Below are 57671 nucleotides of genomic sequence, written 5' to 3'. Positions count from 1 at the left end.
TGAGATTATCCAGGTCAGTGCCACCACCGGAAGCCCACGACTGCACATGGTGAACATCGCACATAGCTCCCGGAGTGCCCATGCCCGGCGCGGAGGAACCTCCTTCCTCTCCAAGAAGGGCCAGATACTGCGGCAAAGTCCCCAGCCTGCGGGATCGACCAAAGTACAAGGTCTGCCCCTCATTCCCCAAGACTTGGAGGAACGAATTTCTATCGACCATCTGTTGCACGGCCTGACTAATGGAAATTCGCACTCCCGCGTCTGAGACCGCTTTACCCGATCCAGGAAGTACAAAATCTTCCCCCTCAGGCAGGGAGACTCCAGCTAACGCTGCCACATCTGCGATATGCGCGACGGTGACCACCGATGTCGTCCCCCGCGCCGGCTGAAGCTCACCGCCCGGTTGAAAGCCCCCATTCACCGCCGCTTCCACGGCATCATGGAAACGCTGCTCCGGATTCCGCTGGTCATCGGCACCTTCTTCGAGCAACCCGCCAGGTCGCGCATAATCTGCCTGCAGCCTTTTGAGCACCGCCGCAAACGAAGGCGTAACCACACCGCTCAACCGGCTCATGCCATCCGGCCCTTGAGCACCGATTTTTAGGCTTCGTTTCCGAGAACGGTCCTCATCCGTATACGGGTCATCAACCCCCAGCATCGCCCGCAGACGGTTCGGCAATTTATTGAGATCATCAACACGGATTTTGTCCACTAAATCTGCAATGTGCTTGTCCAGCAGCCTAGACAGCTGTGCATGCTCCGTTGCCGGCAGCTCGCGAACGGCTTTGTCAATCTTCGCAACAGCATCCGCACCGACAACACCTTCCTCAACTTTCTGACGAAGGTTCGGCATTCGCACATCCTCATTCGCCGGAGCAAACGGATCAACATTCCTACTCAGACGTCCGACGACATTGATACGCTGCCTCGCTTCTGCTCGCGAGATTCGCATCTCCTGCGCTAGCCACGCGATTCTTCGGTGCTCCGCGCTGGGCATCCGCCCCTTCATCGTCTCCACATAAGTCGCATCAATTACTGCGAGTCGTTTTCGCGCTTTCTCAATCGACTTATATGCATCGTGCGCATGATCCGGTGCAAGTACTTCGAAGTTCTCCACGATGACTGTCGACAGAGCTTCAAACTGCGCAACCGCATCTAAAACCTGCGATGTCGAAAGCGGTCCACCGCCGTTTGACGCCGATGGTGTAGACATTTCCCCACCCCCTTTTAAAACGCTAGCAATCCGAATCCCCAAATGGACTAACTAATTTCCCTCCCCCACATTATCGCACACCCATTCGACACACCACAACCCCTTACGTCAACTTTTTCGAATCTTTTTCCGAAAAACTGCCACGCTCCCGACCTAAACACCCCACCAACCCGCGCAGTCCCCCACCATCCGCCCTGCCCCACCAACCCGCGCAGCCCCCACCAAAAACTGCACGCCGAAAACCTAAAACCGCACCACCATCACATCATGGTCCGGGAAGCTCGAGCGCCCCACTAGCTCAAATCCCGCCTTCACATAAGCTTTCGCCGCCCGTGGGTTGGCATCATGGACAGCCAGACTAACCCCCGGATACCCCAGCTCACGTGCATACTCAAGGAGTCCTGCAATCATCGGCTGCGACAGCCTGCGCCCAACAACACCCGGACGCAACGCAATCGCTACCTCAGGAATCCCATTTTCCACGAACCCGTACCCCGGATCGTCCTGCGTAAACGTACGCAGCCAGGCCGCCCCCACCGGCACTTCATAGCTCTCGTGCTCTTCGCTTGACGACGAATCCCCGCGCTCCAACCATTCCGTCTTAATGGCGGCCGCACTGTAGGTAGCCTCGCGAGAAACCCTCGGTTCAAATGGGTCAGTGCGGGTCATGTCGCTACTGAGCGACTCGAGGTCAGCGTCGTCAAGCGAAGTGGCGAAAAGGATAACCCCGCCCTGACTCGCGTCCCACTGGTCGACGTATTGACGCCTCGTGACTACATAATCTTTCGGCAGTGGCTGACTTTCATCTCCGAATGTTTCCGTTAGTTCGTCCATCCAGGCAATGAAGGGGAGGTCGGAGTCTGTCGCTGGTCGCCACTGAAAGTTAGTCATATTTGCGCACTATACCGGCGCACTCCAGACTGACCGGAATGCAACAAGCCCACACGGTCGGTCACAAGACACATAAATCTGGACAATAAAAGCACAAAAAAGGGCGGTTCAGGAGAAAACTCTCTCAAACCGCCCCAACAAACAGACAGCCTGCTCAGCAGTAATCGCCCTGAGTATCAGGCGCCCTAGATTCGGGCTACGCCATCCTCGTCATAGCCGACAACCTTCAGCGACTCGCCATCGTCAGCAACCGTGACCTCTACGCGGTCACCATCGCGAACATCACCGGCGAGCAGTCGACGTGCCAGCTCATCGCCGATTGCCTTCTGCACCAGACGACGCAACGGACGGGCGCCGTAGGCCGGGTCGTAGCCGCGCTCCGACAGCCAATCCAGTGCCTCATCGGAGACATCCAGCACCAGACGACGTGCCTCCAGGCGTTCTGCCAGGTTGCGAACCTGAATGTCCACAATGCCGCGCAGCTGCTCGGAGGTCAGTGGATCGAAGATCACTACATCGTCGAGACGGTTGATGAACTCCGGCTTGAAGGCCATCTTGACCGCATCCATGATCTGCTCATGCGTACCACCAGCACCGAGGTTGGAGGTCAGAATCAGAATCGTGTTTCGGAAGTCCACGGTTCGGCCCTGACCATCGGTCAGGCGACCCTCATCGAGCACCTGCAGGAGCACATCGAACACGTCCGGGTGAGCCTTCTCGACCTCGTCGAAAAGCACGACGGTGTACGGACGGCGACGAACAGCCTCGGTGAGCTGACCGCCAGCGTCGTAGCCGACGTATCCAGGAGGAGCACCAATCAGACGAGCGACAGAGTGCTTCTCGCCGTACTCGGACATATCGATGCGCACCATCGCACGCTCATCGTCGAAGAGGAACTCCGCCAGCGCCTTGGCCAGCTCTGTCTTACCAACGCCAGTTGGACCGAGGAACAGGAAGGAACCAGTCGGACGGTTCGGATCGGCAACACCCGCACGCGAACGGCGGACGGCATCGGAGACAGCCTCCACAGCGGCATTCTGACCAACAACGCGACGGCCGAGGTTGAGCTCCATTTCGAGCAGCTTCTCGGTCTCACCCTGCATCATCTTGCCAGCCGGGATACCCGTCCAGGCGGAGACAACCTCAGCGACTTCCTGAGGCGTGACCTCCTCCTTGAGCATGGAGTTTTCCTCTGCGTCAGCGACCGATTCCTCGGCGGCCTCCAGCTTCTTCTCCAACTCAGGGATGCGCCCGTAGCGCAGCTCTGCGACGCGCCCGTAGTCACCTTCGCGCTCAGCCTTTTCGGACTCAGTGCGCAGGGCATCGAGCTCTTCTCGAACGGAGCGGACATCATCAATCGAGGACTTCTCGTTCTGCCAGCGAGTCTTCAGAGCGTTGAGCTTCTCGCGCTCATCTGCAAGTTCCTCACGGAGCTTGTCCAGACGCTCCTTCGACGCGATGTCAGTTTCCTTCTCCAGGGCCATTTCCTCGATTTCGAGGCGGCGCACGATGCGTTCCGCGGAGTCGATTTCCTCCGGCGAGGAGTCAATCTCCATACGCAAACGCGATGCGGCCTCATCAACCAGGTCGATAGCCTTATCCGGCAGGAAGCGGGATGTGATGTAGCGGTCCGACAGCGTTGCTGCAGCCACTAGCGCGGAGTCCTGGATGCGAACACCGTGGTGGACCTCGTAGCGTTCCTTCAGACCACGCAGAATACCAATGGCGTCCTCAACGCTCGGCTCACCGACAAAGACCTGCTGGAAACGACGCTCCAGCGCAGCATCCTTCTCGATGTACTTGCGGTACTCATCCAGGGTCGTCGCACCGACCAGACGCAGCTCACCACGAGCCAGCATCGGCTTAATCATATTGCCCGCATCCATCGAGCCATCACCCGTGGCACCAGCGCCAACGATGGTGTGAATCTCATCGATGAAGGTAATAATCTGACCGTCGGATTCCTTAATCTCGTCCAGAACCGCCTTCAGGCGCTCCTCGAACTCACCGCGGTACTTCGCACCGGCGACCATAGAGCCCAGATCCAGGCTCATCAGCGTCTTGCCCTTCAGAGATTCCGGCACATCACCTGCAACAATGCGTCGTGCCAGCCCCTCTACAATGGCCGTCTTACCAACGCCCGGCTCACCAATGAGCACCGGATTGTTCTTGGTACGACGACTCAAGACCTGTACCACGCGACGAATCTCCGCATCGCGGCCAATAACTGGGTCAATCTTGCCCTCACGTGCCCGCGCGGTTAAGTCCGTCGCATACTTTTCCAGAGCCTGGTACTGCTCTTCTGGATTCTCCGTTGTTACCTTCCTCGATCCACGCACACTAGTCAGCGCACCCTTTAACGCCTCGGCAGTAGCACCCGCCGACTGCAGCACAGTTGCCGCCTCCGACTGGCCAGTTGCTACACCGATAAGCAGAATTTCCGTGGAGACATACTCATCTCCAAGCTCCCCCGCCAGCTCCTCGGCGGCGTTCAGAGCATTAACGGCGTCCCTATTAAACTGCGGGTTCGCCATATTCGCCCCGCTTGCCGACGGGTACCCCGCGACCAACTCCTTAGCGCGGGTCAAAACCCCGGAAGGATTAACGCCCGCTGCTTCAAGCAGTGGAGCCGCAATACCCTCCTTTTGCTCCAGCAGTGCTACCAGAATGTGCCCAGGCCGGATATCCGGGTTACCCGCGCTGGTCGCGGCCTTCATAGCTTCCTGGAGAACTTCTCCAGTCTTAGTTGTTGGTGTAAAACTCATAACTTGCGCCCCTTTGGCTCAACTTTGTCATTCACTACCCATAACGTACTCAGCCTTGAGTCTGTTCCACTCAACTTCAAATTTTTCAATTTCCCGACCGTGATTCACACCACACCTATAGCAAAAAGGATTGAGCTCAGCAGCGTCGTTAAGCGTAGTAGCGCGCCGGAAAGCACTAGAAAACGTTGGAAAGCTCCAGAAACCACGTGCGAACACACTCCGACACACCGCCCGACGTCCTCACCAGCACACTCCCGCCGGATTCAACTTCCCCCATGTGAGTGATGGGTGGACAGCGCACTCATACTGTTTTGGTTACCCTGGTAGGTGACATTCCTTCATTCTCACGAAAGGACTCGAATGAACATCGAGCAGGCACGTCAGATGACTGAGGGCAAGGGCTTCATCGCCGCTCTCGACCAGTCCGGTGGATCTACCCCGAAGGCTCTGCGCCTGTACGGCATCAACGAGGATCAGTACTCGAACGAAGATGAAATGTTCGACCTGGTTCACCAGATGCGTACCCGCATCATCACTTCCCCGTCCTTCAACTCTGAGCAGATTATTGGCGCGATTCTCTTCGAGCAGACCATGGATCGCGACATTGAGGGAATCCCGACCGCTCAGTACCTGTGGGAAAAGAAGGGCATCGTCCCGTTCCTGAAGACTGACAAGGGCCTGGCAGACAAGGAAAACGGCGTTCAGCTTATGAAGCCGTGCCCGGGCCTGGATGAGCTGCTGGAGCGCGCTGTCGCTAAGGGCATCTTCGGTACCAAGATGCGTTCCTTCATTGCCGAGGCAAACGAAGAGGGCATCAAGGCCAACATTGCCCAGCAGTTCGAGTTCGGCAAGCAGGTTCTGTCCCACGGTCTGGTTCCGATTCTGGAGCCGGAGGTCGACATCAACGCTGCTGACAAGGCAGAGGCTGAGGACATCGTCCTGCGCGAGCTGCTCGCTGGCCTGGATGACCTGGCTGATGACCAGAAGGTCATGATCAAGGTTTCCATCCCGACCAAGGATGACCTGTACAAGCCGCTGATTGAGCACCCGAAGGTCATGCGCGTTGTCGCCCTGTCCGGTGGCTACGAGCGCGAGGACGCCAACGAGCGCCTGTCCCGCAACCACGGCATGATTGCTTCCTTCTCCCGTGCACTGTCTGAGGGCCTGTCCGCTCAGCAGTCCGACGAAGATTTCAACGCAACTATGGCTGAGTCCGTCAAGGGCATCTACGAGGCTTCGATTTCCTAATCGTCCGCGCTGTGCATTTGCGCTTCGCTGTGCATCTGCGCTTGTGCACGCCTCTAGGTAGCCGCTAGCGCAATTAAAAACTCCCGCACCAAGAAAACCTGGTGCGGGAGTTTTTCTGTCGGCGCCTCTGCCCTTACGACAGCACCGTCCTACACCGAGCGCTTCGCAACAGCTGCTTTACGACGCGCATTCACACCACCAATGACAACCGGTAGCACGGAAATTGCAATGACCAGCAACATGATCTTGTCGATGGAACTGGTGATTCCCGGAATGTTGCCCAGCAGCACACCAACAGCGACCATACTGGCGACCCAGCCAATCGCACCGGTGACATTCCAGCCGATGAACTTTCCGTAGGGCATATTCGCAGTGCCCGCCGCCAGCGGAACGTAGGTGCGCACAATGGGAACAAATCGCCCCAGCACCAACGACAGTGGTCCGTACTTGGCAAAGAACTTCTCGGCCGCTTCCAGCCGATTAGTTCGGAGCACCTTGGCATTGTCGCTGAACAGTTTGCGGCCGAAGGAGTGGCCTAAGAAGTAACCGACTTGATCACCCAGCACCGCGGCAATAATACCGATAACCAGCACCTGCCAAGTGTGGACATCTAGCTCTGACCTTAAGACGGCAGCAGTGACCAACAGCGAGTCACCGGGCAGAAAAGGAAAGAGCACACCGGACTCAATAAAGATGATGAGTCCAAGCCCCGCAAGCACCCAAGGGCCAAACCCCTGGAGTAGAGCTTCGGGGTCTCCGATACCGGAGAGGAATCCAGAAAAATCCATAACGGCAATCTTTTCAGCAACAACTATCGATTCTGCTGAGCTAATTAGAGTATTTTGCTGAGAGTTTTTCTGGGTACTGTGTTTTAATCGCGCCCCTGATAGTCAAATACCGGCAGCGACCAGCCACGCCAAAGCGCCGCTAGTCGAATGAACAGTGCGGACAGCACCGCACAGATGATGTTGATGTTCTCGTGCAGGCCAACCATGTCGAGCACGTAGTAAAGCGTCGCCGCGACGACTGCGATGGAGGCATAGAGCTCCTTTTGAAACACCAGCGGGACGCGGTCACACATCAGGTCGCGGAGCACACCTCCAAACGCACCGGTAAGAACGGCGCCGACAATAGCGATGATGACGCCGTGCCCCATTTCCATGGCCACGCGGGCACCAATGATGGAAAACGCCGACAAGCCGATTGCGTCAGCGACCAAGAACACGACCCGAAAGTGCTTCATCAGGAAGTCGGCCAACAGCACCGTAATCAGTGCTGCACCGACGATAACCAGCAAATATTGCGGGCTTGCAACCCACACCAACGGATAGTGACCGAGAATGACATCGCGCAGGGTACCGCCGCCGATAGCAGTCATGCACGCAATTGTTGAAACTCCAAAGAGATCCATGCGCATTCGACCGGCCGCTAGTGCGCCGGTGACGCCTTCAGCCGTAATTCCGATGACCCAGAGGATGTGGAGCAGCATGATAAGAAATATAAATGACTTCGCCCGAATCGGTAGAACTATAGGCTAATATCCCGCAATCTTCGCCCCCTCGACTCGGCCCTCTTCATCGCTTCCCAGCTAGCCCTGATCGCGAATCTCCAGCACCGGAATCGAGCGACGAATCCGCTCCACCTCCGCTATATCCACATCGGCCACAAGCAACTGCGGGTCGTAGCCCGCCGAGGCAATAACTCCGCCGTCCGCATTGACCAACATGGAGTGCCCCGCGCCGGTCGGCCCCTCATCTTTCCCCGCGGCCTTCGCCCCATCAGGCCGGGCCGCATCGACTGCCGCAATCACACAAGTGCTATCCAGTGCGCGTGCCGACACCAGCGTCTGCCACTGCCTTACCTTGCCCGGGCCGTCATTCCACGATGCAGGCAGCGCGATGACCTCTGCGCCCAGGTTGGCCAGTTGAATGAATTGCTCCGGGAACCTGATGTCAAAGCATGTCGCAAGACCGAGGGCGACCGACGATCCGTCGGCAAGCGGGACATCACAGACCACGTGCGCGTTGCCCGGCGCGACAGTATCCGATTCGCGAAACCCAAAAGCGTCGAAGAGGTGGAGTTTGTCGTAGAACTCGACACCGGGGCCGTCCTCATCACGCCAAGCCAGAAGCAGCGAGTTGAAGACGCGGTGCATCGTCTTACCGTCGCGTTCCACTTCATCTGCCGGGCGGAACATGCCGACCACCACGCTGATTCCGGCATCGTGAGCGGCCTGCGAGACCTCCGCTACGAACCTATCGCTGCTGGACTCCGCCACGACATCCAGGCGACCGGAATTGAACGCCTTCATCGTGGCCTCGGGGAAAACCACCAAATCGGCGTTGTCCTGTGCTGCCCGCGCGATAGTCACCTTCACCGCGTCCAGATTCTCTTCAACCGACGCTGACAATTCCAACTGAGCCAGTGCAATACGCATGCCTAAATGCTACCGACTACCCCGGATTGACCGCCCTGAAGTTATCCACAGCGCGGCTTCCTGCGTTGCTTCCGCTCAGAGTTATCCACAGTTCGCTGAAGATGGTCTTCCGCTGCCTTACTCCACCCAGCAGAATCAAAAACATGGCCGAACACATCACAGTAAACCCAGCTCAACTATCCGCCTTAAGTCGTTCCTACCAGCAGATTTCCACTCGTATTGATGGCCTTTCCACCATCGTCGCAGCTGCCCCAGGAAGCGCCGAGCTCACCTCTGCCCTGCCCGGTTCACGGATTGTCCCCGCTGTCTCCACTACTTGTGGGAAGTGGTCGGAATCATTGCTTGCCGCGTGCACAAACATCGACGTTATTGCGCAGGCTGCCGATGCCCTCGCTGTCAGCGCTCTCGCGCACGAGCATGACCAGTCCGCCGCCTTGGAAAAGCTGTCATGGTCACGGTAGGCGAAGCACTGCTGTGGCATGTGGATTCGCTGGAGACGCTTGCCCGGGCACTGCGTTCCGGGGCACGCGCCCTCGCCGATTCCGCCGACAGTTCCCAGGGCGCACTCAACGCGCTCTCAGAGGACGACTTCGCCGGCGACAACCGCAGCGCCGCCGAGATTTCTGTCACCCACAGCTCCACGCGTCTGCGCCGGAGCAGCGTCGCGCTCGAACGTCTCGCCGCCTGCTGCAGCGACACCGCCGCCATGCTTAACGACGTCATCCGCGAACTTACCGCCGCGGTAAACCAGGCAACCAACCTGGGGTTTCAGGTGAACCTGGTTTCTGGTGCGGTGACTCCGCCAGAGGGCATGCTGTCCACGATTGCGCGCAGCCTCGTTCATCCCAAAATTCCTTCCGGGCCTTTCACCATGGCCGAATGGCGTGCAACCTCGCAGCTTCGGATTCAGTCGGCTTTGGCTGAACTCAACCGACTCGATGAGAAGGCGGCGGGCGCAATATCAGCTCTTTCACCACTGGTGGCAAGCGGAGTTAGCGGCTCGGGTAGATTGCAGCCATCACAGGCTGGCAGTGGTACTGGCAACCCTGCTGACAGAGGGCTTGACGGTGGTTGGGACTTGGAAGTTGGGAGCGGATTGACTGGGGCGTATTCGAGTAGACCGCTATCGGAGATAGACGCTGCCATGTCCGCTCGCGCCCGGGCTTTGGGGCTGCCTCCTGGACAACTATTGGAGTCCTCGCCTGGACATTCTGCGATTGCGTTCGGTGACGTTGAGCGAGCATCGACTGTGATTACTCTCGTCCCCGGCACCAGCTCTAGCGCGGAGGACGCTAGCAGGCAGTTCGAGCGCGTAGCCGCGACCTTCCACGCCGCCGGTGACGATCCGGAGGATGTGGCGGTGGTGTTGTTTTCCTATGACGCGCCACCCGACCTCCGTGAGGCCATACGCACCGAGTATCACAATTTTGCCGCTGAGCGCCTGCAGCACTTGCAAGCTGGTTTGATTGAGCGTTCCGGTGGCGTCGATAGTGGTGACACTGCGATCGCCGGTGGCCTTACTAGCCACGGCACGTCTCCGAATCAGCGGCACGTTGTCGCCGGCTATAGCTATGGGGCGACGGTGGTCTCGCAGGCCTCCCTTGGTAGTGGCCTCTACACGGATAGGGTGCTGCTCATAGCTCCACCAGGTGTTGGCCCCGGACTGGAACGCGCAAACGACATGAAACTACTCAAGCCGGACGGCACAGTCCGACCCGAATATGAAAATAAGCACCGTGTGGCAGTGGCGACATCCCCGATGGACCCCATTCGTATTCCTGCCGAACTGGGGATTCATGGGAAAAACCCAGCGGATAAGGATTTCGGCGCGTACACACTCAACCTGAGTGAGCGTGGCCTGTCCATGCGAGATTTGACCGATTTCATGGTCACTCCCGTGCAGGATATTCCTCAAAAGTATCGGCACATCCAGGGCAACCCACACATCGAACACTACTTTGACGACGAAGTTTTCACCCGCGAGGCCAACCGGTGGCTAACTGACAGCTGACCGGTCTCTCAGATCAGCGGTTGCGAATCCACGGCCCAAATTAACAAGCCAAAAGAAAACGGACTAACCAGGCGACGCTGGTTAGTCCGTTCACTCAGCCGTGTGGGATTACCTTTCCCCACCGCGGTTGTCTTTGTGCCGGCGTCGTGTGCGCGGCTCCCACATCACCACTGCCGTAGAGCGTGGGACGTGGACCAGTTCGCCTCGCGAACGACGAGCCTGTGCCTTTGCTTGATAGAGCTGCTCTCGCAGTTCTGCATTTTCCTGCTCAAGCGAATCCACCCGCTCAGTCAGGTCGATGATGGCCTTAATACCGGCCAGGTTGACGCCGTCTTCCTGACTCAGACGCTGAATCTCACGCAGCAGCGCCACATCGCGTTTGGTGTAGCGCCGACCTCCGCCGGAGGTTCGCTGCGGAGTTACCAACCCGAGTCGGTCATAATTACGCAGCGTCTGCGCATGCATGCCCGCGAGATTCGCGGCTACGGATATGACATAGACCTCAGTGTTGTCGGACATTATTTCGCACCTGCCCAACCCTCACGAGGATTGAACCCGCTGGCACGTTCCGCTTCGACGTAGGAGCGCAATGCCGAAGTGGCATTGTCGTCCAAATTGGTCGGCACCTTCACACGCACGGTTACCAGCAGGTCACCCGGAGTGCCATTGCGCTTCGGGATTCCTCGACCGCGCACACGCAGTGTTCGGCCATCGGCTGTGCCAGCCGGGACACGCACGCGAATCTTGTCACCCAACGTCGGCACGGTAATGGTGCCGCCGAGTGCGAGCTCGCCGAAGCTCACGGGCACCGTGACCTCAAGGTCGTTGCCGCTGCGGGTGAAGACTTCATCCGGGCGAACATGAACGGTGACAAAGAGGTCACCGGCCGGACGCCCCCGCAGTCCCGCTTCACCTTGGCCCGCAAGACGGACCTTCTGGCCGTCCACCACACCTGCGGGGACGCGAACGGTGATGGTACGACGGCGGGTGGTCACACCGGTGCCGTTACACTGCGAGCAAGGGTTCTCGATACGAGTGCCCTGGCCACCACAGTCCGCACACGGACTGGAGAAGCCGAAGGCCCCCTTTTGCTCCTTGACATATCCCGAACCATGACAGGTGGTACACGTCACCGGTGAGGTTCCCGGCGCTGCACCCGAACCATTGCAGTTCGTGCATGGCGACGGGTTGGTGAGCTGCAGCGGGATGGTGACACCTTGGGCAGCCTCGCGGAAATCGAGCGTAATCTCTGTCTCCACATCCGCACCACGGCGGGCCTTCTGCCGCCCGGCAGCACCAGCGCCACCATTGCGGTTTACGAAGCCGCCCAGGAAATCACCTAGGCCACCTGCACCACCAGCATTGCCACCGAATCCGGCACCTCCGCCGAAGAGATCCGACACGTCGAAGTCGAATCCACGTGCACCGGCAGCACCGGCTCCGCCGGCACCTGCGGCACCGGGGAATCGGAAACCACCTGCGAGAGCTGCACGCAGCTCATCGTATTCGCGGCGCTTGTCCTCGTCACCGACCACCGAGTATGCCTCGGAGATTCGCTTGAACTTATCTTCAGCGGCCTTGTTACCCGGGTTCTTGTCCGGGTGGTTCTCCCGGGCTAACTTGCGGTAGGCCTTTTTAATCTCGTCGAGTGACGCAGACTTAGAGACGCCCAAGTCAGCGTAATAGTCCTTATCTGCCCATTCCCGTTGAGTCATGGTGCATCTCCTCCTTTCAGAAAAACTAATTCAAAGAAATCTGCGTCACTTGTGTCTCCGCTACTGCGGATCGCCGATGATTACCATCGCCGTACGAATGACACGGTCATTAATTCGGTAGCCCTTGCGCAGCACATTGGCTAGAACCTTGTCATCCCCTTCAGAGAGATCCTGGACAGCCTCGTGGATGTCCGGGTTGAACTCCTCTCCTGCGGCACCAAATTCCTCAACACCCTGTGCGGTCAGCACGCCACGGAATTTATCCGCGAAAGCCTTCAGCGGGGTGCCGTCTGCCAAGTCGCCGTGCTCTTCAGCCCGGTCGAGGTCATCAGCCAAAACCAGCAGTTCTCCAGCCAGCTTTGCCTTCGCCTGTACGCGCTCGGCTTCACGGTCTCGGTCAACTCGACGACGGTAGTTTGCGAACTCCGCCGACAGGCGCTGCAGGTCCTCCGTGCGCTCATCCAACTCACGCTGGATGGCTGCAACTGGGTCTGCAGCTTCCTCCGCGGCGGTGTCGCCGGCGGCACCTTCGGTCGCCGGCTCCACGTCGTCGTCAAGCTTGGCCTGCTCGAAGACCTCGTTGACCTGATCGGCCAGGTTGGCCGGCTCCTCCGGGGTGGGCTGGTTTCCCTGATCCTGGTCAGTCATTCTTACTTGTCCTTCTCGTCCTCGTCGACGACCTCAGCGTCAACGACGTTGTCGTCAGCGTCAGCGGCCTCAGCACCCTCGGCTGCGGTTGCACCCTCAGCTGCCTGAGCCTCGTAGATAGCCTTACCCATCTCCTGGCTCTCGGTGGACAGCTTCTCGACGGCGGACTTGATGGCCTCGATGTCGGAGCCCTTCAGAGCCTCGTCGACTTCCTTGGCGGCCTCTTCAACGCGGTCGCGGATGTCCTGGGAAACCTTGTCCTCGTTCTCCGATGCGAACTTGCGGGTCTGGTAAGCCATGGACTCAGCCGAGTTGCGGACTTCCTGCTCCTCGCGGCGCTTCTTGTCCTCGTCAGCGTGCTTCTCAGCGTCCTTGATCATCTGGTCGATCTCCTCCTTGGAGAGGCCGGAGCCGTCCTGGATGGTGATCGTGTTTTCCTTACCAGTGCCCTTGTCCTTAGCGGTGACGTGGACAATGCCGTTGGCGTCGATGTCGAAGGTGACCTCAATCTGCGGGACACCACGCGGTGCCGGAGCGATACCGCCCAGCTCGAAAGAGCCCAGCAGCTTGTTAGCTGCAGCCATCTCACGCTCGCCCTGGAAGACCTGAATCTGAACGCTCGGCTGGTTGTCTTCAGCAGTGGTGAAGGTCTCCGAACGCTTGGTCGGGATAGTGGTGTTGCGTTCGATCAGCTTGGTCATGACACCGCCCTTGGTCTCAATACCCAGCGACAGCGGGGTGACGTCGAGCAGCAGCACGTCCTTGACCTCACCGCGCAGAACGCCGGCCTGCAGAGCAGCACCAACTGCGACAACCTCGTCCGGGTTAACGCCCTTGTTCGGCTCACGACCACCGGTCAGTTCCTTGACCAGCTCGGAGACTGCCGGCATACGGGTGGAACCACCGACCAGCACGACGTGGTCAATGTCGGAAACCGAAACATCAGCGTCAGCAATGACCTGCTGGAACGGCTTACGAGTGCGGTCAAGCAAATCAGAGGTGATGCGCTGGAACTCAGTACGGGACAGGGTCTCGTCCAGGAACAGCGGGTTCTTGTCAGCATCAACGGTGATGTACGGCAGGTTGATAGATGCCTGCTGCGAGGAGGACAGCTCAATCTTGGCCTTCTCAGCAGCCTCACGCAGACGCTGCAGAGCCATCTTGTCCTTGGTCAGGTCAATGCCGTTGCTGGACTGGAACTTCTCAACCAACCAGTCAACGATGCGCTGATCCCAGTCATCGCCACCGAGCTTGTTGTCACCAGCAGTTGCGCGAACCTCAACAACACCGTCGCCGATCTCCAGCAGGGAGACGTCGAAGGTACCGCCACCGAGGTCGAAGACCAGAATGGTCTGCTCCTTGTCGGACTTCTCCAGACCGTAAGCAAGTGCAGCAGCAGTCGGCTCATTGACAATGCGCAGGACGTTCAGGCCAGCAATCTGACCCGCTTCCTTGGTTGCCTGACGCTCAGCGTCGTTGAAGTAAGCCGGAACGGTAATAACCGCATCAGTGACGTCGTCACCCAGGTAAGACTCAGCGTCGCGCTTCAGCTTCATCAGCGTACGAGCGGAAATCTCCTGCGGAGTGTACTTCTTGTCATCAATCTCGATGCTCCAGTCAGTACCCATGTGGCGCTTGACCGAACGAATAGTGCGATCAACGTTAGTGACAGCCTGGTTCTTAGCGGACTGGCCAACCAGGACCTCACCATTCTTTGCAAATGCAACCACCGACGGAGTGGTGCGCGAACCCTCAGCGTTCGCAATCACCTGAGCCTCGCCGCCCTCGAGGACGGAGACACAGGAGTTCGTCGTACCCAAGTCAATACCAACAGCGCGTCCCATGATGAACACCTTTCTAGAAGAGTAAAAGAATTGCCCTTAAGTCTTACACGCTCAAGTCTGCATTGCCGTAGAAAATCTGTCAAGCAAACTTGAGTGTGTCCGACTCAATGTTTGTCATGCTGTGCAACGAGCTATGGGACAAAGCTATTCCCACCCGACTCAACTTTTCTAGAAAAACCTCCATCACTACAGGTCAACGCGATAAAAGATTTTTGTATAACTATGCTCTAAAGCCACTCACGGTAGCCTACAGCGCAATTTTCTATACAGAATCCTGTCTTCGGCCTCCAGCGGGAATTTCTTAGCACTAGCCCTGGGAACTTTCGTGCAAAGCGAACCGACTAATCCCCTGACGTGTTTTGCAGCCACCGGCTCATCAACAGGCCATGTCCTTGTTACCCCATGGCCTGACACCGAATCAGCTCTGGCGGCTCCACTAATACATGTCTAAATCCTCCCCATTTACGGGGCGATTGAGCCAAGAATTCATCCCACTTATTTAGGAGTTTTTCGTGCCTCAGAATGCACAGCGACACCATTTCCCCTTTTTCCGTGGGCTCGCAGTAGCGTCGGCAAGCGCCGCACTAACCCTCGCCTTCCCTGCCATTGCATCCGCACATGTGCATGCAACCCCGTCGTCTGCCCCGATTGGCGGCTACGCAGATCTGGCTTTCGGGGTCGGCCATGGCTGCGACGGTTCGCCGACGACGAAGGTCGAGTTCACCATCCCGGAGGAGTTCGAAAAGGTTACGCCGAACATGAACGCGAACTGGGATGTCACGAAGGAGTCGACCGGCTCTGGCGAGAATGAAAAGGTGCAGAAGGTCATCTACACCGCAAAGACTCCACTGCCGTCGGACCTGAAGGATTCTCTGACGCTCAGCGTGAAGGTGGCTGATAATGCAAAGCCGTCGACGGTTGAGGTGCCGACGCTGCAAACCTGTGAAAAGGGTTCGATGAACTGGGCTGAAAAGGACCACGATAGCGATTACCCGGTTCCAACCGTGGAGCTGATTGAGAAGTCGGCAGACGATGAACATAGCCACGGTCACGACCACAGCCACAGTCATGGCACCGGCGAGACAGCGCACGGCGATAACCACTCGGACAACGTGGAGCATTCCGCAGCTGCTACCAGCGAGGACTCAAGCAGCACGCTTGGCGGCTGGGGCCTAGGACTCGGCCTCGTGGGCGCGCTCACCGGTATTGCGGCATTGGCAGTTTCACTGCGCAAGCGAGGTTAAGACCACAGGCGGATTGCCACTCGGGAATCCGCCTTCACCGCGGCACTGCCGCCCATGCCTTCACAGAGCTCACCCCATGCGAGCACATAGAGCCGGCCGATCTTGACAATGCACGCCGGAGGATAATCCGTGCTGTCGGCTCGTCGTTTCGGTCGACGTAGTGAACGGACAATGCAAAGCTCTCAAACAATGACGGCTGAATCACGTATCTAGACTCGGATTGAGTTAGGTGAAGCTCTATGGCGTATTCGAAAACCGTTCAAAGGCAGTGGAAGGATTACTCTGGCAAAACTGCAAAAACCCGAGCTGGGAATCCTGTCCCATCCTTTGGCTTCGGCCAGGAGGCAACCACGAGTGCCCCCGTTTCCGGCACCTGGTCGAGCCCAGCCAGAAGTTCAATCTGCCATCGGTCACGCCCTAATAGATAGAGCTCCGTCGGCAAGCTGCCACCATGAGCCACGATGCCGGAGTCCGTATCAGTGGTCTCGTGCCCAATCGCCACAACGCCACGGTTGTCTATCAACCATTCGACGACCTCTACGTTCCACCCTGGATAATGGGTCACACCCTCTTCATCCGCATTGGCCATTGCCTCAGCGTCGGGCCACCGCTTTGACCAGTCACTGCGAAATGCGACGAATGCACCATCTGGAATCAAGCCATTGCGCTTCTCCCACGCCTCGACATCAGCAATCGAAGGGGAGAAATCATTATCCCGAGCGACTTCAGCAGTGAAATCTAGGACGACCAAAGGCAGGATCATCTGCTCGACGCCAATATTGTCAAGAGTTCTCGTCTCTTGGACGAAATGCACAGGCGGATCCACATGCGTACCCCACTGGCCAACAAACTGATACTGGTCGATTTCAAATCCATGTTCAGCGACGGTAAAAAGTCGTGTTCGCTGTTCGTCGGGAAGCGCCGGGAATTTCGGCTGACCGGCGTGAAACGCGTGAGTCAAGTCAATATAAGTGTGGTTTTCCCGAAGCTTGCGAGCAATGTCCCATAGTTCGTGCGTATTTTCGGTGTTCTTGTTCGACATAAAGCGAAGTATATAGACAAAGCTGTCTAGTTAGCCAACATGGCCACCGACACATCGAGCACTAAAAGACACCAACCCACCCCACCCTGCACCTATCAGCTCAAACAGCCTGACGGCACCCGCTACCGCAGGTACCCTCGCATACAGGAAAGACTTTTCAAGCCGCAGCCACGTTCTTCAGATTTTGGAATTGCGGGCTACATACACAACTTTCACCAAACTCAAGCCATCCCAAAGGAGTATCTAATGACCACCTACGAAAACATCCTTACCGAAACCCGAGGTCGCGTCGGCATTATCACCCTAAACCGCCCGAAGGCACTGAACGCCTTGAACCACAAGACCATGGAAGAGATCGGCGCAGCAGCCACCGCTTTCGACAACGACTCGGGAATCGGCGCGATTATCATCACCGGCTCCGAGAAGGCGTTTGCCGCAGGTGCGGACATTAAGGAGATGGCGGACAAGTCCGGCACCGAGATGTATGTCTCTGACTGGTTCGCACGTTGGGATGTTCTGACTTCCGTCCGCACTCCAGTTATCGCCGCCGTCAACGGCTACGCCCTGGGCGGTGGCTGCGAGGTCGCTATGATGGCGGACTTCATCATCGCTGGCGCTAAGGCCAAGTTCGGTCAGCCTGAGGTCAACCTCGGCATCTCTCCGGGCATGGGCGGCTCGCAGCGTCTCACCCGCGCAATCGGCAAGGCTAAGGCAATGGAGATGTGCCTCACCGGCCGCATGATGGGTGCCGAGGAAGCTGAGTGCGCAGGTCTGGTCGCCCGCGTCGTCGAGCCGGACGCGCTTCTCGACGAGGCCCTGAAAGTCGCCGACACCATTGCGTCGAAGTCTCTGGTTGCCACTACCCAGATTAAGGAACAGATCAACCAGGCCTACGAAATGACGCTGTCGCAGGGACTGCTCTTTGAGCGTCGCACCTTCCACTCCCTGTTCTCCTCCAATGACCAGAAGGAAGGCATGGCCGCTTTCACTGAAAAGCGCGAGGCAAACTTCACCAATTCCTAGAAACTGCTAGTTCACAGTCGACGGGACTGCCAGCCACAGAGCCGAGTTGTCGGCGGCAGCATAGGTGTCTCGTGCACGCGGTGTGTGCGTTGGAGAAGTCACAATGACAGCAGCACGAACGCCACGGGCTCCCGATCCTGCAAGGTATGCAGTGCCTGCCGCGTTTTCAACGGTGGAGTCTGAGTTTGTTTCCATCGTGATTCGTCGCTTCCACACTCCCATAGATGCAAGCGCATCACGCATGTACTCAGCCTCAGTCTGGCAGCCCGGCTGAGTACGACCACCCGTGACGACGACCGGGTTAAGCGGATGACGCAGCGCCAGCGAACGTGCAGTTTCCAATCGGGACGTCAAAACAGCTGGAGCACTGCAGTCGGGATTGAGACGGGCCCCGAGCACAATAATCGGCACCTGAGGATCAAGTAACGCAGTCTCCGCAGCTGCACGTCCGACCGGGGAAACCACCACTGGAGTCGCAAGCGAGCTATTGAACGCCTTGACTGCGACGGCACTGACCGGATTGGCGTTTGCCACTACACCCGAGCCAAAGACCGCACTCGCAGTAAGAATGAGGCCTGCTCCAGCCATAGCGATTGCACGGAAAGATCGCGCCATTAAAGTCCCTCTCAAGAAAAAGTGGCACGGAGAAATCCATACCCCACATGCCATTTAGAATCAGGCGGATAAATCCGCAGTATCACACCGCTAATACTAGGCGCTACACAAAATGGCGCCTACATAAGAATTACGCGGGGGTGGCCAGGCACTCTCTTCGCCACCAAAATAGCACGCCGCCTACCAGGTAAATTGCGGACGTAGAGGCTTTTAAATCCACTTGGGATTCATAAAAGTGAGTTACATTTAATGACTTTTTCGTTAACTGCCAGCAAATCCCGGGATCCAATAGCAAATTATCCACCAAAACACAGGTACAGAAGTCACTATTGTTATTTATGTTAAGAACGTAACGCATGTGAATACATGTCTGCTTCAGTCAATTTTCGAAGGCCAACACACCACCGAGCACCCTCTCCGTCTCGCGACACAGCCCCGCCCCAACACTCCGGCACTACCCCCACAATGCGTCCGCAAAACATCGAATCGGCAACACTCGACAACTACATACACGCAACGCCGCCGCCACTTCCGCCCATAAAAGCGTGACGACGAAAGTGCCGCGCGCCGTCGTCAAGCGAAAGCGTTGAAACCCGTCGAAACCCTCTCGAATAAAACAACGATTTTTTTGCGTAATTCGTCAAATAACCGCTGGTTACACCGTGTATCGATGAATTCAGCACTATTTTGCACATTAGTTAGGTAAGCGTCCGCGGCTCGTGATAGAACTCACAAGAGAACTATTTTCACTCAGCCATCACCCTGGCTGAGCCAGCCTAGAAGGAACATTATGAGCGTGCTCAACCTCGCCGCGGCGACGGCTGACACGGCGATTCCGGAATCTACCGGATTCACCGTCGCAGTCGGCGTTATTGGCGTCCTGTTGTCCCTGCCCTGCTGGTTCATCTTTATTAAGGGATTCACCCATATGGTGAAGACCATCATGGTGGGCCAAAAGACGTACGGTCACACCGGTGAATGGGGAACCCGTATTTGGACCATGATCCGAGAGATCGTCGGTCACACCAAGATGGCCAAGAAGCCCGGCGTTGCTGTGGCTCACTGGTTCGTCATGGTGGGCTTCCTCCTCGGTTCCCTAGTGTGGTTCGAGGCGTACATTCAGACCTTCTGGCCAGCCGGTGGTTGGCCAATCCTCAGGAATCTGACCGCCTGGCACTTCATCGACGAACTGCTCGGCCTGGGCACCACCCTGGGCATCCTGGCACTGATTCTCGTCCGCCAGACCAACCTGGGCAAGGAGCGTCTGAGCCGCTTCTACGGATCCAACGCCAAGGCTGCCTACTTCGTTGAGGCCGTCGTCCTCATCGAGGGCCTGGGCATGATGTTCGTCAAGGCTGCCAAGCTGGCTACCTACGGCGACCACGGTCACACTGGCGCCGAGGTCTGGACCTGGGCGAACTTCGTCACCGGTGGTATCGCACAGATTCTGCCGGCCTCCGAAGTCATGGTGTCCATCTTCGCGCTGATTAAGCTGCTGTCCGGTATGGTCTGGCTCTTCGTTGTTGGCCGCAACCTAACTTGGGGTGTCGCATGGCACCGCTTCCTGGCGTTCGCCAACATCCTGCTCAAGCGCAACGCTGACGGCTACAACGCCCTCGCTGGGGCTAAGCCGATGACCTCTAACGGCGAAATCCTGAACCTGGAAGAGGCTGACCCGGAGGTTGACTCCATGGGCACCGGCGTAGTCACCGACCACTCCTGGAAGGCTCTGCTGGACTTCACCTCCTGCACCGAGTGTGGTCGCTGCCAGGAGCAGTGCCCGGCCTGGAACACTTCCAAGCCGCTGTCCCCGAAGCTGCTGGTTAACCAGCTGCGTGACCACGCTTACGCTTCTGCCCCGTACCTGTTGGCTGGCGAGACCATCGAAACCGCTCGCGAGGGCGAAGGCGCTGGCGCAGCACTCCTGACCAAGCCACTGGTTGGCGACGGCGATGAGGGCATCATCGACCAGGACGTTCTGTGGTCCTGCACCAACTGTGGTGCCTGTGTGGAGCAGTGCCCGGTTGACATTGAGCACATCGACCACATCGTCGATATGCGTCGTTACCAGGTTCTGGTTGAGTCGGACTTCCCGACCGAGCTGGCTGGCCTGTTCAAGAACCTTGAAACCAAGGGCAACCCGTGGGGCCAGAACGCTTCCACTCGTGCCGACTGGATTAATGAGGTCCGCAAGGACGGCGTCGTTGTCCCGATTTGGGGCGAGGATGTCGAGAGCTTCGACGACACCGAGTACCTGTTCTGGGTCGGTTGTGCCGGTGCTTACGACGACAATGCGAAGAAGACCACCAAGGCTGTTGCAGAGATGCTTTACACCGCAGGTGTGAAGTACGCTGTGCTCTCCCAGGCCGAGGGTTGTACTGGCGACTCCGCTCGCCGTGCTGGTAACGAGTTCCTCTTCCAGATGTTGGCTGAGCAGAACATCGAGCAGCTCGACGAGGTCTTCGACGGTGTGCCGCCGAAGCAGCGCAAGATTGTCGTCACCTGTGCGCACTGCTTCAACACCTTCAAGAACGAGTACCCGGAGCTGGGTGGACAGTACGAAGTTGTCCACCACACCCAGCTGCTGAACAAGCTGGTTCGTGCTAACCGCCTGCAGCCGGTTGCTTCGGGTCAGGGCCGCCAGGTCACCTACCACGACCCATGCTTCCTGGGCCGCCACAACAAGGTATTCGAGGCTCCGCGTGAGCTGATTGGCGCGTCCGGCGCCAACCTCGTCGAAATGCCTCGTAATAAGAACACCGGCTTCTGCTGTGGTGCTGGTGGCGCTCGCATGTGGATGGAAGAGACCATCGGTCAGCGCATCAACGTAAACCGCACCGAAGAGGCTGTCGGAACCGGCGCTGAGGCAATTGCCATCGGCTGCCCGTTCTGTAAGACGATGATGAACGATGGCGTCAACAACGTCATCGAGGACGACGAGAAGAAGCCGGAGGTCCTGGACATCGCCCAGATGCTCCGCGACTCCGTGAAGGTCGACGGCGAGCTGCCGCAGGCACGCGAACCGGAGTGGATTGAGCAGCCGGAGCGTGGCTGGGTCGATCCAAAGAAGGCTGAAGAGGAAGAGCGTCAGCGCCTCGAGGAAGAGGAAGCTAAGCGCAAGAAGGCTGAGGCTGCCGAGAAGAAGAAGGCAGAGAAGGCTTCCGCTGCCGGCGCTGGTGCCGCAGCTGCTGGTGCTGCTGCAGGCGCTGCTGCCAAGGGTGGTGCTCCGAAGCCGGGTGGTGCTCCGAAGCCGGGTGGCGCCAAGGGCGGCGCACCGACCCCAGGTGGTGCCAAGAAGGGCGCTCCAGCTCCAGGCGGTGCTCCAAAGCCAGGCGGTGCCAAGGCCGGCGCACCAACTCCGGGTGGCGCCAAGAAGGGTGCTCCTGCTCCGGGTGGCGCTCCGAAGCCAGGCGGTGCCAAGGCCGGCGCACCGGTTCCAGGTGGTGCAAAGGGCGGCGCCCCGACCCCAGGCGGTGCCAAGAAGGGTGCTCCAGCTCCGGGCGGCGCTCCGAAGCCAGGCGGTGCCAAGGGCGGTGCCCCGGTTCCAGGCGGCGCCAAGAAGGGCGCTCCAGTTCCGGGCGGCGCCAAGGCCGCTAAACCGGCCGCGCAGGCAGAGCCAGCAGCTGCAGAAACCGAAGCTCCGACTGAGGCTCCGAAGGCAACGAAGGGCGCTCCGATTCCGGGTGGCGCACGCAAGGGCGCTCCGGTTCCGGGTGGCGCTAAGAAGGCAGCTCCGGCCGCGAAGCCGAAGGCCGAGAAAACCGCTCCCGCCGAGGACACCTCTGCTGAAGTAGCGACCACCGAGTCCGAGCAGCCAGCAGCTGAGCAGCCGAAGACCGCATCCGGTGCTCCGGTTCCGGGCGGCGCACGCAAGGGCGCTCCAATCCCGGGTGGCGCACGCAAGGCCAAGCCAGTCGCTAGCACCCCTGCCCCGGCAGCAGAGGAAACCGAAGCTCAGGAGGCTCCTGCTCAGCCAGAGGCAGAGCAGGCTCCGGCGCAGCCAGAGGTTACCGAACAGCAGTCGGCGGAAGATGCCACCTCCACCGAGCAGGCCACTGAGGCCCCAGCCGAGGAGACGCAGGCGCCGTCGGCAAGCGCTAAGAACCTTCCGCGCAACCAGCACGGAGTTCCGCTGCCAGGATCGGCGCGACGTAAGTAGCGCTCGCTAAGTAAGCAGGAATCCGCCCGAGAGGTTATTCTTCCCGGGCGGATTTTTTGTGCTTTACGACGGTCCCTGCGCCACGGCATTAATCATGCAAATGGCACTCTCAACCGCACTGACAATATATTGATTACTGCATATTGATTACTGCATCCCGTTAGAGATGACCGCGTTGTGGTGTGGAAAGAGGTCTTGGCGTAGTGATTAAGAAATCGCTGTCACAGATAAGGGACTTTCTGAGGACTCCGGGGTCAGTGGAGATGGTCATTGCGCTGGTTCTCACGGCTCTCGATGCGCTAATTTTCCGCGAGAGCAACTCTGATCTGTTGTTGCCGACCATTATCGGTGGCCTTCAGGTCATTCTTGTTGCAGTGGCCACGTATTTGCCGCTTTTTGCCATGGTGGTTGTCCCAGCGAATTTCTTGGCATTGACTTTCCTTCCCACAGAGCAAGCTCCAATGCAGATTTTCTGTGCGCTTCTCATCGTGGAAGTGATGCGTGCTAACAACAACAAGATGCCGGCGAGAATCACTGCGTTGCTCTTGTTGGTGATTTCAAACTACGACGTAAACACAAGTACTTTCGCACGCGACCATGTCGCAACCTTTGTGACAACACTGCTTTTTGTAATTGCCTACGCCATCGGCATGATGCGCAGCCGCTACAAAGAGCAACGCCGGCGGGCAACGATTGAATCTAACCGCGCTCTGGAAGAACAACGCCTTGAGTTGGCGACCGTACTGCACGACTCCACCGCCAAGTCCTTTACTCGCGTAACCATGCTGGCGCAGGCGCTCGCCATCGAGCGAGAAGGGACCGATGAAAAACTTGAAGAATCCCTGGAGGACATCGCAGAGACCTCCCGAGAAGGCCTGCTACAGCTTCGCCAGTTGCTTTCATTGCTGAAATCCGCTGACGACGAGAGTTCTTTGACCTCCGCTATCGGCCAGGATGAGCGAGTTCCCAGCATGAACAAGGTGCTCCAACAGGCCAAAGATGAACTACAGGAAGCTGGGTTTAACGTTTCGCTGGCCACGAGGATCGAAACCGAGCCCTCTTTGACGCAGATTTCAGAGGTTATCTCGCCGGCGCTGTCGGAGTTCTGCACGAACATTCAGAAGTACGGCGAACCGCAAACGAACGTTCACATTCTGGCGCTGAGCAATGAGGAAGATGGCTTCACGCTCGACATCAGCAATCAGATATCGAAGGCGCTACCGCATTTTCTGCCGCGGGCGATGCTCTCGAGCGGTTTGGGGCTTTCCTCACTGCATCGGCGAGTGCGACCGTGGGACGGTTCCATCACGTCAGAACGAGAGGGAAATGTGTGGAATTGCAAACTCCGCATGCCACCTACCAACTAGTAGGTTACGGTAGCGTAAGATTGATGCAGTAGCCGCCTGTGACGAAGATATCTCTCGAAAAGTCCTGGTTAGCGTAGTAATATCACACGATGACAGATATTGTTCGGTTTTTATAACTTCTATGAAAGGTTCGCGGATGTCTGACATTAAGGTTCTCATTGTCGACGACGACCCACTCGTACTCTCGACGCTGCGAACCTATTTCAAGAAGGCACCGCATATCACCGTGGTCGATGAAGCCAGCGATGGCCACGAGGCTCTCAACATTATTGCCCGTGGTGGCGTTGACGTAGTTTTGACCGATATTCATATGCCCAACATGGACGGCGTTGAGCTACTTGAGCGCATTAAGAAGGTGGAGAATCCACCGAAATTCATCGCTATCACCTCATTTGATACCGATGAAACAATGCTGAAAATCTTGAGTCTCGGCGGAAATGGCTACATTCTCAAAACTGCCCGCCCGGAATCTGTCATTGGCACCGTTGAAGATGTCTTCCAGGGTGGCACCGTCATCTCGCCGATTTCTGCGACTCGGCTGATTAAAACTCTGCCGTCCCGCAACATTTCCTCGTACAAGATCACTCAAGCCGAGCGAGAGGTTCTCGGCCTAATCTGCCGCGGTAAGTCAAACCACGATATCGCCAAGGAACTCGGCAAGTCGCCGGGCACTATCAAGAAGCACCTCTCCAGCATGTTCAATAAGTTTGGAGCTACCTCTCGCCTGGACCTGGCGCTGAAAGCAATAGACGCAGGCTTCCACCCGCCGGCATCCGCTGCCGCAGAATAACCAGGGGCTCTGAGATTTGGCCGGTTAGCGGCTCTGAATTGAGCCTTTGCAGGCCCGAGATAGATAGCAAAAAGGGGCATATTCACTTTCGCGAATATGCCCCTTTTACCCGTGCTGAGTGTGGAGAGAGAACTGTGTAACTACTGGATCGTCACCTCGACATGTCGCTCGCGCGGAGCCACACCGAAGTAGCTGCGCCCAATTGGCTCCCACGTCTTCGAGTTGGCGTTGCAGCGAACTGTCTGTCCGGCGAACTCGTCAACCAGGAATCCCCAGCTCAGACGACCAGTTTCACCCTTGCGCACTTCGTATGGTCCGATCTTCTGCCCGAGGCTCCAAACCATCTCTCGGGAGTATTCCCAGGAGTACTTGCGGTTGAGCTCCTTGCTGACCTTCACACTGACAGAGATATTGGTCCACCACTTCTTGGTCTTGGACTCCTTGATGGTCTGCGTCAGCGGAATCGGCTCATCACCGATGTCATTCTTCGTAGAGACAACGCCCTCAACGTCGTAGCGAGAGCCGGTGATTTCCACGAACTCAGCCACCGAACCCGGAGCTTCACAAGTGGTTCCCGGTGCCGGACCGCGGTCAACTGCCGCCGGCTTGGGCACTGGTACCCACTCCTCCGGCGCGAACGGTTCACCGGCTCCTGGATTCGGGGCAGCCACCGCTGTCGGAGCACCGAGTCCGAGCGCAAAGACCGTCGTCAAGCACATGGCGACAACACGCTTTTTCATAACTGCTCCTAGTCGTTAATCGTGGCGGATGCCGGGCCGCCGTCACCGGAGTTACCGCTGACAGGCGCCCACTGCTGACGGTGCTCGCCCTCCTTGGTGGTCTTGTGCCAGACCACGAAGCGAGTCGACGGCCCCTTGCCGTTGTACTCACCGAAGTAGGGCTCACCGCGCCACAGGCCGGTCTTCTGGTCACAGGTGCGAACACGGCCAATGAAGGACTTCATGTGCACGCCGTAGTCTGCGCGAACGGTCTCACCGGGGTTGACGGTCACCGGGCCCAGCTTGTCGCCAACCGACCACTGACTGACCTCGACGATGCCGTACTTGTTCTTCACCCCGTGGAGGAACACGTCCCACATATTTCCGGAGCTCATGGCCTTTACGGACTCGTTGACTCCCTCTGTCACCTCGAGGGTGTACTGAATCGGGCGGTCAGTGCGGTTGGTGAATGAGTTAGTGCCGTTGTAGCGGTCCCATTCGTCGGTAATCCACTGTTCCCAGGGGTGACGCTTGGCATCCTTGACCGGGTCACACTTATCCGTGTTGGTGAAACCGGTGTGGTGCTCATCCTGGTCAGGGGTCTGGGTCAGCGGGGTCGCCGCGACCTGTCCAACGATGCCTGGCGCAAGAAGACTTGCACCCATCACCGCGCAGGCCAGGGCCTTCTTTTTCACGCTCAACATGGAGAAACTTCCTTCTGCTTCGAGGCTTTAGGGGCTCTGGCCGCCTTAAACGGCGTACTCCTTGACCTGCGGAGCAGCACCGTCCACGGAGCGATCAGCTTCGTTGGCGCGCATGGAAACGCGAATGTGACGCTCCTTCGGGATGGTGCCCCAGTACGGACGACCTGCGTCGATCCACTTTCCGCCCTTACAGGTCAGGTGAGTGCCTTCGAAGGACTGGTTCAGGAAGCCATACTCCAGAACACCGGTGTAGCCAGGCTTGACTGGGTACGGGCCGAGGGTCTGGCCAACTTCCCAGGTCTGAGTGGACTGGTAGCCGGCACTGAAGGTGACGTGGAAGAGCTTGAGCAGATCAAAGTCGACCGAACCGCCGACGTTCCAGGACTTGGTCTTGCCTTCCTTCAGGGTCTGAGTCAGCGGCAGGTCGGTGTCGCCGTAGTTAGCGACAGTCGCGGTACCTTCGACCTCGAACTTCGAGCCGGTGATCTTCAGGGACTGGCCGGACTGGCCTTCAACGGAGCAGGTGCCACCGACGGTGCCCGGGGTGGGGGCTGGGGCAGCTTCGGCCATCGGGGCGACAGCCAGCGAGGACATGGTGACCAGGGCTGCAATAGAGCCGGAGAGCAGGGTCTTCTTCACGGCGAAATCCTTTCAGGATGTGACGAGCAACTCGTAAGGAAATACTTGAACTGACACCTGCAAAGGTAAGTCGAAATTCAGCGTTTTGTAATGGAAAATTTTCGACTGGCTTTACGACGGCCGCAGCAATTATCCACATAGTAAAAATGGAATCTCACCGATTTCTGCCACGCGAAAATACGACATCTAATTGACCCTGACCAGCAATTATGGGCACCACAATAAGATTTCGGCGATTAATTTAATCGCACCAGAACTACGCCTTTTGAACCAATTCAAAAATGCCTCGGTCGGCCACTTGGTACTAGACAATCAACATTTCGGCCACTAGCCCACCTACATAAAGACACCAGAGAGTAGCCGAATGGCCACCCCCAGGCGCGGGCAGGTAGAGAGACCTCCACACTTCACACTCTTGATTAAATAGTTATGATTTCTTTATTAATCACTGGCGAAGTCCGGCAGTCCACACAGCCTTGACACTTTGCCGAGGCAGATATCTTTCGGAGTACTACCTAATGTTTCGACGCACTTCCGTTCTTGCTACCACCATTGCATCCGCAGCACTTTCCCTGAGCGCGCTGACCGGCGCCCCGGCCGCTACCGCAGCACCGACAGCTACGACCAGCAGCGACGACCTGCAGGTTAAGGAATACGCTCTTTCCGATACCTTCTCTTGCGACTACTACAACCTCCCGTGGTGCCGCTAAAGAGCGCTGACCCCCTACCCCTCCTCTGCCGCCCCTTCACGTGAGCGCGGCCACTTCGCGGTGCCGTCGAGCCCCTCTAGCAGTGTGGCAAAATCCGTGACGTTAGTATCCACCCGCGTGTTTGTACTGCGTCGCTGGTTCGGCTCGCTGGCACCCCGATTCCCCTCGCTGGCCCCGCCCGCTGAATGCTCCGCACCCTTTTCTTCAGCTTCGTTCCCAAAATCTGGACCAAAACCGACTACGGCCGAGCGAACACCGACAAGGTACTCGGCAAGCTCACGAGCTGCACGCACGATGCGATTGTTCATCTCCGCGCCGGACACTCCGCCGGCGCCATTTCCGGCACCATCGCCAGCACCAAAGTCCTCAGTGGCTGCAAATACAGCAGTCGGCATAACCGTGCCGCGCAGGTAGCTAAACAGCGGACGCATCGCATACTCCAGCACCAACGAATGTCGTGCTGTGCCAGCCGTCGCAGCAATAATGACCGGCATGGAAGTCAGCGCATCCTTATCCAGGGCGTCGAAAAACATCTTGAACAACCCCGAGTAGGACGCTGCGAACACCGGCGTCGCGGCAATCAATCCATCAGCACCGCTGACAGTATCGAGGGCGGCGCGCAATTTTTCGTCGTAAAGCCCTGTGGACATCACAGTGCCGAGACTGACAGCGAGTTCGCGCAGCTCGACGTACTCAATTTGGAGCCCCTCGCCACGCTTGGAGACCTGCACCTCGACGGCCTCCGCGATACGGTCGGCAAGGATGCGCGTGGTTGATGGATCGGAAACACCAGCACTTACGACGACGAGCTTTTTCACTGCTGATTCCTTTCAGCCGGGCGGACGAGAAGGTGCGGGGAATCTGCGCCTTCGGCAACCAGCGAGGCATGCGTCGGCGGGTCGGAAGGCACGTGCGCCGGACGGCGGCGCTCGAACTCTTCACGCAGGACCGGAACGATTTCGGTTCCCAGGATTTCAACCTGCTCCAAGGCCATCTCCAGCGGCAGGCCGGCGTGGTCGATGAGGAAGAGCTGTCGCTGGTAGTCGCCAACGGCATCTGCATAGCCCAGGTAACGTTCGATAATTTGCTCAGGCGTGCCGACGGTCAGTGGAGTGATGTTCTCGAATTCTTCCAGAGATGGCCCATGTCCATAGACCGGGGCATTGTCGAAGTATGGGCGGAAAATCTCCTTGGCCTTCTTCTCCGTCTCAGCGGCGAAGACCTGACCGCCAAGCCCGACGATTGCCTGACCAGCAGCACCATGACCGTAGTGCTCATAGCGCTGGCGGTAGAGGTTGACCATGGCTGTGGTGTGCTCGATATTCCAGAAAATGTGGTTATGGAAGAAGCCGTCACCGTAGAAGGCGGCCTGCTCGGCAATCTCGGTGGAGCGGATTGAGCCGTGCCACACGAAAGGTGCTACACCGTCGAGCGGGCGCGGTGTGGACGTAAAGGACTGCAGCGGAGTGCGGAATTGACCTTGCCAATCCACATTCTCCTCACGCCAGAGGGTGCGCAGCAGGTGATAGTTCTCGATGGCCAGCGGAATTCCCTTGCGAATATCCTTGCCAAACCACGGATAAACCGGCCCGGTGTTGCCGCGGCCCATCATGAGATCAATGCGACCTGCGGAAAGGTGCTGGAGGTAGGCGTAATCCTCGGCGATGCGCACGGGGTCGGTGGTGGTAATCAGCGTTGTCGAGGTCGACAGAATCAGATTTTCGGTCTGTGCTGCGAGGTTGGCTAATAAAATCGGCGGGTTCGCCGGTGCCACAAACGGTGGATTGTGGTGCTGGCCAGTAGCAAATACATCGAGGCCGACCTCTTCGGCCTTCTTCGCTAGGGCGACAGTTGCCTTAATTCGCTCATGTTCAGTAGGGATTTGTCCAGTCGTGGGATCTTTTGTGACGTCGCCAATTGTAAAAATTCCGAATTGCATAATTCTCAATCCTAAATAGCGGTTGTTGACATGTCAACGCCTGTTATGCTGGGCATAAGCACTTAAAACGACTCCACATGAACCGCCTCCAACCAAAGGAGCCTCGCCCAGCCATGACAAAACCCCGAACCGATCGCCCGACCGGATGTGCGCTTCTAAAAAATATTCGGCATTTTCTTTGACCTTTGTTGACACATCATCACATCTAGAGTTATCGTTGACACGTCAACACTGAAAGTTGGTTCCGGCGGACAAAAATACTTCGAAACATTCGAGATACTTTTAACTTTTAGGAGATTCACTATGGCTCTTCAGTCTGGCAACTACGTTCTTGATGCACAGCACTCCACCGTTGGATTCACCGTTCGTCACGCAATGATCACTAAGGTCCACGGTCAGTTCACTGAGTTTGAGTCCGTTATTAATTTTGATGCCGACAAGCCGGAGAATTCCACGGCAAAGGCGACCATTCAGGCGAACTCCATCAACACCAACAACGAGGAGCGCGACAACCACCTGCGCTCGAAGGACTTCTTCGGCACCGACGAAAACCCAACCTTCGAATTCGTTTCCACCGCTATCGAGCTCCAGAGCGAAGAAAAGGCCACCGTTACCGGCGACCTGACCATCAACGGCATCACCAAGCCGGTCACCCTGGATGTCGACATTTTCGGCTCCGCTGAAGACCCATGGGGTCAGACTCGCGTTGGCTTCGAAGCAGCCACCAAGATTGACCGCACCGATTTCGGCATCGATTACAATGCTCCTATTAAGACTGGCGGCCTGCTCCTTGGCAACGAGATTTCCCTGCAGATCGACGGCTCCGCAGTTAAGCAGTAACTAGCAGCCAGAACCCCAGCTGCCCGCAACCCAGTAAAGCGTCCTGCATCCTCATGCAGGGCGCTTTTGCGCAATCAATGTGCAATTAATCTGCCCCCGCTGTGAGAAAAGCATGGTGCGGGAGCAAAAAAGTGGCATGCTTAGACAGGTGAGTTCCAGTAAAGACACTTCCCAGGGCACCGAAACCACCAACGAGACAACGCAGGACGCTCAGACTGCGCAGGCCGCTCAGGCCGAGCAGTCCCGTGCTGCCCGTGTTGCCGCCCGTCGTGGAAACATCAGGGCACCTCGCCGCACTCCACTGAAGACACTGGACCAATCCTCCAAGCTGCAGAACGTCCTCTACGACATTCGCGGTCCGGTGACTACTCTCGCCGAACAGATGGAGGCCGACGGCCACCGCATCATGATGCTCAACACCGGCAATCCGGCAAAGTTCGGCTTTGATGCACCTGACACCATCGTGCAGGACATGGTCCGCGCCCTCCCCCACGCACAGGGCTACTCCGAGTCCAAGGGTATTTACTCCGCACGCCGTGCCGTCGTCACGCGCTATGAGATGGACCCGGACTTCCCCCGTTTCGACGTCAACGACGTCTGGCTGGGCAACGGCGTCTCCGAGCTGATTTCCATCACCACGCAGGCGCTGCTCAACGAGGGCGATGAGGTCCTCATTCCAGCTCCGGATTACCCGCTCTGGACTGCAGCAACCACCCTCGCCGGCGGCAAGGCCGTCCACTACACGTGTGATGAGGAGAATAACTGGGCCCCTGATGTCGAAGACATTCGCTCGAAGGTGACGGATCGCACGAAGGCGATTGTCATCATCAACCCGAACAATCCGACCGGCGCGGTCTACACACGCCAGACACTCGAAGCCATCGTCGATATCGCTCGTGAGCACTCACTCCTGCTGCTTTCCGACGAAATCTACGACCGTATCCTCTACGACGATGCAGAGCACATTTCCACTGCCTCCTTGGCTCCAGATTTGCTCTGTATCACCTTCAACGGCCTGTCCAAGACCTACCGTGTGGCCGGTTACCGCGCGGGCTGGATGGTGCTGACTGGCCCGAAGCGCCACGCAGAGGGCTTTATCGAGGGCATCAACTTGCTGGCCAGTACCCGTCTGTGCCCGAATGTCCCTGCTCAGCACGGCATTCAGGTGGCACTCGGCGGCTACCAGTCCATCGAGGACCTGATCTTGCCAGGCGGTCGCCTGCTGGAGCAGCGCAATGTCGCCTACGAGGGACTGACTTCAATTCCGGGCGTGAGCTGCGTAAAGCCGATGGGCGCCATGTACGCATTCCCGAAGCTGGATCCGAACGTCTACGAAATTCACGATGACGAAAAGCTGATGCTCGACATCCTGCGTGAAGAGAAGATCCTGATGGTCGGCGGCTCTGGCTTCAACTACCCGACGCCGGATCACTTCCGAATTGTCACCCTGCCGTGGGCACGCGACCTGAAGGAAGCCATCGAGCGTCTGGGCAACTTCCTGGTCAGCTATAAGCAGTAGCAGTACTTAAGGTTGCGCACGCTGCTGGTTCTTCCCTTCTCACATATCGATGCGCTGTTCACTTATGGACACACTGGAGCGCATCGATGAGTGAGTATTGCATCGATAGGTGAGCCACAGCGCTGATGACCACGGCTCGGCGCGCCGGAATGGCGGTACGCCTTCCGGTGCTGGTGCAGCGATTAGGTTATTAAGGGTGGGCAGGCATTCAAAAGATTCAATGAACTCTGACAACCAGCAACCTTTTCGCATTGCTGCGGGTTCCGACATTGGTGCGCATCTCGACGTACTGAAGAACTCGAACAGCGGCTCCCCTACCGGCCGGTTCCGGGCTGTCAATACCGCGAATCAACCCAACTCTGCAACCTCGGCTGCCCCAGCACGACATGCAGAGCCTGCCGCACATTCAAAACCAGCACCGGTACGGCAAAACGAACCTGCACAAGCCAAACCAAAATCAACGAAACCGCGGCACAACCCCACAAGAGCACGTCGCTTACTGGCCACAGTTCTTACAGTTGCTGGTATTGCCACTTTCCTCGCAGTGATTGGGCTCTGGCCATCGGGTGAAGCTCCGAGCCCAGGGCCGGGATTCCTGCAGTCACAGACGTCAGCTGCAGAGACGGTTAAGGGAACCGTCGTAAAGCACAGCGTCGGCGCGTGCAATTCGCCTGACAACGGACGCGTCTTCGACGACCAGCCGCGGCCAGGACTGGCGGCCTCCCTCAATGACCCCGCGGCGCCGAAATGCCAGCTCTCGGTCATTGAGCTGACCTCGGGCCCAGACGAGGGCAAGAAGACGCTTCTGGAGGCATCCGGCCTTCCCGGCGAGATTGAGCTGGAGGAGGGCGACAAGGTCGTCCTGGCAATTCACCGTCCAAACGCGGCCGGTACCGGAGCTGTCGACAATGGTGCCGTGCCGGATCCGGGGTTGATGACACCGGCTCCCGGCGTTGTTCCCGCGCCTGCCCCTGAGGGCGCAGAGGGTGAGCCTGCTCCTGATGCAGAGGCTCCGGCACCAGCTCCAGCCCCGGAGCAGGAACCAGCACCTGAATCCGGTGCAGAAGCCCCCGCTGCCCCCGCTGCTCCCGAGGCCGACACTAATGTTGTCGACCTCGCGCCCGATCAGGTTGTCGACACCGCTAGCATCGGCAACACCTACACCTTCCTGGACATGGATCGCACCACGACGATCTGGTTGTGGCTCGGCGCGGCAGTACTTCTCATCATCCTCGTCGGCATGACTCGCGGAGTCTTGAGCCTCATTGGTCTTGGCATCACGCTGGCCGCAGTGATGGGATTCCTGGTTCCGGCACTGCTACGCGGTGGCGATCCTGTGGCCTTGGCTATCACGGCGGGCGCGGCGATCCTCTTCCCGGTGCTCTTCCTCGTACATGGCATCAATTGGAAGTCAGCTTCCGCACTGGCGGGAACACTCACCACGATGGTGTTGGCGGCGGGCCTGGCCAACCTCGCAATCTCCACGTCACAGCTACGTGGTCTCGGCAACGAGGACAACCTGCTCATTCAGCTTTACCTGCCTGACGTCTCCGTCACAGGTCTGCTTCTGGCGGGATTCATCATCGGCGCGTTGGGCGTGCTTAACGACGTCACCATCGCCCAGGCCTCGACCGTCCAGGAGCTCTACGAAGCAGCTCCGCGGTCGCGGCCTATGGAGGTCTTCCGCTCGGCAATGCGCGTCGGTCGCGATCACATCGCGTCGATGGTCTACACACTGGTACTGGCGTACCTCGGCACCGCACTACCGCTATCGATTTTGTTAAGCGTCTCCGACCGGCCGCTGATGCAGTCGTTGACCTCCGATGTCGTGGCCACAGAGCTGCTGCGTTCCACCATCGGTGCGGTGGCTTTGGTACTCGCAGTGCCGATTACCACCCTCATCGCCGCCTATACCGTGGCCCCGGAGGGTATGAAGTTTCCGAAGCGCTCGAGGGCAGCTAGCATTTAGCCGCGGCCGAGGCAGGTGACATCCCAGCCTGCGGCACGCCACTGGTCGGCTGGCAGGCAGTTGCGGCCGTCGAGCACCGCTGCGCGTTTGACCAGCTTCTTCACAGCCACCGGGTCGATGTCGCGGAACTGCTGCCACTCGGTGGCGACGACAACCATCTCCGAGCCTTCCAGAGCTGCTTCGATGCTCGGTGCGTACTCCAAGGTCGGGAAATTCTTCTTGGCGTTCTCCATGGCCTGCGGGTCGTAAACGCTTACCGAAGCGCCCGCCAGAGACAGCGAACCGGCAATCGACAGCGCCGGGGAGTCACGCACATCGTCAGAGTTCGGCTTGAAAGCCGCACCCAGCACCGTCACGGTATGGCCGAGCAGCGAGCCGCCGAAGCTACCGCGCACCAGGTCAACGGTCTTTTCACGGCGACGCATGTTAATTGCATCGACCTCGCGCAAGAAGGTCAGCGCCTGGTCAACGCCCAGCTCACCGGCGCGGGCCATGAATGCGCGGATATCCTTCGGCAGGCAACCGCCGCCGAAGCCCAGACCCGCGTTGAGGAAGCGGCGGCCAATTCGGGCGTCCATACCGATGGCGTCGGCAAGCGTAGTGATATCCGCACCTGTGACCTCACAGATTTCAGAGACCGCGTTGATGAAGGAAATCTTGGTGGCGAGGAATGCGTTCGCCGACACCTTCACCAGCTCTGCGGTGGCAGTGTCCGCGACGATAAGCGGCGTCTCGCGCTCGAAGATAGGACCGAAGCACTCGCGCAGGCTGTCCTCAGCGATTGACTCGACCTCCTGACCCGCACCATTGAGGATCATGCCCGGCTTCTGGGTGCCCAGCACCACACGGTCCGGCTCGAGAGTGTCCTTTACTGCGAAGCCCTCACGCAGGAACTCCGGGTTCCAGGCGATTTCGAGGCTGGTGTTCTTCAACTGCTCATCACCAGCTGCTGCGCGCTCACTGATCATCTTCGCAGCCAGCTCCTGCAGGCGCGGTGCGGTACCGACGGGCACAGTGGACTTACCAAACACTAAATGCTTGCCGACGACGCGCTTAGCCAATTCGGTAATAGCTGCGTCCACATAGCGAACATCGGCGGCGTACGAGCCCTTAACCTGCGGAGTTCCGACACCTACGAAGTGGACGTTCGCAAATTCAACGGCTTCGTCGTAGTTAGTGGTGAAACGTAGTCGCCCCGACTCAACGTGCTTCTTTAGCAGTTCGGGCAAGCCGGGTTCAAAGAAAGGAACTTGACCTGCGGACAATGCCTCAATCTTGGCGGGATCAACATCTACGCCGAGAACCTCGTGACCCAACTCCGCCATCGCCGCAGCATGAGTGGCACCAAGGTAGCCCGTACCAATAACCGTAATACGCATAAGGGCTATTATTTATCGAAAGATAAAAGGCCTTCAAGCCGATTTAACCCTTAAATGGTGTAAACTAAAGGCCCATATTTAAAGCTTTGACCTGCAGAAACTCTTTATTGAACACTTGTTTACGTTTCTTCACCGAGAATTCACTCGAGGCTATTCACAATTCATTTATGCCCCGAGTTCCCAATGCCTTATTCCTCATCGCGGAAGTTGAGGTATGCACGCGAAGGCGTCGGGCCTCGCTGCCCTTGATACTTCGAACCGAGCTTGCCAGAACCGTAAGGCACCTCTGCCGGCGAGGACATCTTGAACAGTGCCAGCTGACCGACCTTCATGTTCGGCCACAGTGCAATGGGCAAGTTTGCGACGTTGGATAGCTCCAGCGTGATGTGGCCTGAAAAGCCTGGGTCAATAAAGCCGGCGGTTGAGTGCGTTGCCAGGCCCAGACGCCCCAGTGAAGACTTACCTTCCAGACGGCCTGCCAAGTTTGGCGGAATAGTGAAGTATTCCAAAGTCGATGCCAGGACGAACTCACCCGGGTGAAGAATGAAGGGCTGCCCTTCCGGAACCTCGTGCGGGGATGTCAGCTCTTCCTGCGGCAACTTCGGATCGATATGCGTGTACTGCGAGTTATTAAAAACTCGGAAAAACTTATCCAGACGCACGTCGATAGACGAAGGCTGAATCATCTTCGGGTCGAAAGGATCAATGCCGAGGTGGTCGGAGCCTTCGGCATCGATAGCGGCACGAATATCACGATCTGAGAGCAACACATAGACCAGCTTAACCGCTCTGTAATGCACAGCGTGTGTCGGTTGCAGGATAAACCCCACTAAATTCAGTGGAACGGCTGCCAACCAATTTTTTCGACGCGAATCGAGAGTGCTACATTGAAGTTACAGAGGGCGACTGATTGCCTGCATGTCACATCTACTGTGCCAATCTCGTGGCGTGCTTTTAATCATTCCGCCTACTGTGTGCCGATGTAGTTCAATGGTAGAACTCCTGCTTCCCAAGCAGGCGGCGCGGGTTCGATTCCCGTCATCGGCTCCACTATGACGTCGAAAATGATAAGTAGGCGTTTGCGTTAGCAGGCGTTGATTTGGTCGAGGCGGACGCTATGGTCGGCGACCTCGGTAACGAGTTCAGCGTCGTGGGTGATGACAATGACGACGGCACCAGTGTCAGCGAGTTTACGCATTACCCGGGAAATCGCGACAAGGTGCTTGTAGCCAACACCGGACGTGGGCTCGTCGAAGATGTAAACTTTCTTGTTCGCAGCAAGCGCTGTAGCAATAACCAGGCGTTGGCGTTGCCCGCCAGAGAGTGCTTGGGGATGATCAGCCTCGTGGTCGGCAAGGTCGAGTTCTTCAAGGATCGCGTGGGCATCGATGCGTTGCTTTTCGGCTTTGGTCGTGCCGAGCGTGACTTCGTCAATGACTGTGTCCGAGAACAACTGTCGGGTAGGGTCTTGCATCACAAGGTAGGAGTCACGGCTGGTGAATTTCTGTCCATTGAGTGTGATGGATGTATGCTTGGCCTTTTCAAGTCCGCAGACGATCCGTGCCAGTGTTGATTTGCCCGACCCGCACGGGCCCAACAGTGCAGTGATTTTCCCTTCCGGGAAGAGCACATGGTCGATGTTGAGGACTGTGTTTCCGTGGCGGTAGGCGAAGGTGAGGTTGTCGATCGTGAGCCCATCTCCTGCCGGTTGCGGTAGCCGCGGCATGGGCACGGGCACAAGGGATCGCAGTCCAAGCTGTTTGCGCTCCTCATCCGAGGTAGCGTAGAACTCTTCGCCGGTTGCGGTGAGGGCGATATTGCCTTTGTCGAAGCAGTAGACGCGGTCGACAATCCCGGCGAGGAAACTCAGCCGGTGTTCAGCGATGATGATGGTGTGCCCGTCTTTTTTGAGCCGGGCGATGAGCGTGGCGAGTTGGTCGATAACGTCAGCGGACAAGTTCGCGGTCGGCTCGTCAAAGACGATCAGCGACGTGTTGTTGCACATGGCGACGGCGCAGGCCACGCGTTGCATCTGCCCACCCGACAGTTGTGTGACGCGGGATTCCAACTGGTCGGCGATACCTAACTCGGCGGCAACCTCGTCAATGCGGGCACTAATCTCCTGCGGGTCGCGGCCGAGATTTTCTGGGCCGAAGGCGAGTTCTTGGCGCACGTGAGTGGTGTAGAACTGGGTGCGCGGGTTTTGAAACACTGTCGAACAGTGGTGGGCAAGCTCTGATAGATCTACTCGTGCCACGTCAATGTCGTCGACTGTGACGCTTCCGGTAAGGTCGCCGTCGTGGAAGTGCGGGATCAGCCCGTTAAACAGCCGTAGCGCGGTAGTTTTCCCTGACCCAGACGCGCCGCACAGCAAGGTGACGGTTCCAGGTGTGATGGTGATGGTTGCGTCTGTGATTGAGGGGTGGTCTGCTCCCCGATAGGTGAAGGTGACGCCGGTGGCTTGGGCTGTTGTCATAGGGTGATTCTCCATATCGCGAAGCCGATAACGATGAGCAGAATGACCGCGTCGACCACCCGGAATTTCACGACCGTGACTGAGGTAGGCTTTGCGGTTCCGCCCAGTCCGCGTACAAGGGCAGCAGATGCCAGTTCGTCCCCGCTTCGCACCACGGTCGATAGCAGCGGGATCGTGAAGTACTGGGCCGCGCGCAGGGAAAGCGCGGACATCCCGCGAAGCTTCATCGCATCTGAGATCGCTTTAACCTCGTGGCCGATCACGGGCAGCACCCGTAACGCGACTGAGATAGGGATCGTCAAACAAGTCGGGATTCGTGAGCTGGCTAGTGCTTTTTGCAAGGTGGCAGGTCGGATTACACCGATCGCGTATGCGCCCATGCCTGCGCTGACGCTGAATCGCCACATCCACTGCAGAAACAGCACGAGGAATGCGCTGGCTGTTGATTTCCAGACCAGGGGTATCACATAAACGAGCCCACCGAGGACCGCAAACGTGGCCAGGTAGACGGCCACCCAGCTCGGGCGCACGAGCGTGTTGGGGTTGATCGAGGCGCTCGCCAGCATCACGGCAGCGAATCCGCCCAGAGCACACACGAACCACGGCGAGTAGGAACTGTAGATCGTGGTGGAGACGATGACGAGCGCTACGATAATCGTGCGCGGGTCGGGAAGTTTAGACAAGACCGGCCCGTTCAAAGTGTTTGCGCGCGACCCTGGTTCCCAACAGACCAGCAAGCCAGCCAACGATGAGCATCACGACGAAGAAGCCCAACAGAATCGGGATAGTGACAACCTGGGCCATCTTCGCGGCATACTCGGCGCCCATTTGTTCGGCGATCTGCGACATATATGCCTCTTGGTTCATAAATAGCGGCATCCACGGTGACACGTAGATCGGCAGAATAAACAGTGCGTATGCCAGCGGAACGCGAACCTTCACGCTCTTCGGCCCCTTGGTGATGACTAGGTCGGCGAGCAGGCCGAATACAGCGGCGATCGCGATGCCGCCCACCCAGTGGCCGGTCACGAAGAAGAGGATTTCGATGAGGATCAGCATGATGGTCAATGCCCCCATCTTCGGAGTGCGTGCTGTGAACAGCGCAAAGACGATGCCGTTAACGAGGATAGAAAGCAAGAAGCCGGCATACATGGCGACGGGGATGAACCCGAGCATTCCGAATGCAAACACGATGACGAACATCAAGGCAGTGAAGACGCCGATGTTGATGAAGTCGCGCGTGTTGAGGCGCGAGGATGTGCGTGTGGACATAGTTTTTCCTTTTATGTGCTGATATGCGCTGTGTTTAGACGAGTTGCCATCCGCCTGCGTTGATGCGCTCTTGCCAGAAATCGCGGTATTGACCCGGCTGGTTGACCAGCTCGTCGTGAGGCCCGCGCTGGGCGATACGCCCACCGTGGGAGAGCACAATAATTTGGTCAGCTTGGCGAATGGTTTCCAGTTTGTGGGCGATCACGATCAGCGTGGAGTGCTTGCGTAGCTCGTTCATCGCCGCAACAATGTTGGCTTCATTTTCCGCGTCCAATGCGCTGGTGGCCTCATCGAACAGCACGATCGGGGCCTTCTTCACCAAGGCGCGAGCGATGGACACTCGTTGGCGTTCCCCACCTGACAGTGCACGCCCGCCAGCGCCCGCCAATGAATTCCAGCCATCTGGGAGGCGGTTGACGATTTCCGTCACGCCCGACAGGTCAGCGGCCCACCTGATTTCTTCATCGGTAGCTTCTGGGTTGCCAAGGCGAATGTTGGCCTCAAGCGTGTCATTGAATAAGTAGACGTCTTGGAAGACCAGGGATATCTGGCGCATCAAATCTTCGGTGGTCTGCTCACGCACATCAACCCCGCCAACGCGCACGCTGCCGGACTGCACATCCCAGAAACGTGCAACCAACCGGGCGATCGTCGTCTTCCCGCACCCAGATGGACCAACCAGGGCACACATGCCGCCTTGCGGGACATGGAAGGAAAAATCACGGAGAACCGGGGTGTCCGGATCGTAGCCGAAGGTCACATCATCGAAGCGAACATCACCAGGAGCGCTCACCGGTGTGGAGGTGACAGGTTCGGACAGTTCGGGAGCGTCCATGACCTTGTCGACGTGGTTCATCTGCTGGCGGCGTTCTTCCAGCCCAGATATATTTCCGCCAATGTCTTGGAGCATGGTGGTGAACCGCAGGCACATGCCGATTGTCACCAAGGCGTTCAGCGCATTCATCTGCCCGCCGAGGGTGAGTTGGGCGGTGAGCCAGATCATCACCACAATGAGCGCTTGGACGAACATCCCATTAATCAGGTTCGCTAGTGTTTCGAACCACAATGCTTTGCGGCCCTTGCGGTCAGCCTGGTCGAAAGCCTGATCAAGGGCCGGGTAGTCGTCGGCGACGTGACAGGAACGCAATGCACCTTGGCAGGTGGCGAATTCGACCATGCGAGCCGCCAACTCTGACTCGGCTGGTTCGGAAACCTTCTTGCCCTTATCGAGAAGCACACGGGAGATATGGAGGAAGGCAAGCATGATCGGGAACGCGATCGTCAAGGTCAGTCCCAGCCGCCAATCCCAGAACCAGGTTCCCACAGTGACTACGAGCACGGCTGAGAGTTTTTGGACGAGGGAGAAAATGAAATGTGCCGCCGACTCGCCCAAGTCCATCATTTCCTTGGTGACCATGCGCGACAGTCGGCCAGAGCTACCCGAATCGAACACTCCCAGTGGTAGGCGGGCTACTTTGTTACCTACTGCCTGGTGGACGTCGTGAATGAATCCAAGCGCGCCGATATAGCCGGTGCGCATGCCATAAAACTCCGTGCCCACGCCCAGCACCGCGAACACCGCCAAGGCGATGAGCCAGCCCCAAAACGACAGCCCCCACACCGGCATTCCGGTCGCCAAGGCGCTTGCTGCAGGGAGTAGCGCGAGCAGGGCAAAGCCGTGACACAGTCCTGAGACCGCACCCCACGCTTGACCGACCGAGAGGTCTCGCCACGAGGTGGGTTCCATCAAACGCTTAAAGCGTGGCAGCAATAGTTGATTCATCGTTTCATCTCCTCGCATGCACCTTGGGCAAGAAGTGCCTGATAGTGCGCATTACCCAACAGCTCGTCGTGTTTACCGACCACAGCAATGCCCCCGCGTTCCATGACGACAATTTGGTCTGCCCCTCTGATCGAGGCCAGTCGGTGGGCGATCACAATCACGGTTCTGCCTTTGGCAAGAGTCGAGAGAGCTTGTTGGATTTTCGATTCCGATTCCGGGTCCGCCATCGCCGTCGCCTCGTCCAGCACCAACACTGGGGCATCAACCATGAGCGCCCGGGCGATCGCGATACGGGCTGCCTGCCCGCCCGAAACGTGGGTGTCCTCCCCCAACACAGTGTCGTAACCATCGGGCAGGCTCATGATGAACTCGTCGATCTGCGCTGCTCTCGCTGCCTGCCGCACCTGCTCCAAGGTTGCGTCTCGCGCGCCCAGGGCAATGTTGTTGTGGATGGTGTCGCGAATAAGCTGTGCATCTTGCAGGACGAATGCGACCGTCGAATACAACACATCCTGGGAAATGCTCTTTAGATCAACCCCGCCGATGGTGATCGTGCCAGCGTCCGGGTCATCGAAGCGGGCAATTAAACTCGCCAACGTCGACTTCCCCGCACCCGACGGGCCAACCAGCGCGGTCACCGTGCCTGCCGGAATGCTCAGGCTCACCTCGTCTAATGCCTGGGTGTCGTCATAGGCATACGACACACCCCGAATCTCGATATCATGACCGTGTGGTGTCTGTGGCGCATCGGGCTGACTCAACGCCGGTAGCTCCATGACATTCACCAGCCGTACTGCCGCTGAACCTGCGAGCTGATAAGACCAGGCGATGGTTGCGACTGCCATCAACGCTCCCGGCAGCACCAAGGCGATCAACGTCGTCGTTATCACCTCGTAGATGCTCACCCAACCGGCGTTCATCATCAACGCGCCACCGCCAAGGTTCACGATCAACAGCACCGGGATCGACACCCACGAAAATGAGGCGACCGACATCGACACCAGCGGCATACACCACGCCCGGTAGAACTTAGAAAACTCGTTAGCTGCATCTAAATAGGCTTTATGTGCTTGGCCGACCTTGCCGAACGCTTTCACCACTGAGATACCGGCAACGAACTCGGCCATCGTTGCCGAAACCTGAGCGAGCTTGGTGTCCATTTCCGCGGTCTTCTCATTCATCCCTCGCATCGACATGCCATACATGCCCACATAAACCGGAATCGTTGCAATCGACAGCAGAGCGAGCCGCCAATCCACCACGAACGCATAGGCCAACAAGGCGAGCGGGGAGACGATTGCGTTCAGTTTCTCGATCGGCCCGTGTGCGATCACTGTGTGCACCGTGGCCGTATCATCCTGAATGGTCTTGCGGATCTTCCCTTCGCCCTCGCGGGTAAACCACGACAGCGGAGCAGTCGACATTCGGGCGGCAATTTGCCGACGCATCTGATTACGCAACGACAGGTCAATAAAATGCGTCACGCCCAACGCAACAAAATACAAAGTCAACCGCGCCATGTAAGCAGAAACAAGGAGCATCACGATCCAGTTCACCCGCGCCGGGTCCACCCGGTCTTGCATCAGCGCAGCTCCCAGCTCCACCAAAGCCACATAGGGTGCGATAGCCAACACCCCAGAGGCGAACGTTAAGGCCTGCGCGATAAACAGTTTGCCTTTCACCGGCTGCGATAGCTGACGGATCGCGTTCTGGCCAGCGACTGATTTTTCCTTCGCCGACCCATACTCGCCTTCAACAACCTGATCCGTTGCACTTTCGTTCACGTAAGCACCATCCTTCTTAGGCATGCCTAACCTTACTATATTTCTGGGAGGTGTGTCTACTGTGCACGTCAACTGATACGAACATCACCCTTTCAGGGCAATCCTCACCTGTTCACCGGTGCGGAACACGAACCGGATCGCGTCCTCGGTGACAATGGCGTGGTCGATAAGTGCGCTCCATTGTGCGGGGTGAAACTCGCTCACAGGTTCCCCTGTCAGATCATTCAGGGTTGTGGTGATGGCGGCGTGCTTGGCGGTGTTCGCTGCGATATCTTTTTCCAGGCTTGTTCTACGTGCGAGCGTCTTACGGTAGGTAGTATCGAGTTCGGCGTACGCGGATTGGCAGGCGTCCTGGTCGAGCGCACACCGCTGGTTTTCCGCAATCAGCGCTTCGATCTGCTCGTCTTTCACCGTCGCGCTGCTGCAGGGATGTTCGTCTGTGTATTTATGGTTGCATTGCCAAACTGCGTCTTTGCATTTCGTGTTCGACGCCCACGTTTTACGCCCATACCACGCCCCACACCGAGCACATTCCAGCCGGGTGGAGAACAACCCGACTTTCGCTGACTATATGTTGCCATGCCTGGTGGCGAGTTCGTATTGCATCTGATCCCAGATACGCGGTTCGGTAATCGGCTCATGATTACCTGATACATAGTATTGGGGTACTTCGCCTTCGTTGACCTTCATCTTCTTAGTAAGGAAATCGGTGGTGAACGTCTTTTGCAGCAGGGCGTCGTCCTTGTATTTTTCGTTGGACAGGATGGAGCACACTGTCGAGGTTGACCACACTTCTTTCCCGCGCGGGGTGAGAATCTTGCGGGCAGCGAGCTCGGTTTTAATCTCACTGATCGCTATCCCATCAAGGAACAGCTGGTAGATCAACCGCACGGTCGGAGCCTGCGTCTCGTCGATGACGAGGCTTCCACCCTCGCCTTTCTTATATCCGAGTAGCACCAATTACCCATAATCCCCACGCCGACTCCCGTTTCGGAGGAGTTGGCGTGGGGCTTTTACGTGGTCGCGGTTTACGAGGATGGCGACGGCGCGGTGTACCTCAGCCACCGCAACACGGCTTTGACACGACGGTTGTTATCTTCCGGTTGGAAGCCAAGCTTCAAGAACACATTCGCCACATGTTTACTCACTGCACCAGCGGTTAGCACCAGGCGCTTTTCCATTTCCTTATTACTGAGCCCCTGCGCCATCAGGTCGAGCACTTCGCGCTCGCGCGGGGTCAGCGCAGCGATCCCGTCCTGCTTTGCAGTAAGCAGAGTCGCAACCACCTCAGGGTCAACTACGGTACCGCCACTTCGTACCTCTTCCAGTGCTGAGACAAAGTGCTCGACATCCGAGACACGTTCTTTCAGCAGGTACCCAAAGCCACCATGCTGCAGCAGGCGATCCAGGTAACTGGCCGCCACGTATTGACTGAGTACCACAACCGGCTGGTCAGGGTTGTCCTGGCGAAGTGTGGAGACCGCGAGCAGTCCGTCGTCACGCATGTTCGGTGGCATCCGGACATCGCTGACGATGACATCGAACGTCTGGCCTTCGGCAGTGTCGAGCAGCTGATCCGCATCACCGACGGCGACGACCTCGTGTCCCAGCGCCCGCAGCAGGCCGGTCAGCCCCTCGCGCAGGAGTACGGAGTCCTCTGCCAGCAGTATTTTCATCGCGTCCTTCCTTGGCGAATCGGCAGTTCCAGCAGCAATTGGGCTCCACCGTCGGCGTTGGTGAGTTCCACGGTTCCACCGAGCGCTGCCGCCCGTTCGCGCAGGCCCGCAATGCCGGTTCCACTGTCATGCTTTACGACGTCTACAGCGTCTGCACTCGTTGGTTTTTCCAGGCCTTCGCCATTGTCGCGCACAGTGACCGTAAGCGTATCCAGATGGGACACGAGCGCCTTCTTCGGAGTCTGAACCGCGAGAGTGATATCAGCTCGATCGGCATGGCCATGCTTGGTGGCGTTGGTCAGCCCCTCCGCTGCGCAGTGGTAAGCGAGCAGCGCTGTGGTTTCATCAATCGGGCCGAAGTCGGAGACACCGTCCTCACGAACAGAAACCTCCATGCCAGAGTGCGCTGCCAATTCCTCTACTGCTGCGACTAGGCCATTTTCGAAAAGCACTGGCGGGGCGATGCCAAGCACCACGGAGCGCAGCTGCGCAAGAGCCTGCGTTGCATTGCGGTCGGCGGCAGAGAGTGCCTCGGCTACCTTTTCCTCAGTCTTACCCATGCGAGCAGCGGCAATGTTGAGTTTCAAGGCGGTCAGGTGCTGCTGCGGACCGTCGTGAAGCTCGCGCTCAATGCGACGGCGCTCGCCTGAGAAAGAGTCGATGAGCACATCGCGGGACTGGCTGACTTCCTCACTGGATGGTGCGAGGATGACGCGAGAGAGCCAAATGGACAGCAGGCCGGCACCGAGGTTGATGGCGATGGTCAGCACCAAAAAGAGGATGGCGAAAACCCAGGCAACCCCGATTTTCTGTGTGGGGTCAGTCAGAGTCCAGCTGAAAAACCGCACTTCATCAACCAGGAATGGTGCAGCGAAGAGCACTCCGACAGTGAACCCGCCGCCGACCCACGCTGTGAAGGTGACAAAGCCAATGGCCAACTGCACGAGCAGGTTGACGAAGTTGCGGATGTCGAACCAGCGATTGGTCACGCGGTTGGCGATTGGGGTGCCGGACCACGATGCTGCCCAGCGGGAGAGCCAATCGGCACCGCGGCCAATGAGCGGAATCCAGGGCAGAAGAAAAGCGGAGACAATCAATCCCGGAATGAACAGCAGTCCGAGAATAAAACTCCAGGCCAGCGCGATTAAATTCTTTTTCTTTGTCATAGTTTCAAAGCTAAGTTGGCCCGTGTCCAAATACAGTGGAGCTAACTCCCCTAAATTCAGTCGAGCTGAATACGTCCCGGCTTCTTTTCGCCGATACCACGGTCGGCCAGTTCGTCATCAATGTACGTTGGCCGACCGACAATCAACCCAAGCACTGCTAGCACCACCGTGGTGCCAAGCAGCACGACCAGAATCGGTGTCCATGTTTCCGCGGTTCCGGCGGCCACGCCTACCAGGAAGGGGCCGACTGCGGAGAAGATGTAGCCGGTTGGCTGCACGAAGCCGGACAGTCGCGCGGTCAGCTCGTGGCTGCGCGTGCGGCCCGGAATCAGTGCGATGGCCATGGGGAAACAAAAACCACCCACACCCAGCAGGAACGCAGCCCCAATCGCGTATCCAGCACCAGTTTCCGCCGTTCCCCGCTGGTCAATCAAAATCATCAACACATAGCCGAGGAAGAAAAGGCAGCCGAGACCAAAGGCAACGTAGGACATGGTGCGGAGCCGTGCAATCAGCGGCGGCATCAGCAGCCCGCCGATGATGCCCAACCCTTGAACAATCATGGACGCTGCAGTGGCTATGTTTACGCTGATACCTGCGTCGATAAGCATTTTCGGCATCCAGCCCATGAGCACGTAGGCGTTCATCGACTGCACGCCGAAGAAAACTGCCAGTGCAATGGCTGTCGGTGACTTCCAGATTGGTGTGCTTGCCGAGGCACTGACCGGCGCCTTCGGGTAGTCGAATCCGATGCGTGCACGCAGCGGCAACCACACGACGAGCTGCACCAGGGCGGTGATTGCCCATGCGGCAAGCGCCCAGCGCCACATTTCGATACCACCTGCAGATGTCTCGGGAGAATCGCTAATCAAAAATGCCGTCGCCGGCCCCAGTCCACCGCCGAGGGCGAGCATGCTGGAGTACAGCATCATCAGCACGACCGTATGGCGACCGCCGTGCACCTTAATCCACGCAGGTAGCAGCACATTTCCCAGCGCAATGCCAGCAACCGACAACGCAGTAAACAACAGGAATAGCCAGATGCTGCTCACCCACGGGCGCACCGCAAGACCGACGAATAGCAACGCTGCAGACAGTGTGAGTGCGCCGCTTAAACCCATGCGCTTGCCGACGGACACCGCGGACAACCCAATCGCGAAAAACGCGAGCCCCGGAATGGCCGTAATCAGACCACCAAAGGCGGAGGATGCGCCGAGGTCGGAGAGGAGCTGATCGAGCACCGGACCGATCGACGCGATACTCGGTCGCAAGTTCAGCGCCGCAACGATTACGGCTATGACAAGGACGGGGACGCCGAGTGCAATGGCGTTCTTCGAGGACCCAGGAACTTTTGATTGAGGTTGCCCTGGATTTTGTTCTGCTGCCATAACAGTGGACGTTACCGCTTTCTGTTAATGACTCTCTATCTGATTCAAGCCGCTCGTTCGGAGTAGCTTTAAAGATTGACGTACTCGATGTCGCTGTTGTCCTATCCTGGATTACAGCGACATCTCTTTTTCTGTATCTATTGACAGTTTTTCGGCTATCTCTGACGTAAGGATTGAACTGAAAATGGTTGAACCGATTTCTGATTCCATGCTCATTGCCTACGACGGCTCCGACGAAGCCAAGCGGGCGCTGGCCTACGCCGGAAAACTGCTGCGCGTTAAGAAGGCCTACATTCTGACGGCCTGGGAGCCTCTACAGCGTGCTGCAGCACGCACTGCTGGCGCCTCTGGCATGATGCAGCCCGACTGGGACGCCACTACTGAAGACGGCGATCCCGCTCACGACGAGGCCGTCCGTATTTGCCGTGAGGGTGTGCAGATTGCCGCTGAGGCCGGCTTCGTCGCGGAGCCCTACTTGGTAGAGACTGAAACTACTATCTGGTCGGCCATCGTCGATGCAGCTCACGACCTCGATGCGGGCGTGATTATCTCCGGCACTCGCGGTGTGACTGGCTTGCGTGGTCTGTTTACCGCCTCGACCTCTGACGCGTTGCTGAAGAATGCTGGCCGCCCGGTCCTCGTCGTTCCCGGGGAAAAGGAATAATTTCTAGAAAATTTTTAAAAACTTACTTAGCTGATAGAAAATGGGTTAATCTCTCAACTAAGAAACTCAATGACCGCTGAAACCACCCAAAATTCAAGGCAGGGAGAGATTCCCAGCTGTTTCACTGGTTTACAGATGTCACAGAGTGTAGTTTTATAAACAGTATTGACTTAATGCACACGAGGAGTCCTCAACATGGCATACGAAACTGATTCCGAGCAGCGTCGTAGCGTTGGCCCTGCCCTGGCCTCGGCGCTCATTGGCGCCCTTCTCGGTGGTGCCGCTATCTTCGGCATCGGCCAGGCTCTGACCGAAGACCGAATTCCGGAAGCACAGGCTGTTTCCACCGATGACGCTCTGCTTGGCGGTGTCGAGTACGGTCAGCGTTAAGTCTTTAACGCTAACCCTCCTTTAACGCTATGCCCACCTTTGTTCGAGCGCGTAAGCGCGTGCTTGTACCTTGGTGGGTTTTGCTGTGCCTGCTGGCATTCATCCAGTCCCCCGGCAAGACTGTCGCTGACACAAAGCACGACCTGACAGAAGACCCCATCGGGTTTTTGTCCGCCTCGCTCAACATGTGGTCAGACACCATGCCGCTGGGACAGCTTCAAAACCAGGCATATGGCTATCTCTTTCCACAGGGCGCATTCTTCGCCCTGTTCAGTTTGCTGCCCGATGTATTAGCGCCCGGCTGGATCATCCAGGCGCTGTGGTGGAGTCTTACTCTCTGCTTGGCTTTTACCGGCGCATATCGCGTGGCTGAAGCTATAAGCGTCGGCACGCATACCTCTCGCGTACTGGCGGCGTTGTTGTACTCGTTGTCGCCGCGGGTGATTACGACGTTGGGCGCGATTTCGTCCGAGACCTGGCCCGTAGCGCTGGCACCGTGGATTCTGCTTCCGCTCCTGCGGGTCGCGGCCCGGCGCGAGGAACTGCCCTGGCGCGCGACTGCCCGCGCCGTATTGCTGTCCGGTCTAGCGGTACTGTGCACTGGCGCGGTCAATGCGGTCAGTACAGCGGCGGCTTGCATCCCCGCAGGTCTAATGCTGCTCTTCTTCGCTTTTACGGGGCCTCGTCGCGGGCGTGCGTGGGCGATGCTCGGCGGTTGGCTGGCTGCGTGTGCAGCGGTCAGCATGTGGTGGATTGTGCCTCTACTACTGCTGGGCAAGTACTCGCCACCGTTTACGGACTACATTGAGTCCTCCGGCGTGACCACTCGTTGGTTGAGTCTCGGCGAAACGCTCCGCGGCTCCACTTCGTGGACCCCGTTTGTCTCTTTCGAGCGAGTCGGCGGAAATGCTCTGGTCGCGGAGCCCATCCTCATTTACGCCACTCTGGCTGTGGCGGCGATTGGTCTGCTTGGCTTGGTCATGCGCTCACTGCCGCTGCGTCGGATGTGGCTGATGATGCTGCTGATCGGGCTTGTCATCGTGGCGGCCTGGACGGAGCCATTCGGGCTGGTGTGGGAATCGGCTCGAGAGGTGCTCGATTCCACGCTCGCAGCAGTACGCAACCTGCACAAATTCGACACAATTGTGCGCCTGCCACTTGTTATCGGCTTCGCTCATGCGACAGCCCAGCTGCCATGGCCGTGGCGAGAGCCGGCGAACGAGCACAAGAACGAGACGGCGAGCGATTCAGCAGCCACTGGCTGGCAGCAGTGGCTGCACCCTGAGAAGCACCCGCGCGCTATCGCATCGATGCTGGTTCTGGTGGTTATCGCCAGTGCCACCGCACCTGCGTGGAGCGCCCGTCTCGCTCCGGCAGGCGGTTTTTCCGAGGTTCCGGGCTACTGGCACGAAGCGGCCGACTGGCTGAATGAGCAGGGCGAGGACACCCGCACGCTGGTGATGCCGTCATCTCCGTTTGCTGATCAGACATGGGGCAATACTCGCGACGAACCGCTCCAGCCGCTTGCCGACGTGCCCTGGGCCGTCCGCGATACCGTGCCGCTAGTACCCCCAGAGGCGATTCGCGGCCTCGATGGTCTGCGCAATTCGCTGACTCGGGGCCGCGAGGTACCGGCACTGGATGCCACCCTGCGCAACAATGGCATCGGCTATGTGCTGGTCCGCCACGACTTGAGAGTTACCTCGAGGGGCGATTCGCCGCGCGCCATCACCTCCACGCTGCAGGACTCCCCGACCATGGAAAAGGTGGCGGAGTTCACGGACGAGGACGGCCATACCGCTATCCAGATTTGGGGCGCGGGCCCGAAGGAGCTGCGCAATCACGCCCTTTCGCCGCGGTTGGTGGACACTACACAGGTGCCGCTGGTCGCCGGTGGTCCTGAAGTGCTCCCGCGGCTTGATGAGGTCGATTCCGATGCCCCGGTGCGCATCCTGTCCGGTAAGAACGCCGGCACTGTCACCGACACTCCCGCACGCCGCGGCCGCAACTATGGTGAAGTCGTCGGAGCGGAGTCGGCAATCCTGGCCGAAGACGAGGACTCATATGTCCGCAACCTCGTTCCGGACTACCCCGTCGCGGGACTGCCACTGACGCAGACAGCAACGGGTCGCGCCACAATTGAGGTTTCATCGTCGGCCTCTGAGCCATACAACGTCGGTGGTGCATCGGCTGACCACTCGGTCAACGCAATGCTCGACGGCGACACCTCTACCTGGTGGGAACCCCTGGCAGGCAAGAGTCAGGCTGAGTGGGTCAAGCTGTCGTGGAAGGAACCGACCGATAACGCAGTGCTCAGCCTGACCGGTGCTCGCGTTCCGGCGCAACTGCGCATCCAGACCGATACGGCTTCCAGCTCCGTACAGTTGGTCCCGGGTGAGACGACCCACATTCCGCTGCCCGGCGGCAAGACCACATCTGTGCGCATCACAGCAAAGATTGCTCCTGTGGGGTTTGCTATCTCCGAGCTAGGACTGGTGATTCCAAAGCGGGACACTGGCTTCGACGCATTCGAATCCACCAACTCCGATTCCGATGAAGAGGCGGGACTTTCCGCCGAGGATATAGCAGAGGACCTCACGCCGGTTCGTGTCCCGGTGGTACCGAATTCCTCGTCGCTGGCTCAGCGTTGGGTCTTTGGCCAGGAGATTCACGAGGGCACGCTGGTGCGCCTGTTCACCGTTCCGAAGCCGGTAAAGGTGAAGGTCGATGCTGATACCTGTCGCAACAGCATCGGAGACCCGTGGGCCAGCCTCCAGCGAGGTGACGGTTCTGATCACCGCGAGCTGACCTGTGGTGAAGAGATTGAGCTCTCGCCGGGTCCATGGCGCATCGACGCCAAGTCCGATTGGGTATCGCTCACCTCGACTGACTACTTCGCGCCGTCAGCCGAGCAGCAGAAAGCCACGCCAATCGACCTGAACAGTCCTATTGACCCTGCCGACCACGATCGCATCGTGTGGCTGCCAATCTCTGTCAATGCCGGCCACGAGCTTCGTGTCGGAGGTGCCGCCATGAAGCCGGTAACGGTCTCTGGTTGGCAGCAGGGTTGGACAATTCCGGCTGGAATTGGTGGTGCAGTCGAGCTGACCTATCCACCGCAGCAGACCTGGCGTACTGGAATCCTCGCAGGCGGCGCACTCGCAGCTGTGTACGCACTGGTCGCTGTGGGGCTGGCTTTCGCTTGGCGACGATTCGCTCTCACCGCCCCGATTTCCGTATCTTCGCTGGGCAATGACTTGCCGCGGGCGGCTATTGGCATTGCGGCTGCCGCGACAGTGACCCTGGTATCCAGCTGGCCTGGTGTGGTCGTTGCCCTCGTCGTGGTTGCCGCTACCCTTGGTGCGGTTTTCTGGGCACGGAAGCGTGGGGACGTCGTCAAGCCATGGCTGAACGTGCGGAACGGACTAACTGTGGCACTTGCTGCGACGATGTCGATTGCGGGCTTGGTGCTGGCGGCGAACCCATGGCCAAAGGATGACTACGCCGGTGCCGGCTGGCCGCTTCAGTTACTACTGACGGCGGCGCTGACAATCGTGGCGTGCTGCTCGATGCTTTCCGGTAGCGGTGCTGATGACGACACCGACAGAGATGCTAGCGACACCGACAACACCGCTGATTAAAAGCCGTTAGCGGTTGACCCAGACGCGTGCGAAGAAGCGGCGGGCAGGTTCCTCGACGAGCGCGTAGGAGGCAGCGGCCACCGGAATCGACAGTGCGACCGTGACAATGGTGACACTGAGCAGATGGCCGGTAAATAGCTTCACGCCTAGCAGCGGGAATGCAATGGAGAGCATCGCCACGTGCCAGAGGAAGATGCCGTACGACCAGCGCCCTAGCGCCTGCATGATGGGGTGTTCAAGGAAGCGAGACTCCGGGGCCAGTGTCCAGGGGCCGATGATGGCGGCACCGAAGACCAGCCCGCACAGCAGGCGGCGGATGAATTCCCAGTTGGTGAGCTCGACTAGCCCTTCGGGCCCCAGGTAGGAAGCCAGGACCAGCGCACCAACGGCGATCGCCAGCCACAGCGAACGGCGGCGTGCCCAGCGCTGCATGGTTTCCACCTTCGCGCGGGCGGCATCGGTATCGACGCCCTGGAGCGATTCCAGCTCGGCGAGAATCATGCCAGCTGCGAACCAGGAAAAGTAGGCAATCGGCTGAATATGTGGGTTAACGCCTTCTGGGTACGGCAGTGGCAGGTAGGGCCAGCCGAAGCTCAAGATCGCAAGCAGGGAAATTGCCACTATGCGGCGCCCCTGCTGGCGATGCGGGTCCAACCGGCTAAGCCCAATGGCAAACAGCGGCAGCGAGATGTAGAACGCGACCTCCACCGACAACGACCACAGGTGCGTCAACCCACCGTGCAGCGAGCCGGAGAAATACACCTGTGTCAGCGTCAGATTTGTTAGCCAAATCTTGAGATCCGCGCCGCGCCCCACCGGCAGTGCGATGAGCACAATAAGCACTAGCACCCAGTACGCGGGCATAATGCGCGCGACGCGCTTCTTGTAGTACTTCGCCCAGCTCTTCTTCCGTCCGCCGTCGGCATCGGCCAATGCTTTACGACGGGGAATTCCGCCGTAACCCGAGCGGTGAGAACGCCACAACAGGAATCCGGACAGCACGAAGAAAACGGCCACGAAGAAGTCGAAGCGGCCGAGCATACGCTCCCACAGGGCTCCCACATCATGCCCGGTCTGGAATGCGACGTGCGTACCGATGATGCCCATCGAAGCCACAGCTCGCAGCCCCTCCAGCGAAGGCAGGAAGCCTGGGCGGAATGTGGTGGCAGAGCTCGATGCAGTGGTCGATCCCGAGCTGGATGCAGTGCTCGGCGTAGAGTTCGGCACAGAGCTCGACGCTGTGTCTTGCCCAGCGTTTGGCGCTGCCGCAAATGCCTTGGACGTCATAGTACTTTCTTACACGGATACCGGAATGAGTAAAATCACTTGTATTTTATTATGAAATAAGTCCTGTTCAGGCCGGTTTTTCCAAAACTCTTTTGTTTTCCCGACAAGTTATTTTTAAAAAACACACCCCATAACTCCTAACTTCCTGCTAGGTTTTGCAGCAGAAAGTTACGTACAGTTAAAGGACTATCCGCTGATGAAGAGAACTCTCGGACATGCACTGATTATCATCGGTGCTGCATTGATTGTCATTGCCGTCCTTCTGCCAACCTTCCTGGTGCCTCGCCTCCGGGTCATCCCACTTGACACTGTGAGCGATACCATCACGGAGGTGCGCGACGGCACTCTGTTGGACTCCAGCCAGCTGGGCAAGAATGAGCCAACGCCAAACCGCAAGAATGACCCGCGTTGCAAGGCAGAAACGGACGAAGAGAAGCGCGATCTCCCGGTCCACTGCTTCATCAACGACAAGACTCCGATGCAGTCGAAGCGCCACGTTGAGATTGAGGAGCCGGCTGACGACAAGATTGCAACCCTCCAGGTCGGTACCACTCTGCTGCGCGATGACCGCGAAGAGCCGAAGAACCTCATCAATGCGACCCTCGACCGCATCACTGTTGACCGCAGCACTGCGTACCCGGTAGATGACCCGATCTCCAGCGTTGCTATTAACGCACCGCAGGGTGGTTCGGACACCAAGCCGCCGACATTCACCCGTCCGGGCATCCAGTACCAGTTCCCGTTTGGTGCTGAGAAGAAGTCCTACCCGTACTACGACGTCCAGGCGATGCGTAACTTCGAGATTGACTTCGTCGGTGAGGAAACTCAGGATGGCGTCAAGGTCTACAAGTACTCCATGACCATTCCGCCGCAGAACCTCTACGAGTCCCTGACCGAGCACTTCACTCGCGACGGCCGCAAGCTCACCGAGGCTGACAAGTCCTCGCTGGCTTCCATGCGCCTGAGCTTCCCGGCTCACAAGTGGGGCCTGGAGGGTGACGACGACGTCGAGTTGGATCGTTACTACACCAACGTCCGTACTGTCCGCGTCGAGCCGACCTCTGGCGTGATCGTCAACGGTACTGAAGAGATGTTCATGTTCTACGCCAAGGACGACAAGGAAGCGGAAGAAATTGCTTCCAAGGCTGGCCGTGAAAAGGAGGCCAAGGAGCAGAACCGTACCGCAATGAAGTACACCGCTCAGTGGGACGAAGGCTCCAAGGGCCGCCAGATGGACCGCGCTAAGGAAGCCCGTAAGTCGCTGACTATCGGTGGCACTGTCGCACCGTGGATTCTCGGTATCCTCGGCCTGGTTCTCATCGTGATTGGCTTCCGTGTTCGCAGCAAGTCCGCCTAAGACGCGAAACTACGGTGCCACAGGCTCTCGCTTACCCTAAGTTTCACTGAGGAAAGCGAAAAATAATTTAATATAGGGCACGTGACAAAACGTTTCCGCACTACTCTGACCCAGTCGGCTCGCTCTCATTCGGAGCGAGTCGCCTGGGTTTTTGTGTTGTCGTGGATTCTCTTGCTGACCACTGCCGTGTGCTGGCCTCTCTTTGTGCCTCACAAGGCCCCGGCTGATGGTCGCTTTGGGGCACCGATGTTTCTGCTGCGCGACATGGTCATCCCCAATCACCCACCGCTTACCGACGCGGCCCTGGGACTCGGCCCCGCTGCGGCACGAGCTGTTCCGCAGGACACCGCACTGTGGGCACTGGGCTACTTTGTGGATGCCAGCCATTGGGTGCGCTTCGGCATGGTGGGCGCCTGTTTGATTGGTGGTCTTGCAGCTGCTGAGCTCGCCCGCAGGTTCACTCGCCACGGCTCGGGCACCAGTAGCGCATCCGGTGCGGGCCTTGTACCCATGACTCCGAGCTTGGCCAGCCAGCTGATTGCACCGACGATGCTGCTCTGGAACCCGTTCGTGGTCGAGCGTTTACTCCAGGGACAGTGGTCACTGGTCATCGCCGTATTGCTACTTCCGGCAGTTGTTCTGGCAACGCAGATGGGTAGTGCCTTGTGGCGCACCAGTGCCATTGCTGCTGCGGGTCTCACACCGACCGGTGCCCTTTTAGCTGGTATCACCGGCATTGTTACCGCTCGCAATAACCGCGACCGCGCTTGGATTGTGGCCACAACAGTAGCAGTCAGTTCACCGTGGCTAGTGGCATCTTTGCTGAACCCGAGTGCAGCTGGGTCCTCCGATGCGGCTGGCGCTGCCGCATTTGCGGCCAGAGCAGAGGCACACGTCGGCACGCTCGGCAGCCTGTTGGGATTGGGTGGCATCTGGAATAAGCAGGCTGTGCCACTGACGCGCGAGGTTGGTTTTTCGGCGATTATGGTGCTGGCACTCCTGGTGCTTATGGGTCTGGGATTCCGTCGGGTCTGGCATTCGCAGGAGCGCTGGCGGGGGCTGATTATCACTGGCGCCACGGCCATCGTGCTGGTGGCTCTCGCCGCAACAACGCCGGGCATTTTGATGATGGGTTGGGCGCTCGAGCACATCCCGGGGGCGGGCCTGCTTCGTGATGCGCAGAAGTGGATCGCGCTCGCTGTCCCCGCGTATGTCATCCTCGCCGCCAGCGGTGCGGAGTACCTGGCACGCCGCGCTCGCGGCGCCACCGCCAATATCGGCCAGTGGTTGGCTACTGGCGTCAGCGCGCTTATCATCATCGCCGCTGTCCCCACGCTGCCCGCCGATGTCGCTCCGCTCCGCCCCATTCCGTCATGGGAGGGCTGGTCGGCGGTTTCCGGTGTGGTCGCGCTTGACGACGATCGCGTTGCGGTTCTACCTGCCGGTTCTTACCGCATTATTAATGGGCGTCCTGTCCTCGACCCGGCTACGAAGATTTTGCCCGCTCCGGTGGTGAGCTCTGGCGAACTGATTGTCTCTGGGCAGTCGGTGTCTGGCGAGGGAGCCACAACCGTTGAGCGCACGCTGCTCGGTGGTGCGAAGAGACACGAGGAGCTTGAGTCTGCGCTCCAGAGTCTTCGAGACCAAGGCGTTGGCTGGGTCCTAGTGGAGAATTCGCCCGGCAACTTCGGCGACTCCGCTGACATTGTGGCAGCGTTAGACCCCGTCTATGAAACACCTGACCTGCAGCTATACCATGTCCCCGGCGTTATCGAGCCGGCCACACAACCAAGCCAGGGGGCCTATGCAGCTGCGTGGACAGCCTTTGGAATCTGGACTCTTTGCCTACTCGCTGGGCTGCTGGCGGGACTACTGACTGGAGTAAAGGAAGCGCTACTGCCCCGCCGCAGGTAGCAGCTTGTCCAGTGTTGGGTTTTCCAAGACATTCAGAACTGCCTCACCGGTCTTGTCCCAGCCAAATTCCGCGGCACGGGCGACGCAGGCCTTGGACATTGCGCGATGCAGTTCGCCGTTATCGAGAATCTGTCGTGTCTTGGCAATCAGGTCAGCTTCATCACTGGCCAGCAGGCCAGTTTCGCCGTCGTTGACCGAATCGCGCAAGCCCGCCGAGGAGCGGTAACCGACCGTCGGCACGCCGTGCTGCGCCGATTCGATGACGGCGAGCCCCCAGCCCTCCTTGCGCGAAGGCATCAGGTGCAGACACGCCTTGGAGAGGATGCGGTGTTTATCCGCCTCGGTGACCTGGCCGTGGAATACCACATGATCCGAAACGCCCTTGTCACGGGCATATTCCACGAGGTTGTCGTGCCACCATCCCGAGCCAATAACATCGAGAATCGCACCTGGACGATCTTGTACAAGATCTGCAAGCACATCGATGGCGTGCTCAATCTGCTTATGCGGAACCAATCGTGACAGCGTCACCAAATGCGGTGCTGGACCGTCGCACTCGGACAGGTCAGCCATGATTTCAGTCGACTGCAACTCCTCCGGAATCGGGTCCACACCATTGCGGATTACCGCGATGCGCCCCGGCGACACTCCGAGTTCTACCAGTTCAGCGGCACTTGGCTCGGAAACTGTGATGTAGCGGCAGCGGCGGTGAATCATCGGCGACAGACGCGACTCGATGAACCACCCAAGCTTGCTAATAATCGGCCCTGCCACTGGCCACTGTTCGCGGTGGCAGTGATGTGTTAGCAGCACCGTCGGTGCGCCGGAGAAAATCCGCGCGAAGAAGGGGACACCGTTTTGGGTATCGACCACGACATCCGGCTTGCCGCCGAGCACCTTGGCAATTGGGCCCACGCCAAATCGCGCACCCAGCATCGCGGTCCAGGAGCGCACGTAGACGGAGAAGTTTCCACCAGCGCGGGAGAAAGTCACGCCATCACGACGCGAAAGGGCTGGTGCGCCTGGGTAGTTGGCCGTGCGGAACACCACAGTATGGCCTTGGTCGGCAAGGTAACCTGCGACGCGCTCCAAATAGCGCTCACTACCTCCACCTTCGGGATGACCAGTGTCGCGCCAACACAACAGTAAGATTTTCATAACAATATGAGCCTAACGCTCGGCGCGGCTTTCGTTGCCGCTTTAGCTCAAATCCATACTCCCAAACCCAACCAGTCCATTAGATTGTTTGACGTGACCAGCTTTCGCTTTCCCGCTTTTATCGTCCCGCCCGCTCTGAAAGAGCTGCGCAGCTTTGCTACACTGTCGCGTTCATTCGGGCTGCTCAACGACTTCAAATACGAGCAAACCGATCCCGATATCTTCTACGGGCACCTTGCCGAGGACACCATCGGCCTACTGGAAGGCATCGCAGCTGGGGCGGAT

Annotated in this window: 49 protein-coding genes and 1 tRNA gene (2 of these 50 running past the window's edge); 19 read left to right on the top strand and 31 right to left on the bottom strand. The window is 58.3% G+C overall.

Annotated features, from left to right (window positions below; translation table 11 throughout):
• The 3 genes from HMPREF2857_RS03100 to clpB form a co-directional block, all read right to left on the bottom strand.
• Nucleotides 1-1213, bottom strand: partial view of an HNH endonuclease signature motif containing protein gene (locus HMPREF2857_RS03100; protein WP_069358967.1) — the 5' portion only. Its footprint begins 326 nt before the window's first position; the window shows 1213 of its 1539 coding nt (coding positions 1-1213); its start codon is at nucleotides 1211-1213; its stop codon lies beyond the left edge, outside the window.
• 243 nt (nucleotides 1214-1456) lie between these two features.
• Complete coding sequence (locus tag HMPREF2857_RS03095; RefSeq protein ID WP_069358909.1) at nucleotides 1457-2104, bottom strand: GNAT family N-acetyltransferase; 648 nt, start codon at nucleotides 2102-2104, stop codon at nucleotides 1457-1459.
• Between the two features lie 185 nt (nucleotides 2105-2289).
• On the bottom strand, nucleotides 2290-4869 hold the full coding sequence (clpB, locus tag HMPREF2857_RS03090) for an ATP-dependent chaperone ClpB (RefSeq protein ID WP_070546029.1): 2580 nt from the start codon (nucleotides 4867-4869) through the stop codon (nucleotides 2290-2292).
• 360 nt (nucleotides 4870-5229) lie between these two features.
• Here clpB and HMPREF2857_RS03085 point away from each other — a divergent pair, with 360 nt between their 5' ends.
• Nucleotides 5230-6117, top strand: a complete 888-nt coding sequence (locus HMPREF2857_RS03085) for a fructose bisphosphate aldolase (protein ID WP_048734469.1) — start codon at nucleotides 5230-5232, stop codon at nucleotides 6115-6117.
• A gap of 149 nt (nucleotides 6118-6266) precedes the next feature.
• Here HMPREF2857_RS03085 and HMPREF2857_RS03080 read toward each other — a convergent pair whose 3' ends face one another.
• The 3 genes from HMPREF2857_RS03080 to HMPREF2857_RS03070 form a co-directional block, all read right to left on the bottom strand.
• On the bottom strand, nucleotides 6267-6905 hold the full coding sequence (locus tag HMPREF2857_RS03080; RefSeq protein ID WP_016421557.1) for a DedA family protein: 639 nt from the start codon (nucleotides 6903-6905) through the stop codon (nucleotides 6267-6269).
• 83 nt (nucleotides 6906-6988) lie between these two features.
• On the bottom strand, nucleotides 6989-7606 hold the full coding sequence (locus tag HMPREF2857_RS03075) for a trimeric intracellular cation channel family protein (RefSeq protein WP_016421558.1): 618 nt from the start codon (nucleotides 7604-7606) through the stop codon (nucleotides 6989-6991).
• Nucleotides 7607-7705: 99 nt separating this feature from the next.
• Entirely contained in the window at nucleotides 7706-8554 is an 849-nt protein-coding gene (locus tag HMPREF2857_RS03070) for a carbon-nitrogen hydrolase family protein (protein ID WP_070602406.1), read from the bottom strand.
• 143 nt (nucleotides 8555-8697) lie between these two features.
• Here HMPREF2857_RS03070 and HMPREF2857_RS03065 point away from each other — a divergent pair, with 143 nt between their 5' ends.
• Both HMPREF2857_RS03065 and HMPREF2857_RS03060 read left to right on the top strand, forming a co-directional pair.
• Nucleotides 8698-9015: a hypothetical protein gene (locus HMPREF2857_RS03065; protein WP_070549985.1), complete on the top strand. Its 318-nt coding sequence runs from the start codon at nucleotides 8698-8700 to the stop codon at nucleotides 9013-9015.
• On the top strand, nucleotides 9003-10565 hold the full coding sequence (locus HMPREF2857_RS03060) for an alpha/beta hydrolase (RefSeq protein WP_070642693.1): 1563 nt from the start codon (nucleotides 9003-9005) through the stop codon (nucleotides 10563-10565). Before HMPREF2857_RS03065 ends, HMPREF2857_RS03060 begins: the two co-directional genes overlap by 13 nt.
• Nucleotides 10566-10673: 108 nt before the next feature.
• On the opposite strand, the gene HMPREF2857_RS03055 is transcribed toward HMPREF2857_RS03060, so the two are convergent.
• Genes HMPREF2857_RS03055 through dnaK form a run of 4 tightly spaced genes read right to left on the bottom strand, consistent with a single transcriptional unit; the run spans nucleotide 10674 to nucleotide 14772 of the window.
• A complete protein-coding gene (locus HMPREF2857_RS03055; protein WP_016421562.1) occupies nucleotides 10674-11084 on the bottom strand; it encodes a heat shock protein transcriptional repressor HspR in 411 nt (136 codons plus the stop codon).
• Complete coding sequence (gene dnaJ / locus HMPREF2857_RS03050; protein WP_005511752.1) at nucleotides 11084-12280, bottom strand: molecular chaperone DnaJ; 1197 nt, start codon at nucleotides 12278-12280, stop codon at nucleotides 11084-11086. Before dnaJ ends, HMPREF2857_RS03055 begins: the two co-directional genes overlap by 1 nt.
• Nucleotides 12281-12340: 60 nt before the next feature.
• Nucleotides 12341-12928: a nucleotide exchange factor GrpE gene (grpE, locus tag HMPREF2857_RS03045; protein WP_016421563.1), complete on the bottom strand. Its 588-nt coding sequence runs from the start codon at nucleotides 12926-12928 to the stop codon at nucleotides 12341-12343.
• A gap of 2 nt (nucleotides 12929-12930) precedes the next feature.
• Entirely contained in the window at nucleotides 12931-14772 is a 1842-nt protein-coding gene (gene dnaK, locus HMPREF2857_RS03040) for a molecular chaperone DnaK (RefSeq protein ID WP_048734453.1), read from the bottom strand.
• Nucleotides 14773-15284: 512 nt separating this feature from the next.
• On the opposite strand from dnaK, the gene HMPREF2857_RS03035 reads away from it, so the two are divergent.
• Nucleotides 15285-16016: a YcnI family protein gene (locus HMPREF2857_RS03035; protein ID WP_070642691.1), complete on the top strand. Its 732-nt coding sequence runs from the start codon at nucleotides 15285-15287 to the stop codon at nucleotides 16014-16016.
• A 277-nt stretch (nucleotides 16017-16293) separates the two neighbouring features.
• Here the strand turns inward: HMPREF2857_RS03035 and HMPREF2857_RS03030 are convergent, their stop codons facing one another.
• Nucleotides 16294-17058, bottom strand: coding sequence for a cyclase family protein (locus HMPREF2857_RS03030; RefSeq protein WP_070642690.1), 765 nt, complete (start codon nucleotides 17056-17058; stop codon nucleotides 16294-16296).
• A gap of 246 nt (nucleotides 17059-17304) precedes the next feature.
• Here HMPREF2857_RS03030 and HMPREF2857_RS03025 point away from each other — a divergent pair, with 246 nt between their 5' ends.
• The gene (locus tag HMPREF2857_RS03025; RefSeq protein ID WP_049193758.1) at nucleotides 17305-18081 is read left to right on the top strand and encodes an enoyl-CoA hydratase; all 777 of its coding nucleotides are present in this window, start codon (nucleotides 17305-17307) and stop codon (nucleotides 18079-18081) included.
• A gap of 6 nt (nucleotides 18082-18087) precedes the next feature.
• Here the strand turns inward: HMPREF2857_RS03025 and HMPREF2857_RS03020 are convergent, their stop codons facing one another.
• Nucleotides 18088-18696, bottom strand: a complete 609-nt coding sequence (locus tag HMPREF2857_RS03020) for a YdcF family protein (protein ID WP_048734430.1) — start codon at nucleotides 18694-18696, stop codon at nucleotides 18088-18090.
• 790 nt (nucleotides 18697-19486) lie between these two features.
• On the opposite strand from HMPREF2857_RS03020, the gene HMPREF2857_RS03015 reads away from it, so the two are divergent.
• The 3 genes from HMPREF2857_RS03015 to HMPREF2857_RS03005 all read left to right on the top strand — a co-directional run bounded on the left by HMPREF2857_RS03015 (nucleotide 19487) and on the right by HMPREF2857_RS03005 (nucleotide 25012).
• Entirely contained in the window at nucleotides 19487-22855 is a 3369-nt protein-coding gene (locus tag HMPREF2857_RS03015) for a heterodisulfide reductase-related iron-sulfur binding cluster (RefSeq protein ID WP_070642688.1), read from the top strand.
• 263 nt (nucleotides 22856-23118) lie between these two features.
• Nucleotides 23119-24222, top strand: a complete 1104-nt coding sequence (locus tag HMPREF2857_RS03010; protein WP_246819590.1) for a histidine kinase — start codon at nucleotides 23119-23121, stop codon at nucleotides 24220-24222.
• Between the two features lie 136 nt (nucleotides 24223-24358).
• Nucleotides 24359-25012 carry a response regulator transcription factor gene (locus HMPREF2857_RS03005; RefSeq protein WP_016421571.1) on the top strand — a complete coding sequence of 218 codons (654 nt, stop codon included), beginning with the start codon at nucleotides 24359-24361 and terminating at the stop codon, nucleotides 25010-25012.
• Nucleotides 25013-25152: 140 nt separating this feature from the next.
• On the opposite strand, the gene HMPREF2857_RS03000 is transcribed toward HMPREF2857_RS03005, so the two are convergent.
• Genes HMPREF2857_RS03000 through HMPREF2857_RS02990 form a run of 3 tightly spaced genes read right to left on the bottom strand, consistent with a single transcriptional unit; the run spans nucleotide 25153 to nucleotide 27074 of the window.
• Entirely contained in the window at nucleotides 25153-25752 is a 600-nt protein-coding gene (locus tag HMPREF2857_RS03000) for a hypothetical protein (protein WP_005511781.1), read from the bottom strand.
• A gap of 8 nt (nucleotides 25753-25760) precedes the next feature.
• Complete coding sequence (locus tag HMPREF2857_RS02995) at nucleotides 25761-26435, bottom strand: hypothetical protein (protein ID WP_070595699.1); 675 nt, start codon at nucleotides 26433-26435, stop codon at nucleotides 25761-25763.
• Nucleotides 26436-26480: 45 nt separating this feature from the next.
• Nucleotides 26481-27074, bottom strand: coding sequence for a hypothetical protein (locus HMPREF2857_RS02990; protein WP_016421574.1), 594 nt, complete (start codon nucleotides 27072-27074; stop codon nucleotides 26481-26483).
• A 518-nt stretch (nucleotides 27075-27592) separates the two neighbouring features.
• Here HMPREF2857_RS02990 and HMPREF2857_RS02985 point away from each other — a divergent pair.
• Nucleotides 27593-27784: a hypothetical protein gene (locus HMPREF2857_RS02985; protein WP_049191052.1), complete on the top strand. Its 192-nt coding sequence runs from the start codon at nucleotides 27593-27595 to the stop codon at nucleotides 27782-27784.
• 14 nt (nucleotides 27785-27798) lie between these two features.
• Here the strand turns inward: HMPREF2857_RS02985 and HMPREF2857_RS02980 are convergent, their stop codons facing one another.
• Nucleotides 27799-28602: an FMN reductase gene (locus tag HMPREF2857_RS02980; protein WP_070642685.1), complete on the bottom strand. Its 804-nt coding sequence runs from the start codon at nucleotides 28600-28602 to the stop codon at nucleotides 27799-27801.
• A complete protein-coding gene (locus HMPREF2857_RS02975; RefSeq protein ID WP_070642683.1) occupies nucleotides 28599-29723 on the bottom strand; it encodes a CE1758 family FMN-dependent luciferase-like monooxygenase in 1125 nt (374 codons plus the stop codon). Before HMPREF2857_RS02975 ends, HMPREF2857_RS02980 begins: the two co-directional genes overlap by 4 nt.
• 303 nt (nucleotides 29724-30026) lie before the next feature.
• Here HMPREF2857_RS02975 and HMPREF2857_RS02970 point away from each other — a divergent pair, with 303 nt between their 5' ends.
• The 3 genes from HMPREF2857_RS02970 (at nucleotide 30027) to HMPREF2857_RS02960 (ending at nucleotide 34051) form a co-directional block, all read left to right on the top strand.
• Nucleotides 30027-30563: a YceI family protein gene (locus HMPREF2857_RS02970; protein ID WP_016421578.1), complete on the top strand. Its 537-nt coding sequence runs from the start codon at nucleotides 30027-30029 to the stop codon at nucleotides 30561-30563.
• A 136-nt stretch (nucleotides 30564-30699) separates the two neighbouring features.
• Entirely contained in the window at nucleotides 30700-32082 is a 1383-nt protein-coding gene (locus HMPREF2857_RS02965) for a pyridoxal phosphate-dependent aminotransferase (protein ID WP_306295413.1), read from the top strand.
• Between the two features lie 544 nt (nucleotides 32083-32626).
• A complete protein-coding gene (locus HMPREF2857_RS02960) occupies nucleotides 32627-34051 on the top strand; it encodes a YibE/F family protein (RefSeq protein ID WP_070642681.1) in 1425 nt (474 codons plus the stop codon).
• Here HMPREF2857_RS02960 and HMPREF2857_RS02955 read toward each other — a convergent pair.
• Nucleotides 34048-35430 carry a UDP-glucose dehydrogenase family protein gene (locus HMPREF2857_RS02955; protein WP_070642679.1) on the bottom strand — a complete coding sequence of 461 codons (1383 nt, stop codon included), beginning with the start codon at nucleotides 35428-35430 and terminating at the stop codon, nucleotides 34048-34050. The genes HMPREF2857_RS02960 and HMPREF2857_RS02955 overlap by 4 nt on opposite strands.
• Before the next feature lie 188 nt (nucleotides 35431-35618).
• Nucleotides 35619-36200 carry a dCTP deaminase gene (dcd, locus tag HMPREF2857_RS02950; protein WP_042388964.1) on the bottom strand — a complete coding sequence of 194 codons (582 nt, stop codon included), beginning with the start codon at nucleotides 36198-36200 and terminating at the stop codon, nucleotides 35619-35621.
• Nucleotides 36201-36406: 206 nt separating this feature from the next.
• Here dcd and HMPREF2857_RS02945 point away from each other — a divergent pair.
• A tRNA-Gly gene (locus tag HMPREF2857_RS02945) sits at nucleotides 36407-36480 on the top strand.
• A 34-nt stretch (nucleotides 36481-36514) separates the two neighbouring features.
• Here HMPREF2857_RS02945 and HMPREF2857_RS02940 read toward each other — a convergent pair.
• The 10 genes from HMPREF2857_RS02940 to HMPREF2857_RS02895 form a co-directional block, all read right to left on the bottom strand.
• On the bottom strand, nucleotides 36515-37906 hold the full coding sequence (locus tag HMPREF2857_RS02940; RefSeq protein WP_070642676.1) for an ABC transporter ATP-binding protein: 1392 nt from the start codon (nucleotides 37904-37906) through the stop codon (nucleotides 36515-36517).
• Nucleotides 37903-38589 carry an energy-coupling factor transporter transmembrane component T family protein gene (locus HMPREF2857_RS02935; RefSeq protein ID WP_070429406.1) on the bottom strand — a complete coding sequence of 229 codons (687 nt, stop codon included), beginning with the start codon at nucleotides 38587-38589 and terminating at the stop codon, nucleotides 37903-37905. The genes HMPREF2857_RS02940 and HMPREF2857_RS02935 overlap by 4 nt, the downstream gene beginning before the upstream one ends.
• Nucleotides 38582-39178 carry an MptD family putative ECF transporter S component gene (locus HMPREF2857_RS02930; protein ID WP_016421585.1) on the bottom strand — a complete coding sequence of 199 codons (597 nt, stop codon included), beginning with the start codon at nucleotides 39176-39178 and terminating at the stop codon, nucleotides 38582-38584. Before HMPREF2857_RS02930 ends, HMPREF2857_RS02935 begins: the two co-directional genes overlap by 8 nt.
• Nucleotides 39179-39212: 34 nt before the next feature.
• A complete protein-coding gene (locus tag HMPREF2857_RS02925) occupies nucleotides 39213-40961 on the bottom strand; it encodes an ABC transporter ATP-binding protein (protein WP_016421586.1) in 1749 nt (582 codons plus the stop codon).
• Nucleotides 40958-42745: an ABC transporter ATP-binding protein gene (locus HMPREF2857_RS02920; protein WP_070429427.1), complete on the bottom strand. Its 1788-nt coding sequence runs from the start codon at nucleotides 42743-42745 to the stop codon at nucleotides 40958-40960. The genes HMPREF2857_RS02925 and HMPREF2857_RS02920 overlap by 4 nt, the downstream gene beginning before the upstream one ends.
• 84 nt (nucleotides 42746-42829) lie before the next feature.
• Complete coding sequence (locus tag HMPREF2857_RS11295; protein ID WP_224433374.1) at nucleotides 42830-43297, bottom strand: recombinase zinc ribbon domain-containing protein; 468 nt, start codon at nucleotides 43295-43297, stop codon at nucleotides 42830-42832.
• A gap of 15 nt (nucleotides 43298-43312) precedes the next feature.
• Nucleotides 43313-43702 (bottom strand): recombinase family protein, encoded by a 390-nt coding sequence (locus HMPREF2857_RS11285; protein ID WP_070429408.1) that lies wholly within the window; start codon nucleotides 43700-43702, stop codon nucleotides 43313-43315.
• A 71-nt stretch (nucleotides 43703-43773) separates the two neighbouring features.
• Nucleotides 43774-44421, bottom strand: coding sequence for a response regulator transcription factor (locus HMPREF2857_RS02905; protein WP_070642675.1), 648 nt, complete (start codon nucleotides 44419-44421; stop codon nucleotides 43774-43776).
• A complete protein-coding gene (locus tag HMPREF2857_RS02900; RefSeq protein WP_070642673.1) occupies nucleotides 44418-45587 on the bottom strand; it encodes a sensor histidine kinase in 1170 nt (389 codons plus the stop codon). Before HMPREF2857_RS02900 ends, HMPREF2857_RS02905 begins: the two co-directional genes overlap by 4 nt.
• Nucleotides 45588-45643: 56 nt before the next feature.
• Nucleotides 45644-46975, bottom strand: coding sequence for an MFS transporter (locus HMPREF2857_RS02895; RefSeq protein WP_083310488.1), 1332 nt, complete (start codon nucleotides 46973-46975; stop codon nucleotides 45644-45646).
• Nucleotides 46976-47159: 184 nt separating this feature from the next.
• Here HMPREF2857_RS02895 and HMPREF2857_RS02890 point away from each other — a divergent pair, with 184 nt between their 5' ends.
• From HMPREF2857_RS02890 to HMPREF2857_RS02880, 3 genes are all read left to right on the top strand, one after another.
• The gene (locus HMPREF2857_RS02890) at nucleotides 47160-47639 is read left to right on the top strand and encodes a universal stress protein (RefSeq protein ID WP_005510532.1); all 480 of its coding nucleotides are present in this window, start codon (nucleotides 47160-47162) and stop codon (nucleotides 47637-47639) included.
• Nucleotides 47640-47834: 195 nt separating this feature from the next.
• Nucleotides 47835-48029, top strand: coding sequence for a DUF2613 domain-containing protein (locus HMPREF2857_RS02885; RefSeq protein WP_005510537.1), 195 nt, complete (start codon nucleotides 47835-47837; stop codon nucleotides 48027-48029).
• A 29-nt stretch (nucleotides 48030-48058) separates the two neighbouring features.
• Nucleotides 48059-51670: an alpha-(1->3)-arabinofuranosyltransferase domain-containing protein gene (locus HMPREF2857_RS02880; RefSeq protein ID WP_070642672.1), complete on the top strand. Its 3612-nt coding sequence runs from the start codon at nucleotides 48059-48061 to the stop codon at nucleotides 51668-51670.
• Nucleotides 51671-51676: 6 nt separating this feature from the next.
• On the opposite strand, the gene HMPREF2857_RS02875 is transcribed toward HMPREF2857_RS02880, so the two are convergent.
• Nucleotides 51677-52957 carry an acyltransferase family protein gene (locus HMPREF2857_RS02875; RefSeq protein ID WP_069358923.1) on the bottom strand — a complete coding sequence of 427 codons (1281 nt, stop codon included), beginning with the start codon at nucleotides 52955-52957 and terminating at the stop codon, nucleotides 51677-51679.
• A 196-nt stretch (nucleotides 52958-53153) separates the two neighbouring features.
• On the opposite strand from HMPREF2857_RS02875, the gene HMPREF2857_RS02870 reads away from it, so the two are divergent.
• Together HMPREF2857_RS02870 and HMPREF2857_RS02865 are read left to right on the top strand one after the other, a co-directional pair.
• Complete coding sequence (locus HMPREF2857_RS02870; RefSeq protein WP_048734381.1) at nucleotides 53154-54314, top strand: cell envelope lipid trafficking protein PgfA; 1161 nt, start codon at nucleotides 53154-53156, stop codon at nucleotides 54312-54314.
• 81 nt (nucleotides 54315-54395) lie between these two features.
• Complete coding sequence (locus tag HMPREF2857_RS02865) at nucleotides 54396-56228, top strand: MmpA family trehalose lipid delivery protein (RefSeq protein ID WP_070642670.1); 1833 nt, start codon at nucleotides 54396-54398, stop codon at nucleotides 56226-56228.
• Here the strand turns inward: HMPREF2857_RS02865 and HMPREF2857_RS02860 are convergent.
• Nucleotides 56208-57386 carry a glycosyltransferase family 4 protein gene (locus HMPREF2857_RS02860; RefSeq protein ID WP_070642668.1) on the bottom strand — a complete coding sequence of 393 codons (1179 nt, stop codon included), beginning with the start codon at nucleotides 57384-57386 and terminating at the stop codon, nucleotides 56208-56210. The genes HMPREF2857_RS02865 and HMPREF2857_RS02860 overlap by 21 nt on opposite strands.
• Nucleotides 57387-57479: 93 nt before the next feature.
• Here HMPREF2857_RS02860 and HMPREF2857_RS02855 point away from each other — a divergent pair, with 93 nt between their 5' ends.
• On the top strand, nucleotides 57480-57671 hold the 5' portion of the coding sequence (locus HMPREF2857_RS02855) for a class I SAM-dependent methyltransferase (RefSeq protein ID WP_246819589.1). Its footprint extends 663 nt past the window's final position; the window shows 192 of its 855 coding nt (coding positions 1-192); the start codon lies at nucleotides 57480-57482; its stop codon lies beyond the right edge, outside the window.

Source organism: Corynebacterium sp. HMSC076C10 (assembly GCF_001812455.1).
Lineage (GTDB): Bacteria > Actinomycetota > Actinomycetes > Mycobacteriales > Mycobacteriaceae > Corynebacterium > Corynebacterium jeikeium_D.
This window is presented reverse-complemented; position numbering and strand designations above follow the sequence as displayed.

Bases quoted from the DNA above. Each gene is read 5' to 3' on its own strand.
- HMPREF2857_RS03095 (WP_069358909.1), bottom strand. From the start codon at position 2,104: ATGACTAACTTTCAGTGGCGACCAGCGACAGACTCCGACCTCCCCTTC.
- clpB (WP_070546029.1), bottom strand. From the start codon at position 4,869: ATGAGTTTTACACCAACAACTAAGACTGGAGAAGTTCTCCAGGAAGCT.
- HMPREF2857_RS03085 (WP_048734469.1), top strand. From the start codon at position 5,230: ATGAACATCGAGCAGGCACGTCAGATGACTGAGGGCAAGGGCTTCATC.
- HMPREF2857_RS03080 (WP_016421557.1), bottom strand. From the start codon at position 6,905: ATGGATTTTTCTGGATTCCTCTCCGGTATCGGAGACCCCGAAGCTCTA.
- HMPREF2857_RS03075 (WP_016421558.1), bottom strand. From the start codon at position 7,606: ATGCTGCTCCACATCCTCTGGGTCATCGGAATTACGGCTGAAGGCGTC.
- HMPREF2857_RS03070 (WP_070602406.1), bottom strand. From the start codon at position 8,554: ATGCGTATTGCACTGGCTCAGTTGGAATTGTCAGCGTCGGTTGAAGAG.
- HMPREF2857_RS03065 (WP_070549985.1), top strand. From the start codon at position 8,698: ATGGCCGAACACATCACAGTAAACCCAGCTCAACTATCCGCCTTAAGT.
- HMPREF2857_RS03060 (WP_070642693.1), top strand. From the start codon at position 9,003: ATGGTCACGGTAGGCGAAGCACTGCTGTGGCATGTGGATTCGCTGGAG.
- HMPREF2857_RS03055 (WP_016421562.1), bottom strand. From the start codon at position 11,084: ATGTCCGACAACACTGAGGTCTATGTCATATCCGTAGCCGCGAATCTC.
- dnaJ (WP_005511752.1), bottom strand. From the start codon at position 12,280: ATGACTCAACGGGAATGGGCAGATAAGGACTATTACGCTGACTTGGGC.
- grpE (WP_016421563.1), bottom strand. From the start codon at position 12,928: ATGACTGACCAGGATCAGGGAAACCAGCCCACCCCGGAGGAGCCGGCC.
- dnaK (WP_048734453.1), bottom strand. From the start codon at position 14,772: ATGGGACGCGCTGTTGGTATTGACTTGGGTACGACGAACTCCTGTGTC.
- HMPREF2857_RS03030 (WP_070642690.1), bottom strand. From the start codon at position 17,058: ATGTCGAACAAGAACACCGAAAATACGCACGAACTATGGGACATTGCT.
- HMPREF2857_RS03025 (WP_049193758.1), top strand. From the start codon at position 17,305: ATGACCACCTACGAAAACATCCTTACCGAAACCCGAGGTCGCGTCGGC.
- HMPREF2857_RS03020 (WP_048734430.1), bottom strand. From the start codon at position 18,696: ATGGCGCGATCTTTCCGTGCAATCGCTATGGCTGGAGCAGGCCTCATT.
- HMPREF2857_RS03015 (WP_070642688.1), top strand. From the start codon at position 19,487: ATGAGCGTGCTCAACCTCGCCGCGGCGACGGCTGACACGGCGATTCCG.
- HMPREF2857_RS03010 (WP_246819590.1), top strand. From the start codon at position 23,119: ATGGTCATTGCGCTGGTTCTCACGGCTCTCGATGCGCTAATTTTCCGC.
- HMPREF2857_RS03005 (WP_016421571.1), top strand. From the start codon at position 24,359: ATGTCTGACATTAAGGTTCTCATTGTCGACGACGACCCACTCGTACTC.
- HMPREF2857_RS03000 (WP_005511781.1), bottom strand. From the start codon at position 25,752: ATGAAAAAGCGTGTTGTCGCCATGTGCTTGACGACGGTCTTTGCGCTC.
- HMPREF2857_RS02995 (WP_070595699.1), bottom strand. From the start codon at position 26,435: ATGTTGAGCGTGAAAAAGAAGGCCCTGGCCTGCGCGGTGATGGGTGCA.
- HMPREF2857_RS02985 (WP_049191052.1), top strand. From the start codon at position 27,593: ATGTTTCGACGCACTTCCGTTCTTGCTACCACCATTGCATCCGCAGCA.
- HMPREF2857_RS02975 (WP_070642683.1), bottom strand. From the start codon at position 29,723: ATGCAATTCGGAATTTTTACAATTGGCGACGTCACAAAAGATCCCACG.
- HMPREF2857_RS02970 (WP_016421578.1), top strand. From the start codon at position 30,027: ATGGCTCTTCAGTCTGGCAACTACGTTCTTGATGCACAGCACTCCACC.
- HMPREF2857_RS02965 (WP_306295413.1), top strand. From the start codon at position 30,700: ATGCTTAGACAGGTGAGTTCCAGTAAAGACACTTCCCAGGGCACCGAA.
- HMPREF2857_RS02955 (WP_070642679.1), bottom strand. From the start codon at position 35,430: ATGCGTATTACGGTTATTGGTACGGGCTACCTTGGTGCCACTCATGCT.
- HMPREF2857_RS02940 (WP_070642676.1), bottom strand. From the start codon at position 37,906: ATGACAACAGCCCAAGCCACCGGCGTCACCTTCACCTATCGGGGAGCA.
- HMPREF2857_RS02930 (WP_016421585.1), bottom strand. From the start codon at position 39,178: ATGTCCACACGCACATCCTCGCGCCTCAACACGCGCGACTTCATCAAC.
- HMPREF2857_RS02925 (WP_016421586.1), bottom strand. From the start codon at position 40,961: ATGAATCAACTATTGCTGCCACGCTTTAAGCGTTTGATGGAACCCACC.
- HMPREF2857_RS02905 (WP_070642675.1), bottom strand. From the start codon at position 44,421: ATGAAAATACTGCTGGCAGAGGACTCCGTACTCCTGCGCGAGGGGCTG.
- HMPREF2857_RS02900 (WP_070642673.1), bottom strand. From the start codon at position 45,587: ATGACAAAGAAAAAGAATTTAATCGCGCTGGCCTGGAGTTTTATTCTC.
- HMPREF2857_RS02895 (WP_083310488.1), bottom strand. From the start codon at position 46,975: ATGGCAGCAGAACAAAATCCAGGGCAACCTCAATCAAAAGTTCCTGGG.
- HMPREF2857_RS02890 (WP_005510532.1), top strand. From the start codon at position 47,160: ATGGTTGAACCGATTTCTGATTCCATGCTCATTGCCTACGACGGCTCC.
- HMPREF2857_RS02885 (WP_005510537.1), top strand. From the start codon at position 47,835: ATGGCATACGAAACTGATTCCGAGCAGCGTCGTAGCGTTGGCCCTGCC.
- HMPREF2857_RS02880 (WP_070642672.1), top strand. From the start codon at position 48,059: ATGCCCACCTTTGTTCGAGCGCGTAAGCGCGTGCTTGTACCTTGGTGG.
- HMPREF2857_RS02875 (WP_069358923.1), bottom strand. From the start codon at position 52,957: ATGACGTCCAAGGCATTTGCGGCAGCGCCAAACGCTGGGCAAGACACA.
- HMPREF2857_RS02870 (WP_048734381.1), top strand. From the start codon at position 53,154: ATGAAGAGAACTCTCGGACATGCACTGATTATCATCGGTGCTGCATTG.
- HMPREF2857_RS02860 (WP_070642668.1), bottom strand. From the start codon at position 57,386: ATGAAAATCTTACTGTTGTGTTGGCGCGACACTGGTCATCCCGAAGGT.